Below are 57,377 nucleotides of genomic sequence, written 5' to 3'. Positions count from 1 at the left end.
TAGATCAGGCAATTGCGCAGGCCGCGCATCTTCTGGTCGACGAGGTAATGCTTGATCACCGCCAGGTTCACCGCTGAAAACGCGAAGAGTGCGCCGAAGCTGATCATGTTGGCCACGGTATCCAGGGTGATGAACAGGGCAATCAGCGAAAACAGGCTGACCAGCATGATCGCCGTGGCCGGCACCCGCTTCTTCGAGACCAGCCTGCCGAACACCCGCGGCAGCGCACCGTCCCGACCCATGGCGAACAGCACCCGGGAGACGCTGGCCTGGGAGACCATCGCCGAGGCAAAACACCCGGCCACGTAGGTGGCGGTAAAGGCGGTCACCAGCAGTTCACCCCCCACGCGGCGCATGACGTCCAGCGACGCCGAGTCCGGGTCGGCAAAGGTGTTCCATTGTGGATAGACCATTTGCGCGAAATACGAAACAAGGACAAACAGCAGGCCTCCGAGCAGGCTCACCACCATGATGGCGAGGGGGATGAGACGCCGCGGGTTGGGCGTCTCCTCGGCCATGGTCGACACGGCGTCGAAGCCGAGGAAGGACAGACACAGGACTGCTGCGCCGGTCATGATCAGCGGAACGCTGAAGCCCTCGTGATGGAAGGGTGCGAGCAACGAAACCGGCTCCGACTGATCCCCCAGGTTATGGATCGACAACGCCACGAACACGACGATGAAGACCAACTGGACAACCACGAGCAGCAAGTTGACCCGGGTGATGGATTCGATACCGATCAGGTTAAGGAAGGTCACCAGGGCAATGGAGCCAACCACCCACACCGCCGCGGGAACTGCGGGGAAGTATTCGGACATGTAGATGCCGATCAGCAGATAACTGAGCAGCGGCAGGAAGATATAGTCCAGCAACAAGGTCCAGCCGGCCATGAAGCCAAAGTAGCTACCGAAGGCCTTACGCGTATAGGAGTACACCGATCCCGAATACGGATGTGCCTGCACCATGCGTCCGTAGCTGTAGGCAGTCAGCAGCATGGCGGCAAGGGTCAGCAGGTAGGCGGTAGGCAAGTGGCCCTTGGTCATCTGGGTCACCAGGCCATAGGTGGTGAACACCGCCAGCGGGACCATGTACGCCAGGCCGAAGAGGACCAGAGCGGTAAGACCCAGGGATTGTCGAAACCTGCCAGGCGAAACCGATTCCGATGGGGAGTGATGGGAAGGAGTGTCGGCCACGCTTGTTATTGTATTCATTGCTGACTCCTGAAAATTTGAATGCAGGACGCTGCGGTATCCGAAGAACGGTTACCGTTAGTGAATGATCTGCTGAAGGGTGGGCTGCCCGATTTCCGACAGCCACTTGTTCAATCGATAGGCATACAGGGCGATGCAACGCTGTTGATCACCGCCCCGAGCATGCCTGGCCCACAGATGAGCTCAGAGCTTTCCCGCGATCCGTGCAGTGCGGTCTACCGCGATTCGGGTCTTTTCAACCAGCTCGTCCAGCTCCGCGCGCGTTGCCACAAGTGCCGGCGCCATGATCATGCGGCCCAAGGTCGAACGAATGATCACACCCTCTTCAAAACCAAAGGTGCGGCACTGCCACGCCAGATCGTTTTCGTTGGTGAAGCGTTTGCGCGTAGCCTTGTCCTCAGCGAACTGCAAGGCCGCGACGAGGCCCGCGCCCTGGATCTCGCCGATCATCGGGTGGTTGCCAAACACTTCGCGCAGGATCCGCTGCAAGTACGGTCCGGTATCCTCCTTCACCTGGCGCACGATGCCTTCGTCACGCAACGCCTTGAGGTTGGCGAGCGCGACCGCGGCCGCGACCGGGTGTCCGGAATAAGTCAGGCCGTGGGCGAAGACGCCGCCCTGCTCCACCAGCGCATCGGCAATGCGCTTGCCCAGCACCAGGCCACCCATCGGCACGTAACCGGAAGTCAGGCCCTTGGCGATCGACAGGGTGTCCGGCTCGAAACCGAAATACTGGTGTGCGAACCACTCGCCCGTGCGACCAAAACCACCGATCACTTCATCGGCACACAGCAGCACATCATATTGGCGGCAGATGCGCTGGATTTCCGGCCAGTAGCTCTCGGGCGGGAAGATCATGCCGCCAGCGCCCTGGAAAGGCTCGGCGATAAAGCCCGCGACATTTTCGGCACCCAGCTCAAGAATCTTCTCTTCCAGTTGCAGGGCACAGCGACGACCGAACTCGGCCGGGGTCAGCTCGCCGCCCTGGGCGTACCAGTAAGGCTCATCGATGTGCGCGACGTCTGGAATCGGGCCACCCATCTCGTGCATGAACTTCATCCCGCCCAGCGCGGTGGCTGCCAGGGTCGAACCGTGATAACCGTTCCAGCGGCCGATCATGATTTTCTTCTGTGGCTTGCCAACGACCTGCCAGTAACGGCGAACGGTACGGATCAGCACCTCGTTCGCTTCGGAGCCGGAGTTGGTGTAGATGACGTGGCTGTAGTGACCCGGCAGCAGGCTGAACAGCAGCTCGGACAGCTCGATCACCGCTGGATGCGTGGTGTGGAAGAACATGTTGTAGTACGGCAATTGGTCCATCTGCGCAGCCGCCGCGGCGGTCAGGTCCTTGCGACCGTAGCCGAGCTGGGTGCACCACAGGCCCGACATGCCGTCCAGGTAGCGCTTGTCATCGTTGTCCCAGAGATACAGTCTCTCGCCGCGTACCATCACTCGAGGGCCTTCGGCATTGAGCGCCTTCTGATCCACAAATGCATGGATATGGTGGGCGGCATCGGACTTCTGATAATCCTGAGTCTGCCGTTTCGGTTCGAAGGGTGCATTCATGGCTTTTTTCTCTTTTGTTGGTAGTCACGCGAGGGGGAGCAAGTCCGTTCAGCGGCTCTTGCTCATGTAGCTTTCAAGCGGGTCTTTGCTGAGCACGCCCTGGGCTTCGGCCAACGAATCGATGAACAGTGAGAACAATTCCGATTGCGTGCCGATGTCGAGCTTGCAGTAGACGTTTTTACGGTGAGACTTGATGGTGTCCTCCGACACCCCCAGGCGCTCGGCCAGGGAGCGGGTCGAATGGCCACGCAGGATCAGTTGGGCGATTCGGCATTCGCGCTCGGTCAGGATCGACGAGCCGAAGTTATCCAGTGCCGAGTGGATGCGCTGCTCCAACAGGTTTTCGAAACGAGCGCCGCGCGTGTCCAGGCCGACAAAATGCTTTTTCAGCAAGGTCAGGACCCAGGGCGCAATGCGCTTGAACTGCTGCGTCGTGGCGGCGTCCAGTTTTTCCGTGAACGCCAGCGAGACAGCCAGGCTCAGCCCGGGAGACAACTGCAGGATGTAGTTCAACTCATCCTGAAGGTGCGAGTGCCGATAGAACGACTGGTAGTACTCGCTGAGTTCGAAGTGGTCGGGAGCGACCTCGGCGAGGTCATAGCAACCGGAGCTGAAGCCTTCCACACAGGCACCGTAGAACGGGTCGAGCAGGTAGAACCCGGACAGGTACTGACGCACATTGCCTTGCGGCAACCAGGGGCCGTCGAGTTCGAACAGTGCGCTGGGCATGCCGCCATGCGGATACTGGTACAGCGTCGTCGCCTGAATGGGCCAGATACAGCCCAGGGTTTCGAACAGCGTCGCGGTGAATCCCGGTTGACCGATACTCTCGGTCACCTTGGCCATCTGTTCGAACCATTGCGCAGAAACAAACCGATCGTTTTCCACTTCAAAGACTCGCCAAAAGAACGGTTGGGAACGACACGAGGTGACTGGTGCCGGGGTTGAAATGATGTTCCCACGCTCGGAAAACTGCCGATATCACCCGATAGGGTGAGTCGACCAAAGGGTGCCAAACGGCCGCCCAAGATGCCCCACAAGCAGGAAAAGCACGCCACTCCGAGGAGTGCGTGCGGTCGGGTTTTCCCCTGCCACGCCTTGCGACGTGGCCTATGGAAGCGGTGTTAACGAAGCTGGAACCAAGTGGTTTTAAGTTGCGTGTACTTGTCGAATGAATGGAGGGAAAGATCGCGCCCGAAGCCGGACTGCTTGCCGCCACCGAAAGGAATGGCGACATCCAGTGCATCCATGGTGTTGACCGAGACAGTCCCGGCTTTCAATGCCCGTGCCACACGATGAGCGCGGTTCAGGTCATCGCTCCAGACTGAGGCGGCGAGACCATAGATGCTGTCGTTGGCCAACTCAATCGCCTCCTCCTCGGAGTCGAAGGCACTGATGGCCAGCACTGGACCGAAAATCTCCTCACGCGCCAGGCGCATGTTTCTATCCACGCCAGCGAAGATCGTCGGCTGGATGAAGTTCGAAGAGCCATTGATCGTCAGGCGTTCGCCGCCTGCCAGGAGTTTCGCGCCGTCACCATGTGCCTGTTCGATCGCCTGCATGATACGAGCGGCTTGCTCGCTATCCACGATCGCACCGGCTTTGCTTTCAGGGTCCAGCGGATCACCGGGCAGCCAGGCCCGAGCCTTGGCGATCAAGCGCTCGACGAATTCATCATGGATAGAACGTTGCACGTAGAGCCGAGAGTTGGCCGAGCAGACCTCGCCCTGATTGAAGAAAATGCCGAACGCGGCTTTTTCCGCAGCCAGGTCCAGGTCCTGGCAGTCTTCGAAGACCAGGTTCGGGCTCTTGCCGCCGCACTCCAGCCAGACCTGCTTGAGGTTGGACTGCGCCGAGTACTGCATGAAATATTTACCGACCTGGGTCGAACCGGTGAACACCAGGCAGTCCACATCAGGATGCAGGCCCAGGGCCTTGCCAGCGCTTTCGCCCAGGCCGGGGACAACGTTCAACACCCCTTTCGGGATGCCGGCTTCGAGCGCCAGTTGACCCAGGCGCAAGGCCGAGAACGGCGATTGCTCGGCGGGTTTGAGGACCACGCTATTACCGGCGGCCAATGCCGGAGCGAGCTTCCAGGCCGCCATGTCCAGCGGGAAGTTCCATGGCACCACGGCAGCAACCACCCCCAGTGCCTCGCGAGTGATGGTGGCGAGGGCATTGCGCGCGGTGGGCGCGACCTGATCGTAGAGCTTGTCCAGGGCTTCACCGTACCAGGCGAACACACTGGCCGCGCCAGGCACATCGATGTTGTAGGCATCCATGACCGGCTTGCCCATGCTCAGCGAGTCAAGCAATGCCAGCTCCTCGCGGTTGGCCAGGAGCAGTTCGGAAAGCCTGATCAGGATCTTCTTGCGCTCCACCGGAGCCATGTGAGCCCACGTTCCCTCTTCGAACGCCTGGCGAGCCGAACGTACCGCAAGATTCACTTCATCCTCGCCGCATGCCGCGACACAGGCCAGCCGCTGATTGGTCGCCGGATTGATCACCTCGAAAGTCGCCCCCGAGGCGCACGCGACCGGCTGCCCTGCGATCAAGGCATTTTCAATGAATGTTTGGTGGGCAGCCCGCTGCTGCCAGTAGTTGAGATCGAGCACACGCTACTCCCATGCCGACCGCCGATACGGTCAGTTTTTATTGGTTTCGCAGGATCATGCTCGACTCTCGCAGCGGGGAAAAATAGTAAAAATGTGCTCGGTCCCCAAGAAAAAACTGGGTAGTGCCGAGGGGCTGAGGCATCAGGCAAGATTCAGTTTTTTATTCTGGGGTTCCTTCCAGTTGCGCCAACTCTTCATACAGTGTTTTAGGATTCCTCTCATAGAGGGCAAGCGCTTACCTCATTGAAACTATCGCAGCAGCAAATCTGCCTGCATGCATTCACGTTCCAATGTAAGGAAGCAGCTATTGAACACGCTACTGATGCCGACCTGATCGTCGCCCCTCGCTATGAAGTGCATGAAGAAAACTACTTCATCTTCAAGAAAGTCTCCGTCACGGTAAAAGGCAACAAGGGCAATATCCGCAGCATCCGCTAACACATCCCCCAGGTGTTTGTTCAGCAAACCATCCATCGCGCGTTTGCACACCGCAAACTCTAGCGCACGGTGCTCCGCAAACAGCTGTGGAGCCAGCTGTTTGCGGATGTGAGAGTTGAGGAATTCGCCGCAAGCCTTACGACACGGCTAACTATCACTCCAGTGAAATACCAGGTTGCGCGCAGCCCCCGAGCCAACATCCGCGGTATCACGTCGCTCCTGACCAGCACGCGATGCAACGACCGTGTACTTGCCAGGCGGCAGCTGAACGTAAACCAGCGGACCTGCCTCAGTCAGGGTCAACACACTTTTCCCCTGCGCGTTTTGAATGGCGACATTGACATCCGGAATGTATTCATTACCTACACCGACGGAGAATGTCATATGCAGGTTGTAACCCTTGGTTTGCTGGATGGCCTTCGCCTCATCTTCACCGATACCACCGGACAGGTAGGCAATTCCGTTTTGTTCCTGGCGTTGGACCTGCACACCCGAAGTGTCGATCGGCTCAAGGTTGGCGGCCTGCGCAACAGGATTCATCAACACGCCGAAAGCGACAAAAAAGGGCAGGAATAGTGACTGCACGTACTTCATGATGACGCCTCCCGGGTTCCGCGGAACCCAATCGTTACCTAATTTTGATTTCCGGCGCGGTCGTCATGTTTTAGAACGATTTGTACTTGAATGCGCTACGAAACGTACTACACGCATCGCTCCATGACCCTTCACTACTATCAGCCAGGTCCTGCCCACTAAACCGGCAGGTCCTCCGGATTTCTCAGAGGAGCCCTGCATCATCACCCCATAGTCTCTTGCCATTCTCTTCTGCCTGTTAAGCCAACCGCGGAAGACTTCATGAGCGCCCTCATACCGGATGACACGCAAGACCCACAAATCACCTCACTGCTTGGCAATCTTGGTGAATTGATTCGCCAGGCGCGACATAAGGTGTTGCGAGCGGTCGATACTGTTCAAGTGCAAACCTGCTGGCAGATCGGTCGGCATATTATCGAGTTTGAACAAGAAGGGGCTCGGCGTGCGGGCTACGGAAAACAATTGCTTTCGACCTTGGACAAGGTACTGACAACGGAGTTTGGCAAGGGCTTTGACACCTCCAACCTTCGTTACATGCGCCTGTTCTATCAAGCATTCCCAATTTGTGACGCACTGCGTCACGAATTGAGCTGGACCCATTATCGCAGGCTGCTGCGGGTCGACAGCGATAGCGCCCGCCTTTGGTACATGAACGAATCTGCTACCCAGAACTGGTCAAGCCGAGCACTGGAGCGCCAGACAATACCCTGTACTACGAACGCCTTTTGGCAAGTCGCGATCGCTGTGCCGTCAGGCAGGAAGCAACCACCAATATTCAGCAAATGAAGACCAGTCCTCGGCATTTCATCCGAGACCCGGTTGTGCTGGAATTTCTTGGCTTGCCCAGCGCCGGCAGGCTTCAGGAAAGCGAGATCGAGCAGGCCCTGATCGAACAACTGCGAGGCTTCCTGCTCGAACTGGGCAAGGGCTTTGCCTTCATCGCCCGCCAACAGCGCATCAGCACCGATAGCAAGGACTTCTACATTGATCTGGTCTTTTACAACTACCTGCTCAAGTGCTTCGTCATCTTCGATATAAAGCGCGGTGAATTGACCCATCAGGATGTGGGCCAGATGGACATGTATGTACGCATGTACGACCACCTCAAGCGCGGAGAAGAAGATAGCCCCACCGTTGGCATCATTCTCTGCGCGCAAAAGGATGAGTCCGTCGTTCGTTACTCAGTGCTGGAGGGTAATGAGCAATTGTTTGCCAGCAAATACCAACTGGTACTGCCGAGCGAGGAAGAATTGCGTGCAGAACTGGATCGAGAGCGGGCAGTGCTTGAAGAGCGGCTTCATCGGGAGCCATGATGGATTGTTCATACACGGTGCGAGGACTATTGTAGGCAGCTACCCGCAAAGGTCCGACGCCAATGAATTTGCAGGACGCCCCCTCACTCGCCCCGACTCAAATCGAGCTGCCACTGACGGCGGGCACTTCGGGCGAACCGTTCAAGCAAGCTGCCGCCGACGGTTTCATCCTTGGCGGCTTCATCTGGCGGCATGCGCGGCAGGACACTTCCCGGGCAGTGGTCATCATCAACGCCGCCACCTCAGTCCGCTGCCGACACTACTCGCGTTTCGCCGATTACCTGTTTGCCAACGGCTTCGATGTCATCACCTACGACTACCGCGGCATTGGCGAATCACGGCCAGCGTCTATGAAAGGACTGAAAGCGACCTGGTCCGACTGGGGCGCCCTGGACTTCGAGGCGATGCTCAAGCGCGTACAGCGTGACTTTCCCGGCCAGCCGATCGACGTGGTCGGTCACAGCTTTGGAGGCTGCGCAGCGGGCTTGGGTGCATCCGGCCAGCTCATTCGCCACCTGGTAACGGTCGGCGCGCAATTCGCTTACTGGCGCGACTATGCACCCGCTCACCGCTGGCGGATGTTTGCCAAGTGGCACGTGGTAATGCCGGTGGTGACGAGGCTGTGCGGATATTTTCCCGGCAAACGCCTCGGCTGGCTGGAAGACACCCCGGCCGGTGTAGTCCAAGACTGGAGCACGCCCACCGCTCGTTACGAAAAGCGCCCCAGCGGCCAGGACAGCCATGTCAGGAACTTCGCTGCGGTCACCGCGAAAACCCTGGCGATCAGCATCAGCGACGATCCCTACGGCACAATCCCCGCCATCGAACGCCTGCTCCGCTACTTCACTGGCAGCACAAACACCCACCTGCGCATAACCCCCGAAGACATCGGCGAACAAGAAGTTGGACATTTCGCCTTTTTTCGCAGCGCATACCAAGCCACACTATGGCCCATCGCACTGTCCTGGCTGCAAAACGGCGAGCTGGCCCCCGGTACACCCGGGCAAACAGTGCCACGCAACTGAGCCACCAGCCCTTTTCAACGAAATACGGAACGACGCCCATGGCCTCCGCCAACAAGCAGCACAAACGCGCCTCCCGCGCCAAGGCCAAGGCCAAGCAAAACCGCACCCAGCGGGCTGCCGCACCGGTCGAGCTCGACCCGAACGACGACCGCATCGATTTTGAATCGGTGGACCTGACCGAATTGTTCAAGAAAATGATCGACGCCGAGAAGATCAGCCAGCAAGCCATGTGCGCGGCCTTCCTCGAAGACCCGTTGCTGGAACTGGTGTACGAGCAGGAAGGCGAAGAAGGCGCGATGGACTTTATCCTCGCCGCACTGATTGAATATCGCCAATGGTCGGCCGAAACCGACGAAGCGGGCGCCCTGGCGTGGATCGAATCACCAGCCTTCCAGGCTGACTACGTGGCGGCGTCCGACGCCATCGCGGCACAAACCCAACAGAAACCGAACTGAGTTCCCATGGCCTCCCTGAACAAGCAACAGAAACGCGCAAAACGCGCAAAAGCCAAAGCCAAGCAAATCAATATCCACGGCAGAAAACCCGCCGCGCTGGACGATGACCTTGGCGAAATCGGCGAGCCGATCCCGGACTACACCCTGGCAATGTTCAGCAAAATGCGCGATGCCGAAGCCATCAGCCGCAAGGAAATGCTTGCCGTGCTGCTGACGAATCTCGCCTTCATCATCATCGACCATCCAGAACTGCTGGACATGGAAAACGCCGATGACGAAGGCATGGCCGCCACTCACCTGGCCGCCGATATGCTGATCGACTACCGCATGTGGTCCGACGGCATGGACCGCGACGCTGCCCAGGCATGGCTGAGCGAGCCACAGTTCATCGCCGATTTCAGCGCAGCACTGGATGTCTACCGCGAGTCGCTGGAAACGCCGGAAGAAAAAGCCGAGTAACGGTTACGCCTCAAACAAAAACGGCCGCTTGTCATCACTGACAGCGGCCGTTTTGCGTTACGCGGTATGAATCAGTTCAACACCACCGCGCCACCTTTTTCCAGCTTGCGACGGCGAGCCACCAGCAAACCAGCAGCCACCACCAGCACGCTGAGCAGGCCAGTCGCGAGGATTTCCACACGATGAGCTTCCTGGAACAGCATGATGGTCAAGGCACCGACGATGAAAATGATCACCGCGTAGGTCAGGCCCGGGAACAACCACATGCTGAAGACGATTTTCTCGCCGCGAGCCATACGCTGCTTGCGCATGCGCAGTTGCGAGATCGCAATTACCAGGTACACCAGCAGCGCAATGGCGCCGGAGCTGGCCAACAGGAACTCGAACACCGCAGCCGGGGCCACGTAGTTGGCGAAGGTTGCCAGGAACGCAGCACCAGTGGACAGCATCACCGCCCAGTAAGGGGTGCCGCTTTTGTTGGTGCGAGTAGACATGGCCGGCGCATCGCCGCGCTTGCCCAGGGAGAACAGCATGCGCGACGAGGTGTACAGCGCCGAGTTCAGGCAGCTGGTCACGGCGACCAGTACGACGATGTCGACGATCATCTTGGCGTTAGGAATACCCATGCGCTCAAGCACGGTCTGGTAGGAGCCCAGGCTCGCCAGCACCGGATCGTTCCAAGGCACCAGGGCCACGACGATGAAAATGGATACGAGGTAGAACAAGCCGATCCGCCAGATCACCGAGTTGGTGGCCTTGGAGATTTGCTTGCCAGGGTTCTTCGATTCCGCGGCCGCAATGGTCACGATCTCGGTGCCCATGAAGGAGAACATGGTGGTCAGGATGGCGCCCAACACCGCGCCCATACCGTTTGGCAGGAAGCCCTGGGTGTCGAACAGATGGGAAACGCCGCTGACCTGGCTGCCCGGCAGGAAGCCGAAAATGGCCATGACGCCCAGAACGATGAAGCCGATGATGGCCAACACTTTGATCAGGGCAAACCAGAACTCGAACTCACCGTAGTTCTTCACGCTGAACAGGTTGGTCACGGTCAACAGCATCGTGATGACCAAGGCAAAGGCCCAGATATCCACACCTGGGAACCAGGCGTGCAGGATGGTTGCGGCGGCGTTGGCTTCCAACGGAATCACCAGGACCCAGAACCACCAGTACAGCCAGCCGATGGTGAAACCGGCCCAGTGACCAATCGCGCGATCGGCGTATGTCGAGAAGGAGCCCGTGTCCGGCGAGGCAACAGCCATTTCACCGAGCATGCGCATCACCAGCACTACCAGCATGCCGGCGGCGGCGTAAGCCAGAAGCACGGCCGGGCCTGCTGCAGCGATGGCGTGGCCCGAGCCAACGAACAGGCCGGCGCCGATAACCCCGGCGATCGACAGCATGGTGACATGCCGCGGTTTGAGCCCCTGTTCGAGGCCGTTAGAGCTTTGGATACTGCTCATTGAAACTACCTTTGTAAGGAAAAGCGAATGCATGCATCCCGCTTGTGTTCCTTCTTGTAAAAAGAAACAAACGGGGCGTTCCGGAATCTGCACGCAATAATTGCGCCAAAATGTTTCAAAGCCGTCTAGCTCGGGAATTTCATCCTGACCGGACAGTCATCGCAAGCCATTGATATTAATGGCACTTTGCCAAAGCGTTACCCTGCGACTCACTTTAGGAGCAATCCAGCGCACCGGAAACACACGTAGAAATTCCTCGATGCACGATAAAAGGGCAGATCCGGCACCTTTGGCCCTTTAGCGCTTCCAACCCCCCGCCAAAGCTGGCAACATCGCGCCCTTTTTTACGCGACAGCCACCGCGCTTTTGTCTGAAAGCAGGGTTCAAACGGCTGTTCGGTTGTTGATGGGGCGACAGTCTGCTGTACCGATGCGACAACCTGCCACATACCACCCGTTTACTGCCCGTAGCGCTGTTGGCTGCCCTTGAAACGCTATGCTAGCTTGGCCGCCTCGCCAGGAAGGCCACCAACAGCAGGAGCGAATACACAATGAGGAACGCACATGGCTGAGGCCACGCCCGCGCTTGAAATCCGCAACTTGCACAAACGCTACGGCTCGCTGGAGGTACTCAAGGGTATCTCGCTGACCGCCCGCGACGGCGACGTGATCTCGATCCTCGGCTCCTCCGGTTCCGGCAAGTCCACGTTCCTGCGTTGCATCAACCTGCTGGAAAACCCACACCAGGGTCAGATCCTGGTGGCCGGCGAGGAACTCAAGCTCAAGGCCGCGAAGAACGGCGAACTGGTCGCTGCCGACGGCAAGCAGATCAACCGACTGCGCAGCGAAATAGGTTTTGTATTTCAAAACTTTAACCTGTGGCCGCACATGAGCGTGCTCGACAACATCATCGAGGCCCCGCGCCGCGTGCTTGGCCAGAGCAAGGCCGAAGCCATCGAAGTCGCTGAAGCCCTGCTGGCCAAGGTCGGCATCGCCGACAAGCGCCACGCCTACCCGGCGCAATTGTCCGGCGGCCAGCAACAACGTGCGGCCATCGCCCGCACCCTGGCCATGCAGCCCAAGGTCATCCTGTTCGACGAGCCCACTTCCGCGCTTGACCCGGAAATGGTCCAGGAAGTACTTAATGTCATCCGCGCACTGGCCGAAGAAGGCCGCACCATGCTGCTGGTCACCCATGAGATGGGCTTTGCCCGTCAGGTTTCCAGCGAAGTGGTGTTCCTCCACCAGGGCCTGGTAGAAGAGCAAGGATCGCCACAGCAGGTGTTTGAAAACCCGCTTTCGGCGCGCTGCAAACAATTCATGTCCAGCAACCGCTAACGGAGCTAACCGCATGCGCAATTACAAGAAGGTCTTCCTGGCCGCCGCCGTTACCCTGGCGTTCAGCGCCGGTGCCATGGCCGAAACCCTGAAGATGGGCATCGAAGCGGCCTACCCGCCGTTCAACAATAAAGATGCCAGTGGCAATGTCGTCGGCTTCGACAAGGAAATCGGCGACGCCCTGTGCGCCAAGATGAAAGTCGAGTGCACCGTCGTGACCTCCGACTGGGACGGCATCATCCCGGCCCTGAACGCCAAGAAGTTCGACTTCCTGATCTCCTCGATGTCGATCACCGACGAGCGCAAGCAAGCGGTGGACTTCACCGACCCGTACTACTCCAACAAGCTGCAGTTCATCGCCAAGAAAGACGTCGATTTCAAAACCGACAAGGCTTCCCTGCAGGGTAAAGTGATCGGCGCGCAGCGCGCGACCCTTGCGGGTACCTGGCTGGAAGACAACATGGAAGGCGTTGAAGTCAAACTCTACGACACCCAGGAAAACGCTTACCTGGACCTGACTTCCGGTCGCCTGGACGGCATCCTGGCCGACAAATACGTCAACTACGAGTGGCTCAAGAGCGACGCAGGCAAGTCCTACGAGTTCAAAGGCGACCCAGTGGAAGAAAGCGACAAGATCGGTATCGCCGTTCGCAAGAACGACCCTATCCGCGAGAAGCTGAACACTGCGCTCAAGGAAATCGTTGCCGACGGCACCTACAAGAAGATCAACGACAAGTACTTCCCGTTCAGCATCTATTGATCCTGACCTGCCTGACCGGCGCCTGATGGCGCCGTTCACGGTATTGCCTGCCGCGATTTGAAAAGAAATCCATGATTATCGACCTCTACGGATTCGGCCCGGCGCTCGCCGCTGGCGCGCTGATGACTGTGAAACTGGCACTCTCGGCCCTGTGCCTGGGGCTGGTGCTCGGTCTGCTCGGCGCCTTGGCCAAGACTTCCCCGTACAAGCCGTTGCAATGGCTTGGCGGCACATACTCGACACTGGTTCGCGGCATCCCGGAGCTGCTCTGGGTGCTGTTGATCTACTTCGGCACCGTTAACCTGATGCGCGCCCTGGGCGAGTTTTTCGGTAACCCCGACCTTGAGCTCAATGCCTTCGCTGCGGGCGTGATTGCCCTGGGCCTGTGCTTTGGCGCCTACGCCACGGAAGTGTTTCGCGGCGCCATCCTCGCCATCCCCAAAGGCCATCGTGAAGCCGGCGTGGCCCTGGGCCTGTCGAAATTTCGCATCTTCACCAAGTTGATCATGCCGCAGATGTGGCGCATCGCCCTGCCGGGCCTGGGCAACCTGTTCATGATCCTGATGAAGGACACCGCGCTGGTGTCGGTGATCGGCCTGGAAGAAATCATGCGTCACGCGCAAATCGGCGTGACCGTCTCCAAGCAACCGTTCACCTTTTATATGGTCGCGGCGTTCATGTATCTGAGTCTGACGATTCTGGCCATGACCGGCATGCACTTCCTGGAAAAACGCGCCGCTCGCGGCTTCGCGAGGAGCGCCCAATGAACTGGGAAGTCATCATCAAGTGGCTGCCGAAACTGGCCCAGGGCGCAACCCTGACCCTGGAACTGGTCGCCATTGCCGTCATCGCCGGCCTCCTGCTGGCGATCCCGCTGGGCATCGCGCGTTCGTCGCGCCTGTGGTGGGTGCGAGCGTTTCCCTACGCCTACATCTTCTTTTTCCGCGGTACGCCGTTGCTGGTCCAACTGTTCCTCGTCTATTACGGGCTGGCGCAGTTCGACGCGATACGTAATAGCTCGATGTGGCCCTACCTGCGCGATCCGTTCTGGTGTGCGACAGCCACCATGACCCTGCACACCGCCGCCTACATCGCTGAAATCCTGCGGGGCGCGATCCAGGCGATTCCACCAGGCGAGATCGAAGCGGCTCGGGCGCTGGGCATGTCCAAAGCCAAGGCGCTGATCTACATCATGCTGCCCCGCGCGGCGCGCATCGGCCTGCCGGCCTACAGCAACGAAGTGATCCTGATGCTCAAGGCCAGCGCCCTGGCCAGCACGGTGACGTTGCTGGAACTGACCGGCATGGCACGCACCATCATTGCCCGAACCTACCTGCCGGTGGAGATCTTCTTTGCCGCTGGCATGTTCTATCTGCTGATGGCCTACGTGTTGGTACGCGGCTTCAAGCTGCTGGAGCGCTGGTTGCGCGTCGATGCCTGCCAAGGGCGTTGATCCTCAGGTGCTGACGGGCGAGGAACTGCTCGCCCGTTTCACCGCGCTGGACACTTTTCTGACAGCGCATCAGGCCCTGTGGAAACCTCGCCCCTTCACACATCTGCAACTGCCCTGGGAAACCACCTACCCCGAACTCGCCACTTGGCTTCGCGGGCGATCGCTGGAAGAGGCGGAAAGCGCTCACAACCACCCTGCCCTTGTGGATGCGCCGCAGCCTTTTGCTGCGTTGGCGGACATGTCCCTGGCACTGAGTGCGCTGGATGAATTGCCTGCTCATACGCTCGAAGCGCCAGCTCATCGATTGAATGTGGATGTTCCAGGGCGCAAGTGGCAGCAAATTGAAGCCTTTGCCGGTCGACTGCAGTTTGCTGATCCCGCCAGGCATTGGCTGGACTGGTGCTCGGGCAAGGGACACCTGGGCCGCCGCCTGCTACAACCCGGACAGCAACTCACCTGCCTGGAATACGATCCAGCGCTGGTTGCCAGCGGCCAGGCACTCAGCCAGCACCATCGACTGCACGCGCTGCATGTCGAACAGGACGTACTGGCGGCCAATGCGGCAGCGCTATTGGAAGCTCGACATACACCCGTCGCACTGCATGCCTGCGGCGATTTACACGTGCGACTGATCCGGCTCGCCAGCGCAGCCGGTTGCAAGCAACTGGCCATCGCCCCTTGCTGCTACAACCGGACCCACCTGACACGGTATTCGCCGATGTCCTCGGCCGCGCAACACTCTGACCTGCAGCTGTCCCTCGATGATCTGGGGCTGCCAATGAGTGAAACCGTCACCGCCGGCGCCCGCGTACGACGCCAACGCGACACCTCGATGGCCCGACGCCTGGGCTTTGACTTGTTGCAAAGGCAACTGCGCGGCGTCGACGAGTACCTGCCAACCCCATCCCTGCCAAGCGCCTGGCTGGAAAAATCCTTTGCCGAATACTGCCAGCACTTGGCCGAACTCAAAGAGTTATCCACAGTCGGCGCCCAAAATTGGCTCGAGCTCGAGGCAGCCGGATGGCAGCGCCTTGCCCAGGTACGCAATCTAGAGCTCCTGCGCGGACTTTTCCGACGCCCATTGGAGCTTTGGCTGGTGCTCGATCGGGCCCTTTTCCTGCAAGAACAGGGTTACACCGTTCGCCTCGGCACCTTCTGCGAATCCTCGATCACACCGCGTAACATCCTGCTGCTGGCGGAACACCCTTAACGCCTCACAGCCTGTGGATAACTCTGTTGATGAAATATTCATGGATCCAATCTTTACAGCTGCTTCAGCCCTGAAACAACGCTGATCAAATTTCGCACACTGAATAAAAAACCCAAAAAACAGGCATTTGCGAACTAATGAGAACGGATCCACAAAAACACTGTAAACCGGGTGAATCGAAAATCCCGTTGTGCATAAGCATTCGATCAAAAGACATAATCAACGACGGATCGGCCCGGCAGCACGCAAGAAAATGCAGCGCCGAGACCTCGTTTTGCACCGCGCGATGACAACCAGTGTGGGTCGAAAGACCTCAACAGAAGCCTGCGCAAAAATAGTCTGAATTCAGGGGTTTACAGAACCTTCCCAATCGCTATAATCGTCGCCCTGACATGCCGGTATAGCTCAGATGGTAGAGCAACTGACTTGTAATCAGTAGGTCCCGGGTTCGATTCCTGGTGCCGGCACCATACAAAACAAAGCCCTCGTAGCAATACGAGGGCTTTGTTGTTTCTGCCGTTTAAAAACCCAGACCTTAGTGACCCGCGCTCTGCCCGCCATCAACGTGGAGGATTTCGCCAGTGACGAACTTGGCGCCGTCCAGGTACACGACCGCGTTGGCAATATCATCGATCTCGCCCATATGCCCGACCGGGTGCAGAGCGCCCAGTGCGGCGTGGGTTTCTTCGCCGTGCATCGGGGTCTTGATGATGCCGGGCGATACTGCATTCACCCGAATGCCGCGCTTGGCGTATTCGATGGCCAGGGATTTGGTTGCCGCGTTCAGGCCACCTTTGGTCAGCGAGGCCAGTACCGATGGCACGCCGTCGATGGCGTGGTCCACCAGGCTGGTGGTGATGTTGACCACGTGGCCGCTGCCTTGTTTTTCCATCTCGGCGATGGCCAGCTGAGTGATGTAGAAGAAGCCGTTGACGTTCACCGACAACACGTTGGCGTAGTCTTCAGCGGTGTACTGGGTGAACGGCTTGGCGATGAAGATCCCGGCGTTGTTGATCAGGGTGTCGACACGACCGAAGCGTGCGATCGCTTCACGGATTACGCGCTGTGCAGTCTCTGGCTCGCCGATGTCGCCGGCCACGGTGAGGATGTCTGGATCGGTGGATGGCTTGATCGAGCGCGAGGTCGCGACGATCTGGTAGCCGAGCTCGCGGAAGGCCTTGACCATGCCGTCGCCGAGACCTTGGGATGCGCCAGTGATGACAACGACTTTTTTCGAATTGCTCATGATGAACCTCTACTCATAAATGATGGTTTGAAAAAGCAGTGATCAGGCTTGCGCCATTTGTCTCAACATCTGTTCGTAGTACTCGACCGACTGCGAACCGGACACCAGGTGACGGCCGTTGAGTACCAGGGCCGGGACCGAATTGATGCCGTGCTGGTGATAGAACGCTTCAAGCTCACGCACCTCGTTGGCAAAGGCGCCCGACGCCAACACCTCGCGTGCACGGTCCTCGTCCAATCCGGCTTGACCCGCCAGCCGTACCAGCGTCTGCTGATCGCTCGGGTTCTGGCCTTCGCTGAAGTAAGCGCGAAGCAGGATTTTCTTCAGTGCCACCTGGCGTCCTTCTTCCAGTGCCCAGAGCAACAACCGGTGGGCGTCGAAGGTGTTGTAGAAGTGGGTGCGCTTCTCCAGGTCGAACTTGAAGCCGATGGCATTGCCGCGTTCGATCTGCATCGCTTTGCCATTGGCGACGTCCTGGGCGGTACGTCCGTATTTGCGCATCAAATGCTCGACCGCTTTCTCGCCTTCGGGCGGCATGTTCGGGTTCAGCTCGAAAGGCTTGTAGGTCAGCTCGACCGCAACCTCACCCGCCACGTTCTCGATCGCCTGCTCCAGCGCCGTCGCCCCCAGTGCGCACCATGGGCACACCACATCGGAGACGAAATCGATGGTGACTGAAGGCGTCATGACTGCCCCTCGTCCGCCAGTTGCTTGCGGTACTGGGTGGTGGTGATCCCGGCGTAGCCCCAGTTATCGGTGTCGACTTCCTCGATCACGATGTGGGTCAGGTCAGGGCGTTTGTTGAGGACGCGTTCCAGTGTTTCAGTGATCTCGGCGATCACCTGAGCTTTCTGCTCAGTGGTAACGCCATCGCGGGTGATGCGTACGCTTACGAAAGGCATGAGGGAAACTCCAGTGACCTTCCCGTCGGGATGATGGGAGAGGCGTTGGAGCTCAATGTAGGGAGTTCGCTGGAGGGGATAAAGATGGTGGCGGGAACATCATTAGTTACGTGGCGTAATAGGTCTCTCCGTCAACGATGGCTCCGCCGGGAATATTCTCCGTTCGTTCTGAAGAAAAAGCCCCGAATCATTCGGGGCTTTTCATTTTCGCGCGTTAGTCGGCGTAACGTTTAAATTCATTACTGTCGCGGCTTAGCAACTGCATCAGCTTCGGATGGATAAACCGCTTCTCCTTCCCCACTTGAATCTCCTCTAACACACCAATGGTCACCAGATCTTTCAGGTGACGTGAAGCAGCCTGTCGTTGAGCAACTTTCTTGTCGACCACGTTGCTGATGCGGCAGTAGGGCTGTTCGAAGATGACGTCCACCAACGTGTCGTAATTTTTCACTTTTTGCGACACGTCCCGGGAACATGTCGTCGCGGGCGACACGTTCACAAAACGTGTTCCCGAAATCGAGTTCTGGCGACATGAGTGCTGCGGCAAGGGAATCTGGTCAGTGGTCAACCGACCGCTACGGTTTCCACAGTGATCTGCTGAAGCGCATGAAACGGCGCAAGCAAAGCTTCGTCCGCGCTGGCACTGGTAATCAACCGCCATTCCCGTTCGATGGGCGTCCAGTGCTGCTGGCGAGCGCGTCCCAGTTTGTCGGTATCGGCCAACACCACAATCTGCGCAGCCCGCTTGATGATGCATTCCTTGAGATACGCCTGCTGCGCACTCGCCTCACATAAACCGAACTCCGCTACGACGCCATCGGCACCGAGGAAAGCCTTGTCCACGCTCAAGCGGCTCAAGGTCAGCTCGGCCAATGGCCCCAGCGTGCTCATGCTTGAACCGCGCAGATCTCCGCCGATCAACGTCAGGCGTACGCCCGGGGCGCTGGCCAGGGTCATCACGGCGAGCAGGTTATTGGTCACCACGTGGATGTCCTGGTGCGCGCACAGGTGGTGGGCCAGCGCAGCGCAGGTAGTGCCGCCGTCGAGCAGGACGGTGTCGCCGTCCTGGACGTGAGCTGCGGCTGCCAGGGCGATGGCCTCTTTCTGTTCCCACTGGCTGGTCTTGCGTTCTTCCAGTGAGGCTTCCGGCTCATGCACGCCCACCACGGCCGTAGCGCCGCCATAGGTGCGCACCAGGTGCCGCTGCTTGGCGAGCATGGTCAGGTCACGCCGCACGGTCGCTTCCGAAACGCCGAGGGCCGCGCTCAATTGCTCGACGTTGGCATCGCCGATGCGTACGAGCTCAAGGATGGCGCGGTGGCGTTCGGACACTTTCATGGCGGGTCTCGTGGGTTGGACGGTGGTCGATCTTACACGACAGCGCCCATGCGCCTCATCCCCGTCGTGTTGCCAGCTCCGCGCCCTGGCGCAGCGCTTCGAGCAGGCTGCGCTCGTCGGCAATGCCCTTGCCGGCGATGTCGAAGGCGGTGCCGTGATCGACCGAGGTGCGGATCACTTCCAGGCCAACGGTGACGTTCACACCCGCCTCAAGCCCCAACACCTTTACCGGACCGTGGCCCTGGTCGTGATACATCGCCACCACCAGATCGAAGTCACCGCGACCGGCGCGGAAAAACAGGGTGTCGGCCGGCAGCGGGCCGGTGACATCAAGGCCGCGCTCCTGCAGCAGCTTCACCGCCGGGATGATTTTTTCTTCCTCTTCACCGTAGCCGAACAGGCCATTTTCACCGGCATGCGGATTGATACCGCATACGCCGATGCGTGGGCGAGGGATACCGGCCTTGATCAGCGTCGCATTGCCGCGCTCGATGGTGCGCTGGACCAGCCCCGGCTCGATCTTGCGGATCGCGTCGATGATGCCGATGTGTGTCGTGACGTGGATCACCCGCAGTTGCGGCGCCACCAGCATCATCGACACCTCGTCGACGTTGGTCAGGTGCGCAAGCATTTCAGTGTGGCCGGGATACTTGTGGCCGCCGGCATGCAGCGCCTCCTTGTTCAGCGGCGCGGTGCAGATGGCGTCTATCTGCCTGGCCTCGGCCAGTTGCACGGCACGGGCGATGTACTGATAGGCGGCATCGCCGGCGATGGGTGACAACTCACCAAACGGCAGGTCATCGGGGATCAGGTCGAGGTCGATGCAATCGATGATTCCCGCCTCGTAGCGCGCCTGGGAGGCGTCTTCGATACGGCGCACTTTGGCGCTGCCACCGACGATCACATTGGCCTGCTCCAGACGTCGGGCATCGCCGATCACCAGTGGCCGGCATTGTTGGTAGACGATGTCGTGGGTCAAGCTCTTGACGATGATTTCCGGACCGACACCCGAGGCATCGCCCATGGTGATGCCGATGATGGGGAGGTAGTTGCTCATAGTGTTCATTGGAGTCCTTGGATTCGTGTGCGTTGGGGCGAGGAGCGATCGGCGCTTTCGCTCAGGTGCTGCCATGCCGCATACAAGGCGTGATCGGTGCCGAACGCACCGGCCTTGGTAACAATGCCGGGACGATGCCCTTGCCGGGAAACCGTGGGGCGCGCAAAAGCCACGCCGGCTTCGATTTCGGTGAGCAATTGCAGGCTGTCGATACCGACGGTGGTCAAAATGGCCCGCGCCGTCTCGCCACCCGTGGCGATCAGGCCGCCGACCTTGGCGAAGTGCGGTTCTACCAGCAGCGCCAGACGGGTTGAGAGTTGAGCGCCCTCTTGGGGATCGAACGCTTCATCGCGGCCGATGCGCAGCAACAGGTCGCTCCAACCGTCCAACTGGTCGCCGATTTGCGATTGCCACAGCGCCCAATCGGCGTGCGTCGTGCCTTGACGAAGAACCTCAGGCGGGACCACCAGTTCGCTGACCCCACCGCGCTCCTTGAGCAAGGCACATTGGCGCTCGCAGACACCTGACAGGCTGCCGACCAGGATCAGAATGGGCGCCTGGCTTCTTTCCAGCGCCGCGGGTTCGCTTGCCGTGAAGCCTGCCTCAGAAACACCCGCGAGGCTGGCGATTTCCCGCGCCAGGCCACCCGAGCCGATCCAGAACAGCGGCTGCTCCATCGACGCCGTCAGGCGAGCGAGCGTCAGCAGGTCGTCTTCGGTTTGCGCATCGACAATCAGCGCCTGCGTGCCACTGCCGGCCACTTCGGCGATGCGGCGTTCGAGCAAGTGCTTGTCGCCGCGCAAGGTGTCGAGACCCAGCTTGGCGGTGCTAAGGCCAGCGTCGACCAGCATCGCTTCGATGTCCGCCGGACGATCGCCGTTTTCGAGTTTCCAGGTGTCGGTGGTTTCCAGCGGCTGGCCGTTGACCCACACCCGACCGCCACGCAACGTCCGCCCGGTGGCGGGAAACGCCGGAGCGACGATGGCCAGGCCCGCCAGGGGTTGCAGGGCGGCGACTTCCGCGGCCCAGTTGCCGCGCAAGGTTGAGTCGATTTTCTTGTACAAGCGCTGGCCTGGCTGATGCAGCGCCTTGTACGCGGCCAAGGTGCGTTCAGCGGCCTGCGCCGGGGTCAGGCGTCGCGTGTCAGTATCGGCGGCAATCACCTGGGCGTCGGCTTTGTCATGCAAAGGGTCAAGCGTGACGACTGTTTGCAGTCCCGCGCTGGCAAAACCGATGGCGCAATCGGCCGCCCCCGACAGATCGTCTGCGATGATCAGAATCCTCATCGCAAAATCTCCTGCTTTGGCGGCTCGATCACCGGTTCCGGGACGACGACGGGGTTGCGCTGTTGCACGCGTTTGGCGACTGCCGCGGTAAGCAACGGGGCGAGGATCGCAGTGACCACCACACAGGCCGCCACCAGGATCGTCGCGCTCTTGGCCGCCTCGGCGTACACCGGGTTCGCCGCTGCGATCAACGCAGGTACCGCGGCGGCGTTGCCCGCCGTTGTGGCAGCGGCGACGCCGGCGACACCGGTGCCGCCGGTCAACCGGTCCGCGAAGAACAGCGGAATACCGGTCAGCACGACCACCGCGACACCCATGCCAAGACCCAGCAAGCCGGCCTGCCAAACGTTATGCAGATCCAGGCTGGCACCGAGCGCCAGGGCGAAAAACGGAATCATCACCGGCACGGCCTTCGCCAGGAAGTCGCGCATGTCACGGTCGAGGTTGCCCAGCAGCATGCCCAGGGCCAGCGGCAGGATACTGCCCACCAGCGTCGGCCAGGGAAACGCCGACAGACCGGCAATGCCGAGGGTGACCATGGTCAGAAACGGCCCGGACTCCAACGACATCACCGAGTACGCGCCGACGTCTTCGGAGCGACCGTACTGCCCCATCAACGCCATGTACAAGCCGCCGTTGGTGTCGTTCATGGCCGCTACCACCGCCAGCGTGGAAATGCCCGCGAACAACCCTGAAGAAATCGGCTGCTCACCCAGGAAGTGTCCAAGCACGATGCCGATGAGCACGGCGATACCGACCTTGGTGACGAGCAGCGTGCCGCCCTTCTTGAGCAGGTAAGGCGTAGCCTTGATGTTGATGCTCGCGCCCATGCACACATAAAACACCGCGAGGATGGGCAGTGCACCGGTGAACAGTGCGTTGGTAAAGGATCCGAAAAATTTGGGCGTGTCCGGCAGGAATGTCGCCACGAGTGAGCCGATCAGCAGAGGCACGATCATCATGCCGCCGGGGATGCGTTCAATGGTGCGCTTGATAGGAATCTGGGCCACGAGGCTCTCCTTTTATAATTGTTGGGTAAGACGTGTACCACCTCGAAACTGATTGAACTGATCATGACATGATCAAATCAGTCAAAATAAGCTTATTCCAATGCTTGAACGTGCGCAATTCAATCATTCAAATGATCGTTTCGCTCATTTCTGCGAAAGAGTTCGATCAACTCAAGGGCTTGGATTGGTCCTCAAGGTGCCGCCCAGAGCCTCCCAGCGCCCACAAAAAAGCCCCGAACCAGTCGGGGCTTCTTTTTACTCAGCCTTGAATCAGGCGTCGCCACTGCTACCGATCATCAGAAAACGTTGATCGGGTAATCCACGAACACACGCACTTCGTTACCGCTGACGTTGTATTCGCTCGACTTCTGCGACACGCGCAGGATGGAGCTGCGCAGCTTGATGCTCAGGTCTTTGGCCGGGCCGCTTTGCACGACGTACTTGAACTGGTTGAAGATCTCGCGCTCGGTACCGCCTTCGCTGGTGGAGGTGGTGATGTTGTCACCGCGTACGTAAGCGAAGTTGTAGCTCAGGCCCGGTACACCGAAGGTGCTGAAATCCAGGCCGTAGCCCAGTTGCCAGCTGCGTTCGTCTTCGGCGTTGAAGTCCGACCAGTAGGAGTTGGCCAGGTAGATAGTGTTGCCACCGTCACCGACGCGACCTTGATCCTTCTGGTAGCCGCCGTAGGCGTAGCCCAGGTTGCTGTCGCCGGTGCTGCGCTGGTGCGCGAGGGTGAACGAGTGTGGGCCGGTGGCGAAGGTGGCTGCCAGGCTCCAGATCTTGTTGTCGTCGCCGGTGATGTTGTTGTCGCGAACGTAGGAATCTTCCAGCTTGGTGCGATAGCCGTTGAAGTCCAGGGTCAGGGACTGATCCTTGTCGAACGGGAACACGTAGTTGGCGTTCACGTATTGCTTCTTCAGCACGTCTTCGACGTCGGACGCGTACAACGCAGCCTTGAATTGTTCGGTGAACTGGTAGCTACCACCCAACACGTTGATCGACTTCAGGCCACCGCTGTCATGGCCTTCGGCGCTTTTGCGCGATTCGGCGGTGAAGCGACCGGCGTTCAGTTCCAGGCCCTTGATCTCCTTGGAGGTGATCAGGGTGCCGGTGTAGCTTTCCGGCAGCAGGCGACCGTTGTCGTAGCTCAGTACCGGCAGGACCGGCATTTGGTCGCCGTAAGTCAGCGTTGTGCTGGACAGGCGGAATTTGACCGCTGCGCCAGCTTTGGCCAGGTCGTCAGCCGGTTCGCCGCTGGCACCCTTTTTGAAAAAATCGATGCCTTGGGCGCCGCTACGGTCTTCATTGCGCTCCAGGTCGAGCGCGTACAGACCAAAGGCATCCACACCCACACCGATGGTGCCTTGGGTGAAGCCGGACGAGAATGTACCGATGGCCGCTTGGCCCCACTCGGACTTGTCCGGGTTGCCGTCTTTGTAGTCACGGTTCATGTAGGCGTTGCGCAGCAGCACTTTGAGGCTGCTTTCTTCAACAAAACCCTTGGATTCGGCCTGGTCGTTAGCCATGGCCTGCGTAGCGCTCAAAATCCCCAGAGCGATCAGGCTGATTCGCTTGTTCAACATGTTGTTTTCCTTATTACGGGTTGAAACGCGCTGTGTCGATCGGCTGAAACGGCGCTATCGCACTCTTATTTCATTCCGCAAAGAAAAAGGCCCGCCCACGATCAGTCGCGGCGGGCCTTTTTATTATTTTTTGGTCATGGCGGTCTGCCACAGGCGTTGGGCCGGATCGTAGCTGCGGGGTTAACTATATGTCAATTTCATGAATCGTCTGTAAATAGGCGTAATTCGTCTAAGAAGTGAGGTTCCTTGGCAGAAAAACTCAAACGGTTGTCCGGCGTGAAGCAACCTGCGCCCACAAAAAAAGCGCTGCCATCCTGGCAGCGCTTTTCTTTTATCAATCCATTGTTTTTCTTCTTATCCTTCCATCACATCCCATAACGCATCCAGTTCTGCCTCGCTGAATAAACCAGCGGGGTAGCGTTCGATCATCGTCCGGCGCGGATCACTTTTTGTGGTCTGACGCGTTCCTTTGGACTTGAACCAATTCGCCAGAGTCTGGAGCGATTCAGCATTTACCGCCAGGGGATGCAACGCCCGGTCGCTCACCACATTCACATCGGCGTTCATTTCAGCGCTCTCTCCTGGTTTGCGAGCGGCCTAACTTATCCAAGGTTTATGACAGAACAACTAAGTTCTCCCCCTCCCTGTTTTGCGCCATGAGCGATACAAGAGCTATGCCAAGGTGCCTGGAATGTCGACGAGCGGATACAAAAAAGCCCGCCGACCAGAAGGACTGCGGGCTCTATACCAGGCGGTGCGCGAAAACGTTTGCCTGATTTTTTTGCAATTATCTCAAGCTGTTACGAGGGCACTCATTCCTTGTGTGGTGCTGGCTGCTGTTGGGTAAGGCAGTGAATGTTACCGCCCCCCAGTAACAGTTCACGACCTGGAACCATGACCACTTCGTGCTGCGGGAACAACGTCTGCAAAATCTCTTTTGCCGGACCATCCAGCGGGTCATCGAAACTCGGGGCAATGATGCCGCCGTTGACGATCAGGAAGTTGACGTAAGAGCCGGCCAGACGCACGCTCGGGTTACGCTCCTGAGTCCCGTCGACCGGATCGACACCGTCACATTCTTCCTCAGTCGCATACAGCGGCCCCGGAATCGGCATCTTGTGCACCGTGAACGGGCGGCCCTTGGCGTCGGTGCTATTTTGCAGCACCTTCATGGCCGCCTGGCAGCGTGGGTAGTTCGGGTCCTGTGGATCGTCTGTCCAGGCCAACAGCACTTCACCCGGACGCACATAGCAGCAGAAGTTATCCACATGGCCATCGGTTTCGTCGTTGAACAGACCGTCCGGCAGCCAGATGATCTTATCCACAGCCAGATTATCTTTCAGTACCGCTTCGATTTCTGCACGGTTCAGGTGCGGATTGCGATTTCGGTTGAGCAGGCATTCTTCAGTGGTGATCAGTGTGCCTTCGCCATCGACATGGATCGAACCGCCTTCGAGCACGAATCCCTCGGTTCGATAACGTGGGCTGCGCTCGATTTCGAGGATCTTGCCGCCCACTTGCGAGTCGCGGTTCCACGGCGAATACAGGCCGCCGTCGAAACCACCCCACGCGTTGAAATCCCAGTTCACGCCCCGGACTTCGCCGATGTTGTTGATGACGAAGGTCGGGCCGGTGTCCCGAACCCAGGCGTCGTCGCTGGACATCTCGACAACGCGGATATTCGGAACGTCGAGGCGTGCACGGGCGTTTTCGTATTGGCCGGCGGACACCGCCACGGTGACGGGTTCAAAACGGGCGATAGCCTTGGCCACCGCGACGTGCGCGGCTTGTGCAGGCTTGCCGCCCAGGCGCCAGTTGTCCGGGCGCTCAGGCCAGATCATCCAGGCCTGGGTCTGGGGTGCCCACTCGGCCGGCATATAGAAGCCGTCTGAGCGAGGGGTGCTTTTCAAAGTGGTCATGTCGATCAGGACTCCAGGGTACCGTCGAGGGTTTTCAGCGCGCCGTACAAGTTCGGACGACGGTCACGGAACGAGCCCCACGCGCTACGGATGTGTTCCAGTTGGTCGAGGTCGAAGGTGTGAACCAGGATGCCTTCTTCGGTTTCGTTGAGTTCCTGCACCTTCTCGCCGAACTGGTTGGCGATGAACGACGAACCATAGAAGGTAATGTCGTAGCCGTCTTGTTCTTCGTTGCCGATGCGATTACTGGCGATCAGCGGCATCAGGTTAGCGCCGGCGTGGCCCTGTTGCACGCGTTGCCAGTGATCACGGGACGAAATGGTCTTGTCGTGGGGCTCGCTGCCGATGGCAGTCGGGTAGAACAGGATTTCCGCGCCTTGCAGCGCCATGCTGCGCGCAGCCTCGGGGAACCACTGGTCCCAGCAGATGCCCACGCCGATTTTCGCGTAGCGGGTGTTCCACACCTTGAAGCCGGTATCGCCCGGGTTGAAGTAGTACTTCTCGTGATAGCCAGGTCCATCTGGAATGTGGCTTTTACGATAAATCCCGAGGTTGCTGCCGTCGGCATCGATGATCGCGATGCTGTTGAACCGCGCACGGCCTGCCAGTTCGTAGAAGCTGATCGGCAACACGACTTGCAGCTCCTTGGCGACTTTCTGGAAGTGCTTGATGGCGACGTTATCTTCCACCGTTGTCGCCAGTTGCAGGTAATCCGGATTCGGCTTCTGGCAGAAGTACGGCGCTTCGAACAATTCCTGGATCAGGATGATTTGCGCGCCTTTGGCGGCGGCTTCACGGACCAGTCTTTCAGCGACCTCAATGTTGCCTTCGAGGTCCCAGGAACAGGCCATTTGCGTGGCAGCGACAGTAACGTTACGGCTCATGAAGCATCTCCGGGCAAGTGCGTGACGGTCGGGCATGGTTCATCCACACCCTGGCATTGGCGACTTTATATCCGATAAAAATCGGCTTTTGAAGCGTTTAGTTCGCCTTTCGTCTTAAATCTCTCACTTAAACCCGATAACAATCGACTTTCACATACCCCATGGAGCTGCCGCAGGCTGCGATCTTTTGATCTTCAAAGCCGTTACTGGCGCCAAAAAGTCAAAAGATCGCAGCCTGCGGCAGCTCCTACAGGGGATCAACGGTGATACTTACAGTCCTTCGCTTAGCACCTTCGAGAGCATGTCCACGAAGAAATCCACGCTCTGGCGCGAAGTGACCATCGGTGGCTTGATCTTCAGCACGTTGAGGTAATCGCCCGTCGGTTGCATGAAAATCCCCAGCTCTCGCAAGCGATCGCACAGCGCGGTGGTTTCTTCGGTGGCCGGTTCCAGGGTTTCACGGTTGCGGATCAATTCCACCCCCAGATAGAACCCGGAGCCGTGCACGGCGCCAACCAACGGATGAATATCGATCAGCGCTTCAAGCCGCTCCTTGAAGTACCCGCCAACAACCTGGGCGTTTTCCCAGAGTTTTTCCTCTTCCATCACATCCAGCACCGCCATGCCGATCTGGCAACTGACCGGGCTGCCACCGGCGGACGAAAAGAAATACCCCTCGGCCTCCAGCGCTTCGGCGATTTCCCGGCGGGTGATCACCGCGCCCAGTGGCTGGCCGTTGCCCATGCCCTTGGCCATGGTAATGATGTCCGGGACCACGCCCTGCTCTTCAAAGCCCCAGAAGAAATGCCCCATGCGCCCATAACCCACTTGCACTTCGTCGGCGATGCACACGCCGCCCTGGGCACGAACCATTGTGTAAACCTGCTGCAAATAACCCGGTGGCAGCGAGATGCCACCGGCATTGCCGTATACCGGTTCGCAAATGAACCCGGCCAGTTGACGATTTTGCCCGGCGATTTTCGCCAGGTTGTGTTCGACGCTGCGCACGTAGTCCGGCGCGCTGTCAGGGCCGCGGAATTCACCGCGATAGGTGTTCGGCGCGGTCACCGGGTGCACCCAGTCCGGGCGGCTGCTCAAGGCCTTGGGGTTGTCGGCGATCGAAGTCGATACCGCATCCGCGCCTACGGTCCAGCCGTGATAGGCCTCCAGCACGCTGAGCATGTCGCGCCCGCCGCTATAGGCCCATGCCAGGCGAATGGCCAGGTCGTTGGCCTCGCTGCCGCTGTTGACCAGGAACACCCGGTCCATGCCCTCGGGCGCCAATTTCAGCAGGCGCTCGGAGAACTCGGCCACGGCGGCATAGTTGAACCGCGAGTTGGTGTTGAGCAACGACCACTGGCGGCTGGCGACTGCCGCCATGCGCGGATGGCCGTGGCCGAGTACCGCGACGTTGTTGAGCATGTCGAGGTAAGAACGGCCCTGCATGTCGATCAGGTGGTTGCGCCAGCCGCGTTCGATGCGCGGCGGGTCGACATAATAGTGTTTTTGCGTGCGGGCGAAACTGGCGCCGCGGCGTGCCAGCAAGGTCTGTGAATCGAGTTCCTCCTGCGCATCGCAAGCCAACCCCAGAAGCATCGCGGGCGATGGGCACAGCGCTTGCCATGCGGCGGCTCGTGAAGGTGTGCAAAACAACGGCGCGCTGAACGAAGCCCCTCGGCACAGCTGCACGATCAACGGCCCGCTGACCGAGCCCAGCACCTGGCCCTTGACCAGCGCCGCGCCGCTATGCAGCGATGGCGTGACACCCCACAGCCGCACGCTCAGTTGCGGACCGTCCAGTTGCAGCACCCCGGGCATCGGCTGGTGCACCACCCCGGCGAACGGCGCTTCGACGGTCGTGCCATGGGGTACGCGCAATTCGACGTGCAGAGGGCAGGTGTCCGGCTCGCCGGCCGTGTCCGGGCGCGTGCGTGACAAACGGTATTGCCCATAACGACTGGCCGCCAGGCCGTGGACAGCGGCGGCCTCATCCAACAAGCGTTGATCGATGCCTTCCTGCTCCCAGTTACCAGCCTCGAAATGCGGGCTGAGCACGCCCAGGTCGATCAACGCAAACTCACGCCCCACCAGGCTCGGCAGCAGCGGGGCGAAGCCTTCGCTGCCAATGCCCGGCAGGCTCTGCCCGACAGCCGACAGGATGGCCGCTTCCATCAGCGCCAACGGCACCGACGTGGCCACACGGAAGATCTCCCATTCGTGGACCAGGTTGTCGCGGCTATAGGTATTGCCCGGATCGATGCTCACCTGTTGTTCACCACTGAGCACCAACACCGCCGCGCGGGCGACGATCAGCGGCCACAGCGCCAGCAGCTCTTCATGCTGCAACGGATTGACCGCGTGATACGCCTGCACCGCTGGCAAAATGCAGAACGGATCACCTTCACCATGGTGCAGCAATGCTGCACAGGTCACCGACAGGTCGGTTATGCGCCAGGTACGGATCAAGTCGCCGAAATCGATCACACCTTGCAGTTGCCAATGGCGTTGCGCATCGCGCTGCCACACCACGTTATCGTCGGTGATGTCCATGTGAATGGCTTGCACCGGCAACTTGTCTTGCAGCGGCAACAAATGGCGCTCGGCCTGCTCGGACGCTTCAACGATCAGTCGGCGCTGGGCTTCATCCTTGATCACCGGCAACAAATGCGCGATCAATGCGTGGGCGTGACGCGCGTCCCATTGCAGGGTTCGCACCAGCCCCGGATGTTCAAAATCCGCCAGTGCCAGGTCCATTTCACCGCACAGCCGCCCGAAACCGGCGACCACCGTTCGATTGAAATGCTCGAGGTGCGTCAGGGACTGTCCCTCGATGTAGTCCAGCAAACGCACATGCACCGCTTGGCCAGCGACCTCCAGGGACAACAGGTCCGCCCCGTTTTTCGCCGCGATCACACGCGGTACGTGCACATCAGGATGCTCAGCCAGGTGCTTGAGCCCGGCATGCTGGGCTTGCAACTCCAGCGCCGAATAGTCTCCCCGGCATATTTTCAGGACAAAACGCCCTTGAGCACTGTCGACGCGAAAGTTCAGATCCTGCTGGCTGCCAAGGGCCTGCAACGTTCCGTCGAACCCGTAATGCGCCTGCAAAAGCTCAAGCGCTTGCTCGGCAGAGACTTGCGGACTGGGCAAACTGGCGCGATGAATCAACGTGGCGAGCGGCATACAACGACCCCTGAAATTTTATTAGGCGCCTATATCGCCACTGCTCGGGGCGATACGCAACCCCCCTTCAGCCGGCTGGCAAGCGGCTGGATCGGTCAACTTCGAAGAAAAAAGCACACGACACTCGCCCTTACAGGCACTCTGGGCAAGAATGGCGACCATCAATGCCCATCGTTGGAGAAACCCATGAATGTTGTGACCACCGACCTGCCCGGTGTTTTGATCATCGAGCCCAAGGTTTTCGGTGACGATCGTGGTTTTTTCTACGAAAGTTTCAATGCGAAGGTTTTCAAGGAAGCCACTGGCCTGAGCACTCAATTCATTCAGGACAACCATTCGCGCTCGCAAAAAGGCGTGCTGCGCGGGCTGCATTACCAACTTGAGAATACCCAGGACAAACTGGTTCGGGTCTGTGCCGGGGAAATCCTTGATGTGGCTGTTGATGTGCGGCGCAGCTCGCCACATTTCGGCCAGTGGGTAGCCGTGCGTCTTTCTGCGCAGAACAATCGCCAACTGTGGATTCCCAAGGGTTTCGCCCACGGTTTCCTGGTGTTGAGTGAGTTCGCCGAGGTTTTGTACAAAACCACTGAGTACTACAACCCATCGGCCGAACGCAGCATTCGCTGGGACGACCCCGACCTGGCCATCGACTGGCCGCTCGATACTGCGCCGCAACTGTCGGCCAGGGACCAGGCCGCGGCATTTTTCAAGGACGCCGACGTCTTCGACTGACACACCGCTCGCACCGGCCGCAAGGTGCGCAGACTGTGTCGGCAAGCCTAGGCATAATGCACCTGTACCCACAGGCGCTCGATGCTCATGACTCCAACCCTTCCCCGCAGACCCCGCTGGCGCAGCCTGGCCCTGCTCGCACTGTGCCTGGCACCCTTACTGTGGCCGCTGGAGCACCTGGCCGAGCGCTATTACCGCAGCGAATTGGCTGGGCAGAATCGCCAGACCCTCGATCTCTACGTCGCCAACCTGCTGGGCACCCTGCACCGTTATGAAGTACTGCCGCAGATCCTCGGCGACCTGCCGGCCTTGCGCGCCGTGCTTGGCGCGCCAGACGATGGTGTCACCCAGGGCAACGCCAATCGCCTGTTGAAGAACATCAGCACCCAGACCGGCGCCGAAGTCATGTACCTGATGGACACGACGGGCAAGACCCTGGCCGCCTCCAACTGGGACAAGCACGACAGTTTCGTCGGCCGCAACTTTGCCTTCCGGCCGTACTTCAGCGAAGCCATGGCCGGGCGGCTCGGACGATTTTTCGGGCTGGGAACCACGTCCGCCAAACGGGGCTACTTCTTCGCCGCTGCCGTGCGAGAGGGCGAAAAAATCATCGGCGTGCTGGTAGTCAAGGTCGACCTCGACCACACCGAAAGCCTATGGGGCAAAACCCCGGAGCAACTGCTGCTGACCGATCACAACGGCGTGGTCATCCTCACTTCGCGGCCGGAATGGCGTTTTCGTTCGACCCGTGAGTTGAGCGAAGAAGAGCGCAAGGCCATCACCGCGATCCAGCCCTACCCCACCCGCGAACCCAAGCCGCTCAAGCTCAATCCCAACGCCTGGTTGACCCAGACTCAGCCGATCGCGGAAACCGGCTGGAACGTCAGCATCCTCGCCCCGCGCACCCTGATCGATCGTCCGGTGCGCACGGTAGTCGCCATCGGTGGCGCGACGCTGCTGGTGTTGATGCTGTTGCTCGGCCTGATGATGCAACGCCGCCGTCATTACCTGGAACGCATCGCCTTCGAAGCCAAGGCCCGGCGCGAACTGGAAGGCCGGGTGGCTGAACGTACCAGCGACCTTGAGGGTCTCAACCGCCGACTCAAACAGGAAGTGCTGGAGCGCGAGCAGGCCCAGCAAGAACTGGTTCGCGCCCAGGATGACCTGGTGCAGGCCGGCAAGCTCTCGGCGCTGGGAACGATGTCGGCGAGCATCAGCCACGAGCTCAACCAACCGCTGGCAGCCATCCGCAGCTACGCGGAAAACGCCGAAGTGTTGCTCGACCACGAGCGCACCGACGATGCCCGTGGCAACCTAAAGCTGATCAGCGAACTGACCGGGCGCATGGCGTCGATCATCGCTCACCTGCGCGCCTTTGCCCGGCGCGATCGCCACGCTCCGGAAAGCGTCGCCCTGCAGCCGGCGCTTGACGATGCCCTGGCCTTGTTGGCCAAGCGTCGACGCAGCATGGAAGTCGAACTGATCCGCGACTTGCCCGCCGCCACGTTGTGGGTCGAGGCCGGAGAAACCCGCCTGCGCCAAGTGCTGGGCAACCTGCTGGCCAACGCCCTCGATGCCCTGACGGAAAAAGGTCCGCCGCGTAAACTCTGGCTGAGTGCCCAATCCACGGGCGAAGGCGTCAACCTGTACATTCGCGACAACGGCCCCGGTTTCTGCCTGGAGGCTCTTGGCCGTGCCAGTGAGCCCTTCTACACCACCAAGACCCGTACCCAGGGGCTTGGATTGGGGCTGGCGATATGCGAAACCCTGATGCGCGCCTTCGGCGGCGAACTGTCGTTCGCCAACCACAAGGAGGGCGGCGCCCTGATTACCCTGAAGCTACGTGCAGGCGCACCGGGTGTGAGCCTGCAACCGTCCGAGGACCGAAGTGCATGAGCATCGACAACCGCATCCAGGTCGTGTTGATCGACGACGATCCCCACCTGCGCCAGGCCTTGAGCCAGACCCTGGACCTCGCCGGCCTGAAGATTCTGCCGCTGGCCGAAGCCAAGGGCCTGGCCGCACAACTGGAGCGCGACTGGCCAGGCGTGGTCGTCAGCGATATCCGCATGCCGGGCATGGACGGCATCGAACTGCTGACCGAGCTCCACGCCCAGGATCCGGAACTGCCGGTGCTGCTGATCACCGGCCACGGCGATGTGCCGCTGGCGGTGCAAGCCATGCGCGCCGGTGCCTATGATTTTCTGGAAAAACCCTTCGCCAGCGATGCGCTGCTCGACAGCGTGCGCCGTGCCCTGGCCTTGCGCCGACTGGTGCTGGACAACCGCAGCCTGCGCCTGGCCCTGAGCGATCGCAATGAATTGAGCACGCGCCTGGTCGGGCAGTCGCCCTCGATGCTGCGTCTGCGCGAGCAAATCGGCGCCTTGGCGGCAACTCGGGCAGACGTGCTGATCCTCGGCGAGACCGGGGCCGGTAAAGAAGTGGTTGCACGAGCCTTGCATGACCTGTCGAGTCGGCGCAGTGGTCCGTTCGTGGCGATCAACGCCGGAGCGCTGGCCGAGTCGGTGGTCGAAAGCGAGTTGTTCGGGCATGAGCCCGGCGCTTTCACGGGCGCGCAGAAACGCCGCATCGGCAAGTTCGAATTTGCCAACGGTGGCACGTTGTTTCTCGACGAGATCGAAAGCATGAGCCTGGACGTCCAGGTGAAATTGCTGCGCTTGCTGCAGGAGCGGGTGGTTGAACGCCTGGGCGGCAATCAACTGATCCCGCTGGACATCCGCATCATCGCCGCCACCAAGGAAGACCTGCGCCAGGCCGCCGATCAAGGCCGATTCCGCGCCGACTTGTACTATCGCCTGAACGTCGCGCCGTTGCGCATTCCACCGCTGCGCGAACGCGGTGAAGACGCGCTGGTGCTGTTCCAGCATTTCGCCGATGAAGCCAGCGCCCGCCATGGCTTGCCGCCCCATGAACTGCAACCCGGACAACGCGCCCTGCTGTTGCGTCACGCCTGGCCCGGCAACGTGCGCGAACTGCAGAATGCTGCCGAACGCTTCGCCCTGGGCCTGGAACTGGCGCTGGACAACAATGAGGTGCAAGGCACGGTTGGCACGACGGTAGAAATGGTCAGCGGCGGGTTGAGCGAGCAAGTGGAAAACTTCGAAAAAACCCTGATTGCCGCCGAACTGGCGCGCTCGCACAGTTCAGTGCGCAGCGTCGCCGAAGCGCTCGGCATTCCACGCAAGACCTTGCATGACAAATTGCGCAAGCACGGCCTGAGCTTCGCCGATAGTGGCACCGCCACCCATAGCGACGACCTCGATTGAGCCGCCGCCCACTTATCCACTGCAAACAAGAGGCCCCTGAATGAGCCGCGACAGTCGTCAACTGGAATCCGTCCTCCATCACGACATTCCCCTCACCCGGGACATGGGCCTGAAGGTGCTCGACTGGCACGATCAACAACTGCGCCTGTACTTGCCGCTGGACGCTAACGTCAATCACAAGAGCACCATGTTCGGCGGCAGCCTGTATTGTGGCGCGGTACTGGCCGGTTGGGGCTGGCTGCATTTGCGCCTCAAAGAAGAAGGGATAACCGACGGACACATCGTTATTCAGGAAGGGCAGATCCACTACCCGCTGCCGGTGACAGGGGATGCACATGCCATTTGCCAGGCGCCGGGTGCGCAGGTGTGGAAGAAATTCCTGGCGATGTATCAGCGATACGGACGGGCGCGGCTGGTCCTGCACACGCGGGTGGTGAACGCGGGTAGCGATGAGGATGCGGTGAAGTTTGTCGGGCAATACGTGTTGCACCGGTAAATCAAAAGATCGCAGCCTGCGGCAGCTCCTACAGGGGTTATGTGTATACCCGTAGGAGCTGCCGCAGGCTGCGATCTTTTGATTTTAATCTCGAGCCAGCGCCAACAGTTTCTCCCGCCATGCAGCCTTGGCCGGCAGTGCGAGGAAAAATTCGTTCAGCAGCGATTCCCGCGCCGGATAGCAGAACGGTGCGCCATTGAGATCCAGCACCTCGCCACCCGCCCCTTCCAGCACGCCTTGCGCCGCCGCCGTGTCCCACTGCGAAGTCGGCGCCAGCCGCGGATAACAATCCGCCGCCCCCTCGGCCAACAGGCAGAATTTCAGGGAGCTGCCGATACTGGCCAGTTCCAGTTCACCCAGGCTGGCGCTCAATCCGGCCAGCAAGCGTTCCTGCTGTGGACTGGAATGGCGACGGCTGGCCACCACGGTGAACGATTGGCCGGGGCCCGGTACATCACGCACCGAAATCGCCACGGGCGTACCCCCCTGATCGCAACGCCACGCGCCGAAACCGGCACCACCGACATAGACACGCCCGTTAGTCGGCATCGACACCACGCCGAATACCACGCGCCCCTGCTCGATCAACGCGATGTTGACGGTGAACTCTTCGCTGCCGCTGATGAATTCCTTGGTCCCGTCCAACGGATCGACCAACCACCAGCGCTGCCAACTGGCGCGAACACTCTGCGGGATGTTGGCGTCTTCTTCGGACAACACCGGAATACTCGGATCAAGCGCCGTCAGCCCGGCCAGAATCAGATGATGAGCAGCCATGTCTGCGGCAGTCACGGGTGAATCGTCAGTCTTGGCAGTCACGGCCGTGCCGACGCGCCAGAACGGCAAGATCGCCTCGCCGGCCTTCAATGCCAGCTCGACCACCGGCGCCATCAACGGATGGGGAAAATTCATGGCTGGAACACCCCGCGCTGGGTCAGCAGGTCACGGGCCAGGTACAACGCCGCCAAGGCACGGCCTTCGGTGAACTTCGGGTTCTGCGCCAGGGCCGACAATTCGCGCAGGTTGATCTTGTCCACGCCCATCGGCTCCGGCTCGTCACCTTCCAGGCGCTCTTCGTACAGGTCAGTGGCCAACACCACCTGGATTTTCTGGCTCATGTAACCAGGTGACAACGACAGCTCGGTCAGATGTTCCAACTGTCGCGCCCCATAACCTGCCTCTTCCTTGAGCTCGCGCTCGGCTGCCGCCAAAACGTCCTCGCCTGGCTCGATCAAGCCTTTAGGCAGGGATAATTCGTATGCATCGGTACCGCCGCAGTACTCTTCGACCAATACGGCATGGTCGGCATCGAGCATCGCCACGATCATCACGGCACCATAGCCTGCGCCCTTGCCGACCAATCGCTCATAGGTGCGCTCCACGCCATTGGAAAAACGCAGCTTCAGCTCCTCGACGCAGAACAAACGGCTGGTGGCGACAATCTCGCGGGCGAGGATGGTGGGTTTCTGGCGCATGAGCGGCTCCTGGGCGATAGCGGGTTACTATACCCGGCCTATCCTGATTGTTGTCCCCGGATACCTTTTTTTACCGTTGGAGAAGTTTTTATGTCCCTGCTGCCCTGGCACGACATCGATACCGTTCTGCTGGACATGGACGGCACGCTGCTGGACCTGCACTTCGACAACCATTTCTGGCTGGAGCACTTGCCCCAGCGTTATGCCGAACTGCACGGGGTGAGCCGGGCAATGGCCGAACTGGAACTGCAGCCGTTATTTGAACGCAATGCCGGTCAGCTGCAGTGGTACTGCCTGGATTTCTGGAGTACCGAACTGAAACTACCCGTGCGCGAGCTGAAACTGGAAACGGCTCATCTGATCGCCTTGCGCCCGGATGCGGACACCTTCCTGGCGGCGATCAAGCGTGCAGGCAAGCGTGTGGTGCTGATCACCAATGCGCATCGCGATTCGCTGTCATTGAAGCTGGAAAGAATCGAGCTGGCGCCGTATTTCGAGCGTTTGATCAGCTCCCACGATTACGGTTTCCCCAAGGAAAACCCGCAGTTCTGGGATGCCTTGCAGGCCGACATCGACTTCGACCCGGCGCGCAGCCTGTTTATCGACGACACACTGCCGATCCTGCGCAGTGCCCGGGAGTTCGGCGTGGCGCATTTGTTGGCGGTGAAAGAGCCGGATAGCCGCAAAGGGCCCAAGGACACGGCGGAGTTTGCGGCGGTCGAGGACTATCGGGATTTGATAACCGGCCTTTGATTTCCTGTAGGAGCTGCCGCAGGCTGCGATCTTTTGATTTTGTTTTTAAAGATCAAAGTCAAAAGATCGCAGCCTTCGGCAGCTCCTACAGGGCCTCACATTATTCAGGAATCCGCAGCGATTGCCCCGGATAGATCTTGTTCACATCCTTGAGCATCGGTTTGTTGGCTTCGAAGATTTTGTTGTACAGGTTGGCATTGCCGTACACGCGCAGGGAAATGGCGCTCAAGGTGTCGCCCTTCTCGACCACGACAAACTTCGCGGCCACAACCACTGGACCGGTCACGGTGATCTGGTCTTCAACACCGCTGACACCCGCCACGTTGCCCAGCGTCAGGAGAATTTTTTCCTTCTCTTCCTGCGTCTTCGCTTCGCCGCTGGCGATGACCTTATCGCCCTCGACCTTCACCTGAATCTTGGAAGTATCGATCCCCGTCAACGCACTCTGCACATGCTTGGTCAATGCCTCGCTATTGGCTTCAGCCTTGTCCGGCGTCAACGCGTCGAGGATTTTTTCACCGGCTTCTTTGAGAAAACTGAACAGGCTCATCGTTTCGCTCTCCTTGGGTTTCGGGTTCCAGACGTAAAAGCCTAGACCACGGCAGCCGTTTGCCAATCCAAACCGACCAATGACGCCGCTTGCGCTAGAATCGACCCCTTCCCGCACCCTGGAGCGAAGATGGACATCAAGCAGCTGAAATTCCTCATCGCTCTGGATGAAACCCGCCATTTCGGCCAGGCCGCCGCACGCTGCCATATTACCCAGCCGACCCTGTCCATGCGTCTGCGCAGCCTCGAGGAGGAACTCGATCTGCCGCTGGTCAATCGCGGCCAGCGCTTTGAAGGCTTTACTGCACCTGGCGAGAGGGTGCTGGCTTGGGCGCGCACCGTCTTGGCCGCCTATGACGGCTTGTACGCCGAGGCGGCGGCCTGTCGCGGCAATCTGGTCGGCACCTTGCGCCTGGGCGTGGTGCCGCTGTCGAGTTTCGATCCGTTGCCGCTGATGCAGCGCCTGCACGCAGAACACCCGAACCTGCGCTTTGAACTCTCGGCACTGAGCTCCGAGCAGATCCTCGAACAGTTGGCAAACAATCGCCTGGACCTCGGTGTGTCCTACCTCGAACGCCTGGATGCCGAGCGCTTCGACTCGTTCGGCTTCAGTGAAACCCGCATGGGCCTGCTCTACGATCAGCGCTTCTTTACCTTTGGCGAAGCACCGCTGAGCTGGGAATCGTTGATCGAATTGCCGCTGGGCATGCTCACCAGCGGCATGCACTTTCGCCAATCCATCGACCACAACTTCCATAGCCGCGGCCTCAACCCACAGCCTTTGTTGCAAACCGATGCCGTCCATCAACTGTTACAAGCGGTGCATGGCGGCTTGTGCTGCGCGGTGATGCCGTTGGACGGTGGACTGGAAGGGCTGACCGAGCATTTGCGCCTGCAACCGATTGAAAACGCCCAAACCCTCGGCCGGCTGGGCCTGATCATGCGCCGCAGCGCGCCACGTTCGGCCTTGGCTGAAGCTTGTTTCGCGGTTTATCAACAATCATTGATCGGCGCTTGATCGACAGCATCTATCGGCAGATCAGTAATAGCGATTAGACGTGGCAAGTTGCCGCGCCTAGTCTTAAAGCTGATCAATCCCTCGGTGATGCCATGAACGCCAAGCGCCCAGCCTGCGCGGCGCCTGCCCTTGAAACGCCTGCGCCCGCCGCCAGCCACACCTACAGCTACAGCAACCTTGAGCACACGGAGTCAGCCAGCACCGCGCTGGCCGAGGAAGTCGCGCTGGCGATTGCCTTTAACGGTATCAGCCAGGCGGTGATGCTGGTGACGCCCACCGACCTTGAAGATTTCATCGTCGGCTTCAGCCTGGGCAGCGGCATTATCCAGGACGCCTCGGATATCTATGACCTGCAACTCAGCGGCTCGGGCTCAGCGCAGTACGCGCAGGTGACCATCGCCAATCGCGCGTTCTGGAACCTCAAGCAACAGCGTCGGCAGCTGGCCGGTACCAGCGGTTGCGGCCTTTGCGGTGTTGAAGCGGTGGAGCAGGCATTGCCCGAGCTCGAAGTATTGCCCGGCGCGCCCCTGCCACCGGCTGAATGGCTGGAGGGCCTGCGCCAGCGCATCGGCGCGTTCCAGCCGCTTGGCCAACACTGCGGGGCGGTGCACGCGGCCGTGTTCATGAACGACCAAGGCCAACTGTTGCTGGGTCGCGAAGATATCGGCCGGCACAACGCGCTGGATAAATTGATCGGCGGCTTGGTCCGCCAAAACATTTCGACGGCTGGCGGACTGGCGATTGTCACCAGTCGATGCAGCCTCGAATTGATCCAGAAAGTCTTGCGCGCCGGCATCCAGACGCTGGTCAGCCTATCGTCGCCCACCGGGCTCGCCGTGCAATGGGCCCGTCGCCACAACCTCAATCTCATTCATCTGCCACAAAAGAATGCGCCGCGGGTCTACAGCCCAGCGTTGGAGAACCAAGCGTGAGTCAACACCGTCAAGCCGACCAGACACCCGTTCCTCGATACAAGCCATACAAAGGCGCCGCCGGAGGCTGGGGCGCACTGATCAGTGTCGCCCAGGCCTGGTTGACCAGCGACAACGCGCTGAAAAACCTGCGCATGATGCTCAAGACCAACAAGAACGGCGGCTTCGACTGCCCCGGTTGCGCCTGGGGCGATTCCAATGAAGGCGGCATGGTGATGTTCTGCGAGAACGGCGCCAAGGCGGTGAACTGGGAAGCGACCAAGCGCCGCGTCGATGCCAAGTTTTTCGCCAGGCACAGCGTCACGTCGTTGCTCGAACAAAGCGACTACTGGCTTGAGTATCAGGGTCGGCTGACCGAGCCGATGAGCTATGACGCAGAGACCGACCGCTACAAGCCGATCAGTTGGGACGCCGCCTTTGCGCTGATCGCCAAACATCTGAACGGCTTGTCGAGCCCGAATCAGGCCGAGTTCTACACCTCGGGCCGGGCCAGTAACGAAGCAGCCTTTTTGTACCAGCTGTTCGTGCGCGCCTACGGCACCAACAACTTCCCTGATTGTTCGAACATGTGCCACGAGGCTAGCGGCGTGGCATTGGCGCAAAGTGTCGGCGTCGGCAAAGGCACCGTCACCTTCGACGATTTCGAACACGCCGATGCCATTTTCGTCTGGGGCCAGAACCCCGGCACCAACCATCCACGGATGCTCGAACCGTTGCGAGAGGCAGTGAAACGCGGCGCCCAGGTGGTATGCATCAACCCGCTTAAAGAGCGCGGCCTGGAACGCTTCCAGCACCCGCAACACGCGATTGAAATGCTTACCAACGGCGACAAACCGACCAATACCGCGTTCTTCCGACCGGCATTGGGCGGCGACATGGCGATCATGCGTGGCATGGCCAAATTCCTGCTGCAATGGGAGCGCGACGCACAGAAAGCGGGCGAGCCTGCGGTGTTCGATCACGCCTTCCTCAATGAACACAGTGTCAATGTCCTGGACTACCTGGCCACCATCGACGACACCCCATGGCAACAGATCGTCGAGCAATCCGGCCTGCCTCTGGTGGAAATCGAGCAAGCGGCGCGCATGTACGCCAAGGGCAAGAACGTCATCATGTGCTGGGCCATGGGGATCACCCAGCATCGCCATTCGGTAGCGACCATCCAGGAAATCGCCAACCTGATGTTGCTGCGCGGCAACATCGGTCGGCCGGGCGCCGGCCTGTGCCCGGTGCGTGGCCACAGCAACGTGCAGGGCGACCGGACCATGGGCATCAACGAACGGCCACCCACGGCGTTCCTCGATGCCCTTGAACGACGCTTCCAGTTCAAGGTGCCGCGCGAAAACGGCCACAACGTGGTCGAGGCGATTCATGCCATGGCCGAAGGTCGGGCCAAGGTTTTCATCGGCCTGGGCGGCAACTTCGCCCAAGCCACTCCGGACAGCCCGCGCACCTTCCAGGCCCTGCGTAACTGCGACCTGACCGTGCAGATCAGCACCAAGCTCAACCGCAGCCACCTGACTCACGGTAAAGACGCCCTGATCCTGCCGTGCCTGGGCCGGACCGATATCGACCGGCAAACCCAAGGTCCTCAAGCGGTGACCGTCGAAGACTCGTTCAGCATGGTCCACGCCTCCAATGGCCAGCTGGAGCCGCTCTCGCAGCAGATGCGTTCGGAGCCAGCGATCCTGGCAGGCATCGCGGCAGCCACGCTGGGCAACCAGCCAGTGGACTGGAACTGGCTGGTGGCAGACTACAGCCGCATCCGCGACTTGATTGCCGATACCATTCCCGGCTTCAAGGACTTCAACGAGAGAGTCAAGAACCCGGGCGGGTTCTACCTGGGCAACAGCGCCGGTGCGCGCAAGTGGAACACTGCATCAGGCCGGGCCAATTTCCGCCCAAATGCGTTGCCCAAGGACCTGGTGCATGAGCGCACCCGTGCTACCGGTGTGTTGCCGGACCTGATCATGCAATCGATGCGCTCCCACGATCAGTACAACACCACGATCTATGGCCTCAATGACCGTTATCGCGGAGTGAAGGGGCAGCGTGACGTGCTGTTTGTCAACGAAGCCGACATCATTCGCCTGGGCTTCAAGCCGGGGCAGAAGGCCGATATCGTTTCAATCTGGGATGACGGACTTGAGCGCCGGGTGAAAGGCTTCACGCTGCTGTCATTTGATATTCCAGCGGGGCAAGCGGCGGCGTACTATCCGGAAGTGAACCCGCTGGTGCCGTTGGAAAGCACCGGGGATGGCAGCCATACACCGACATCCAAGTTCGTGGCGATCCGGCTGGAAGCGGCGAGTGAGACCGGATTGATCATGGCAAAGTCTGCTTAAAGCAAAATCAAAAGATCGCCGGCAAAACAATTTCCAAACGCCCACAAAAAAGGCCGTTTCCTCATGAAAACGGCCTATCCGAAGTAATAAAAGACCGGCGAAAAACCATTAAGTTCCGCCCAAAAAACAGTAACTTATAGAAATGTGCTGAAGTCGTGTTACTCGTCGGATTTCGATTGTCACACCCCTTACACAGCCTCAGGATCGCGTCGTCATCCCCTTGAGGTTCCTCCATGAAGTTCTCCTCGATTCTCTTGTTGTCCCTTGGCCTGGTCAGTGGCATGGCCTCCGCTGGCGGCACCACCGAAGCAGGTGTGGGCGGCGCATTGGGCGGGGTTTTGGGCTCAGTCGTCGGCCAATCGCTTGGCGGCAGTACAGGTTCCACTATCGGCGCGGCCCTGGGTGGCGCGGGTGGTAGCGCAGTTGGCGCAGACAAACGCAGCCGTGGCGAAGCGGCCATTGGCGGTGCGTTGGGCGCAGCAGGCGGTAACGTGGTCGGTCGCAGCATGGGCGGCACCACGGGCAGCCTGATCGGCTCCGCAGCAGGCGGCGGCGCCGGTGGCGCGCTGGGCAACTACATGGGCAACAAGGCCGATGATGATGACGACGATGATCGTCGCTACCGTGGTCATGATGATCGTCGTTACTACCGTGACGGCCACCCAGGTCGCGGTCATGCCTATGGCCATCGCAAGCATCACAAGTACTACCGCCATCGTCACTGATCCCGAAAGGGTTCACTGACAGATAAAAATCGCAGCCCGAGGGCTGCGATTTTTTTTGCCTGGTTTAAACCACCAGACACTCCAATGCGTTGCGCAACCCGGCCGGAATCGCCACCGGCTGATTCGATGCCCGGTCGACAAACACATGCACGAAGCGCCCGGCTGCGCAGGCCTCGTCTTCCCCTTGCTTGAACACTGCCAACTCGTACTGCACCGAGCTGTTGCCCAACTTGCCGACCCGCAAGCCGACCTCGATCCGGTCCGGGAAGGCGATGGAAGCAAAGTAGTCGCAGGCTGAACTCACCACGAAACCCACTACCTCGCCATCGTGTATATCCAGGCCACCGACTTCGATCAGGTAGGTGTTCACCGCCGTGTCGAAAAAACTGTAGTAGGTGACGTTGTTGACGTGACCATAGGCATCGTTGTCGTGCCAGCGTGTGGTGATGGGTTGGAAGTGTGGATAGTCGCAGCGTTGGGGCATTGGTGTGGATTCCTGAGTGTGTTCGCCAGTCTAAGGTGAAACCGCGTTATCGTTCTTCGCGAGCAGGCTCGCTCCCACAGGGATCTTAGTCGTACATAAAATTTGGGTTCACTGAAGATCAACTGTGGGAGCGAGCCTGCTCGCGATGGCGCCCTCGCAGGCACCCCATCAATCACTTGTCCGCAAACCCTCTACCTGCCGCCGCCAACTCACCAATCAACCGCGCCGGGCGCCAGTGATCACCCTGGCGGGTCTCAAGCGCCAGCAGGCGTTGATGAATGTCCGCCAACCCTTGCTGATCCGCCCAGGCCATTGGACCACCCTTGTCCGCCGGGAATCCGTATCCGTTGAGGTACACCAGATCGATGTCGTGAGCCGATCCGGCGATGCCCTCCTGAAGGATCTTCGCACCCTCGTTGACCAATGCCAGCAAGCAGCGCTCCAGGATTTCCTCCGGGCTGATTTCACGGCGATGGAAACCCAGCCCTTCGCTGACTTCCAACACCAATGCATCGACTAGCGGGTCGTGCTCAGCCTGGCGACTGCCCGGCTCGTAGTGGTAGTAGCCGTCGCCGCTCTTCTGACCGAAACGGCCCTGCTCGCACAGACGGTTATCCACCTGTACCTCTGGTGCATCCTGCCCCACACCGGACAGTTGCCGGGCGCGCCATTGCAGGTCGACGCCAACCACATCGAACATACGGAATGGTCCCATGGCGAAGCCAAAGCCTTGCAGCGCCGCATCGACCTGATAGGGATAAGCGCCCTCAAGCAGCATTTTGCGGGCTTCCAGCACGTAGGTGTTAAGCATGCGATTGCCAATAAAGCCGTCGCAATTGCCCGACACCACGCTGACCTTGCCCATGCGCTTGCCCAGCGCCAGCGCAGCATCGATGACCGCCGGTGCAGTCTGGGCACCACGGACGATTTCCAGCAGTTTCATGATGTGGGCCGGGCTGAAGAAGTGCAGGCCCAGGACCTGTTGTGGTCGGCCAGTCACCGCGGCGATGGCGTCGATGTCCAGTGCCGACGTGTTACTCGCCAGAATGGCTTGAGGTTTGAGCAAGCCATCCAGTTCACGGAAGATGGATTGCTTGAGTTCGAGATTTTCGTAGACGGCTTCGATGACCAAGTCGACGTCACGGATAGCCGCATAATCAGCGGCCGCCGTGACCCGAGCGATGCGGGCATCGGCCTCGACCTGGTCGATGCGTTCCTGTCGAACACTATGGGCATAGGTGTCCGACACAGTGACCAGTGCCTGTTCAAGCATCTGCGGATTGTTATCGACCCATTGTACCGCTACCCCGGCGTTGGCCAGGCACATGACAATGCCGCGGCCCATGGTGCCCGCGCCGATGACGGCTGCGCGCTGAATATTGAACGGTGTCTGGCTCATGATTATTCTCTTGTTGGCGATCCGAAGACAGCCCTCACCATAGTCAGCCGCCGCGCCTTTTTGAAATTTATTCCTGTGATGAGCGACATTCAGCGGATGGATGCCGCTCCGCCAGACACCGATTTAGAGGTGTGCCTGCGCCCACTCACGAACCTCGGCATACGGATAATCCTCCAACGCCGCACATCCCGAAATCGTCCGCACCTTGAGCTTGGTAAACAGCGGCACGCTGATCCCGCACAAGAACCGTGTCACGCGCTCAGCCGACGGCGCCTTCCCTGTGTGTTGTTCATGCCTGTGGATAAAATCAGCACACAGTGCCTCGAAGTTTTTATCCACAAGCGCCGGTAACGCCGGCGGTGCAGGCAGCCGCACCACCTGCCCGTGGCAAACCGAACAGTGCCCGCACTGGCGGGGCACATTTTCGTCGCCGAAATACTCGGCCAGGCGATAGCCCAGACAGCGATCGGTAGCGAACAGGTCCAGCATGGCGTGAATCCGCGCAATCTCGGTCTGTTCATGCCGAGTGAAACCGGCGTGCAGCTCTTCACTCAACACGGCACTGTCGAAATCGGTTTGCAACAGGCTGTAGACCTCGGTCATCTGCTTGCTTTCAAGCTCGACCCAGCCCTTTTCCTGGAAATAATCCAGGGCCTTCACCACCCGACTGCGCTCGGCCCGGTGCTGTTCATACAACGCATCGAAATTTACCGTGGCCCAGGTACGTGCACGGGTGGACGTCTGGATGATCGCCGCGACGAAATCCCTGCGCTCGCCCTCGAAGCGAGCCAGCAATGCCTCAGGCTCCTGCAGATATTTGAAGCGGTATTCGGCGTAGTAGGCATAACGCGGGGCGATCAAGCCACGAAGCTCCAGTTGAACCAGCAAGGTCTTGAGCGGTAGCTGGCGAATGTTGCTTTGGTCCCCCAGAGGCCCCAGGAGAAACTCCCACTGCCCCTCGGGTGCGGCGACCTGCATCTCGTCGAGCACGTAGCGGATACCGTCCTGTTCGGGCGTGTCGCCATAGACGAAGTTTTCCAGCACGTTGAGGCTGTCGCGATTGGCCAGTACCAGGCAGTCAGATGGCTGCCCGTCACGCCCCGCACGGCCGATTTCCTGGCTGTAGTTTTCGATGGACTTGGGCAGGTCGAAATGCACCACGTTACGGATGTCGCTCTTGTCGATGCCCATGCCGAAGGCGATGGTGGCGACGATGCAATTGGACTGCCCGCCCATGAAGCGCTTCTGGATGCCTTCGCGCTGCTCATGAGGCAAACCGGCGTGATAGGCCTCAGCTTGAATGCCATTGCGCAGCAGGTGTTCAGCAATGTGCTCGGCGGTTTTCTGTTGGGTGACGTAGACAATGCTCGGTTGGCCGGGTCGCTGGCTCATCCATTCCACAAGGCGCATGCGCTTATCCTGGCTGCGAACCGGCTCCACCCACAGATTGAGGTTCGACCGATAAAAGCCAGTGGTCACTACATCCGCAGGTTCGATGGCGAATTTCGCCTGCATGTCGGCGATCACTTTCGGGGTCGCCGTGGCGGTCAGCAACAACACCTGGGGGATGTTGAACTGGCGCTGATAGTCCGGAAGCTTGAGGTAGTCCGGGCGAAAGTTGTGCCCCCATTCCGAGATGCAATGCGCCTCGTCCACTACCAGCAGCGAGATCGGCACCTGCTGCAGGAAATTACGAAAACGCTCGTTCTTCAAGCGCTCCACGGAGACCATAAGGATTTTCAGTTCGCCGGACTTGGCACGGGCCATGACATCGCTGGCGTCGTCGCGACTCTGGGCCGAATCGATACTGCCCGCGGCAATGCCGTGGCGTTGCAGGAACGCCAACTGATCCTGCATCAACGCCAGCAATGGCGAGACCACCAGCGTCAGGTGCGGCAACAGAACCGCCGACAACTGATAGCAAAGGGACTTGCCCGAACCGGTGGGGAAAATCGCCGCCGCCGAGCGCCCCGCCAACACCGCGCTGACCACTGCCTCCTGGCCGGGCCGAAACTGTGGATAACCGAAAACCTGTTCCAGGGTGTTGTGCATAAGCTGTCACTCCGTTGACTGCTGCGATGAGCAAAGCCTAGCCGGCGATCGCAGCGAGTCGAGAAAAGGTCGGGGGCAAAAACGATACGGGATGATACAGCGTGTTGATGTCGAAAAATCCTACAGCTTCTGTTGCCCTCCCTACCGAGACTCACCCAACAACGCCGGACACTCCTGTAGGCATTTTTACCTCTAATCGTTTCGCGCACGAAAACCAGCGCCAACGTAGTCCCATCCTCAAAAAACGGTAAATACCCTACAAAACCTGTCCATCAACGCCGTCTTGTCGCATGGCCACGCACCCTCCTATAGTTTTCGGCGCGGCTGAAAAAGTGTCTCGGCCTGCCGGGCACACTTGCCGATTTCGCACAGGACCCACTTTGATGAACACCACAGATCCACTGGCTGACCGCTATCACCTGCTCAAGTCCAGTAACAGTGAAACCCCAGTGCTGGTGATCGACACCGAGGCCGACCCCCTGGAAATCCTCGACGCCGCCCGCCAACGCATCCGTGCCGCCAGCGACCTGCTGGAAACCCTGTATTGCCTGTGCTTCAAACAAGCCGACGCCAGCGACATTCCGAACATCGTCAATGCGTTGTATCTGCTGACCCAGGATGGCAACGACCTGCTCGACATCGCCCGGCAACGCCTGCTCAAAACCACCGCTTCCTGAAGTGAACGGGTTCTGCGGGATGAGCGTCGGTTTCAATCCTTCCACTCCAGTCCAACGACCCATAAGATCTGTTCAAGCCCACCCGGACACCCAGCAATGAACCTCGCCCCCAACCTCCCCGACGACCCCACCCTTCACCTACTCATCCAGCTACTGCACGAAGAACTCGGCCTCCCCGAACGCAAAACGATCAGCCTCACCACCTCGATTAACTTCGACCTCGGCTGCAACGGTGCCGATGCACAACACTTGATCGAAACCCTTGAAGAGCACTTCGCCATCGATTTCGTCGACTACGACAGCTATCGCTACTTTCACCCCGAGGGCTACGATGTCTTTCTCAAGCGTAAGGCCAAGGGTCGCGGCAAGAAGGAACCATTGACCATCGGCATGCTCTACCGAGCGATCAAGGATCAACGCTGGGACACCCGGGAGCTCGAAGGCCTGTAGCGTCCGCGGCGCATAACAATAAGGAAATTGCGTGGACGTATTGATGGGCTTGCTAGCCGCCTTGCTGTGGGGCGGTACGGATTTTCTGGTGGGCTTGAACGCCCGAGCGGTTGGCGTCAAACGTGCCGTGTATTTCGGTCAGGCGCTGGGATTTACGATCATGAGCCTGCTGCTGATCGTCTTCCCCGTATTCATTCTCCGGTCCATGGCCGCACCGCTTGATGTCTGGCTGATCGGCGTCGCTGCCGCTGTGCTGACCGTGTCTGGTGCGTTGGCCTTGTCCAAGGCCTTCGCCCTGGGTAAAGCTTCCATCGTCGCCCCGCTGGTGACCTCCTACGGCGTAGTGACCACGTTGCTGTCCTGGGCTGGCGGTGAGCAGATCAGCCTGCTGCAGTTACTGTGCATCGCCCTCTGCGTCATTGGCGTGGTCCTCTCCAGCATGCATTCCGACCCGAAGGTGCCACACAGCACGCAGGCGAGCAGTTCCATTGCCTATGCGCTGCTGGCGGCGGTGTTCTACGGCACCAGTTTCTGGCTGCAGGGACGTTTTGTCCTGCCAGTACTCGGACCGGTGACGATGCTCTGGCTCGCGTATCTTGTCGGGCTGATCGTGCTGGTAGGCATCGTGCTCAGAATCGACGACGGCCTGAAATTCCCGCCGCTTAAAAATTGCCTGACACTGACCGGTGCCAGCCTGATGAACCTCGGCGGGTTTTCATCATTTGCCTGGGGCGCTGTGGCAGGCTCGGTTTCAGTGGTGACGGTGATCAGTACATTGTCTGGCGGGATTGCGGCGATCCTGGGGTATGTTTTTTTCAAGGAGCGCCTCGGTAAGTTGCAGGTGTCAGGGGTTGTGCTGGTGTTGGTGGGGGCGTTTGTCCTGCATCTGAAAACCTGAAACGCCGCGCAAAAAAAAAGCCGCCCCGAAGGGCGGCTTTTTCATGGCTTCAATCCAGCGCTTACAACTTAGGACCGGCAGCCTTGATCGCGTCGCTCACTTCAAACTTCTTGAAGTTCTCGATGAACAGGCCGGCCAGTGCTTTGGCGGCTTCGTCGTAGGCGGCTTTATCGGCCCAGGTGTTACGTGGGTTCAGCAGGCCAGTCTCAACGCCCGGTACGGCCACTGGCACGTCGAGGTTGATGGTGTCCAGGTGCTCGGTCTCGGCACCGATCAGCGCGCCGCTCTGGATCGCTGCGATCACCGCGCGAGTGGTCGGGATGTTGAAGCGTTTGCCGACGCCATAGCCACCGCCGGTCCAACCGGTGTTGACCAGGTAGACCTTGGAGCCGAAGCCGCGGATGCGCTTGATCAGCAGCTCTGCGTATTCGCCAGCCGGACGCGGGAAGAACGGTGCGCCGAAGCAGGTGGAGAAGGTCGACTTGATGCCGCTGCCCGAACCCATTTCAGTCGAGCCCACCAGCGCGGTGTAGCCGGACAGGAAGTGGTAGGCCGCTTGTTCTTCGTTGAGGATCGACACTGGCGGCAGAACGCCGGTCAGGTCGCAGGTCAGGAAGATCACTGCGTTTGGCTCGCCACCGAGGTTCTTCTCGGAACGCTTGGCAACGTGCTCCAGCGGGTAGGCGGCGCGGCTGTTCTGGGTCAGGCTGACATCGGCGTAGTCGGCGTGCTTGGCGTCGTCGATCACGACGTTTTCCAGGACTGCACCGTGCTTGATGGCTTTCCAGATAACCGGCTCGTTCTTCTCGGACAGGTCGATGCACTTGGCATAGCAACCGCCTTCGATGTTGAACACCACGCCCTCGCCCCAGCCGTGCTCGTCGTCACCGATCAGGTAACGGCTTTCGTCGGCGGACAGGGTGGTCTTGCCGGTACCCGACAGACCGAAGAACAGGGTCACGTCGCCTTCTTCGCCGATGTTGGCGGCGCAGTGCATTGGCAGTACGTCGGCAGCCGGCAGCAGGAAGTTCTGCACCGAGAACATGGCTTTCTTCATTTCACCGGCATAACGCATGCCAGCGATCAGCACTTTCTTCTGCGCGAAGTTGATGATCACGCAACCGTCGGAGTTGGTGCCGTCACGCTCTGGAACGCATTCGAAGTTGGCAACGTTGAGCACTTGCCATTCTTCACGGCCAGCCGGGTTGTACTGTGCCGGGTTGATGAACAGGCAACGGCCGAACAGGTTCTGCCAAGCGGTCTGGGTGGTCATCTTCACGGCCAGGTAGTGCTCGGAAGCGGCACCTACATGCACGTGGGAAACAAAGTGCTCTTGCGCGTTGTTGAACGCCTCGACGCGGTTCCACAAGGCATCGAACTTGTCAGCCGGGAACTTGCGGTTGATCGGGCCCCAGGCGATGGCGCCCGTGGTGGTTGGCTCATCAACGATGAAACGATCGACTGGCGAACGGCCGGTACGGTGACCGGTACGTACAACCAGTGCGCCGGTATCGGCAAGCTCGCCTTCACCGCGGTTGAGGGCTTCTTTGACCAGATCATCAACACTCAGATCGGTGTACACGGCGTTATTGGCTTGCGTCATGAGGTTCCCCGTCGGCCAGTGGCCGAGTGCTCCAAACGTTTTGTAGTAGAAAGTCGTGCACTACTACCGCGAAAAAAGTGGGCCGGATTATGCCAGAAAAGCCCAAAAAAAGTAGGGCCCTCCCGTCGTAACGGCGCTATTGCGGTACTTTCCAGTGAATTTACCTGCGCTGAACCGTTTTAGTGCCGGGTATCTGACGGCGTCTCAACACCCGCACCAGCGAACAATTGAGTGACATCGGCGGCATCGAACAGGTACTGCTGGTTGCAGAACTGGCAATCGATCTCGATATTACCGCCGTGCTCGAGCACCAGGTTTTGCGCATCTTCCATACCCAGACTGACCAGCGCATTGGCTGAACGTTCGCGCGAGCAGCTGCAACGGAAGCGCAGTTTCTGCACATCGAACAGACGAACCTGCTCTTCGTGATAGAGACGATGGAGCACGGTTTCGTTGTCCAGGCCCAGCAATTCATCGGCTGTCAGCGTGGTGGCCAGCGCGGTGAGGTGCTGCCAGCTGGCAGCACGTTCTTCCTCGTCTTTCAGGCGATCGGCGGGCAACTGCTGCAGCAACAGGCCACGGGCGCGGCGGCCATCGGCACAGAGCTTGATGCGAGTGCCAATCTGCTGAGACATGACGAAGTAGTTGGTGAAGCAGTCGGACAAGGTTTCGCCGTCCAGATCGACGACGCCCTGATAGCGCTGGCCCTGCTGCGGGTCGATGGTCAATGTCAGCGAGCCATCCGGCATCAGGTCGGCCAGGGTGGCATTGGGGGCAATCCGGTCAGCCTCGTAACGGGCCAGGCCACGGATGTCGCGCTCGCTGGAGCACTCGATCATCAGCAATGGAATCGGGCCTTCGGAGCGGGCCTGAAGGATCAGCAGGCCATCGAACTTCAAGGTGCCGACCAGCAACGCCGCAGCCGCCATCAGTTCGCCGAGCAGTTGCGCAACCGGCTCCGGATAGGCGTGTTTGGCCAGGACTTCAGCGTAGCTGAGTTCCAGCGAAACCATCTCGCCACGGGTGTCGCTGTCATCGAAGATGAAGCGTTGGGTGAAGTCGTTATCCGGTAAGTCGGTCATAAGTCTGGTATCTGAATGGGTGACAAAAATGGTTACAGACGAGGTTACGCCTTGGCTATAGCGTATGGCTGCCGGGTTGTGGCCTTGAGACCGGTGGCTGTGCGCGCTTTACGACGAATGGCACATGCTCGGCAGACTAATTACCTCATATGGCTACGCACAGGCGCAATTACAAGTCCTGGCCCGACTGGCGCGATCGGTGGCCGGGGCAATCATTCGTTGCTGCTGCCACGAAACTTGAACAGATCCCGCCGCTGTTTCTTGCTCGGTTTGCCATCGGTGCTCACGCCCAGGACGCCTGCCTTGCGCTCGGCCGCGGCATTCTCGCGCTTGGCGATGCTGGCTTCGGTTTCGGCGTACAACGTCTGTGCTTCAGGTGCACCACGGCGCACGATCGAAAGCGCCTGGACCACCACCGTGCGCTCCTCGAAACCGGTGCGAATCACAAATTCATCGCCAATGCGCGGCTCTTTACCCGGTTTGCAGCGCTCACCCCGGCAGTGCACTTTGCCGCTTTCAATCGCCGCCTTGGCCAAGGCACGGGTTTTGTAAAAACGCGCCGCCCATAACCATTTATCCAGCCGGACTTTGTCATCCTCGTCGTTTTTTTGTGCCATGGGATTTCCTCGTCCTGAAATATTGATGAACTGTACTACCGTTTCTCTCGTACCAAGAATTACGCCGTCTCGGATTACAATGCAGACATTCCAGAACCTCCCCGTGAGGCTGGAAATCCGGGCCGTAGATATCTGTCGCCTTTTAACCATTATTCTGCGTGAATACCGCGAATTCGGCCGCTTGCGGCCTGAGCGGTTTCTACCGGTTGAGCAACTTTGAAGACATTTGACCATTTGACCGTTGTCGGTCTGCGCGAGTGGGTGGCGCTCCCGGATTTGGGAGTCGCGGGCCTTCGGGCAAAAATCGACACCGGTGCCAGCACCTCCAGCCTGCATGCCACCGACATCGAGACGTTCGACCGTGACGGCGAGCAGTGGGTGCGCTTCACCGCGCACCTGGGCACGGTGGTGCAGCTGCGTCACCGCCGCTGCGAAGCACCGCTGGTGACGAGAAAAACCATTAAAAGCTCCAACGGTCATGCGCAGGTGCGATACGTGATCAGCACCACCCTGGCCCTCGGCGATCGGGTCTGGCGGGTAGAGTTCACGCTCGCCTGCCGCAAATCCATGCGCTATCGCTTGCTGCTCGGTTCCAAAGCCCTGATTGATGGCCAGTTGGTAGTCAATCCCGGCATCAAATATGTACAAGACAAGCCGGTGTTCCCGGTATCTACCTCCTCCACAGGTGTTGCATGAAGATCGCTGTGCTGTCGCGGAACCCGCGTCTGTATTCCACCCGCCGCCTGGTCGAAGCCGGTACAGAACGCGGCCATGAAATGGTGGTGGTCGATACCCTGCGCGCCTACATGAACATTGCCAGTCACAAGCCGCAGATCCACTACCGCGGCAAGCCACTGGAAGGCTTCGACGCGGTGATCCCGCGAATCGGTGCTTCGGTCACGTTTTACGGCTGCGCGGTGTTGCGCCAGTTCGAAATGATGGGGGTTTTTCCACTCAACGAATCGGTGGCCATTGCTCGCTCGCGGGACAAGCTGCGCTCGCTGCAATTGCTGTCACGTCGGGGCATCGGATTGCCGGTCACCGGTTTTGCCCACTCGCCGGACGATATTCCCGACCTGATCGAAATGGTCAACGGTGCACCCTTGGTGATCAAGGTGCTGGAAGGCACCCAGGGTATCGGTGTGGTGCTGTGCGAAACCGCCACGGCGGCGGAGTCGGTGATCGAGGCATTCATGGGCCTCAAGCAGAACATCATGGTTCAGGAGTACATCAAGGAAGCTGGCGGCGCCGACATTCGCTGCTTCGTGGTGGGTGACAAAGTCATTGCAGCCATGAAACGCCAGGCCAAACCCGGGGAATTTCGTTCCAACCTGCATCGCGGTGGCAGCGCCAGCCTGATCAAGATCACCCCGGAAGAACGCATGACGGCATTACGCGCGGCGAAAGTGATGGGCCTGGCCGTGGCCGGGGTGGATATCCTGCGCTCCAATCACGGGCCACTGGTGATGGAGGTGAACTCGTCGCCAGGCCTGGAGGGGATCGAAACCACCACCAGCAAGAACGTGGCGGGGATCATCATCGAGCATCTGGAGAAGAACGGCGGGCCGAACATGACGCGGACCAAAGGCAAGGGTTAACACACCGATCGTTCCCACGTTCTGCGTGGGAACGATCGGGTTAGACGGCATCCCGCGGTAGCATCAGCCCCAACGGCAAGCGCACCCGCGCTTCCAGGCCGCCGCCGGAACGGTTGCGCAATTCAACATTGCCGCCATGCATCGAAGCAATTCGCTTCACAATTGCCAGGCCCAGGCCCGTGCCCTTGCCGCCCCGGGCGCGGTCGCCCCGGGTGAACGGGTTGAAAATCGCTTCCAGCTCCGATGGATCTATCCCGGCGCCACGGTCCATGACGCTCAGGACGACATAAGGCGCACTGGTATCCCCCGACACATACGCCGCCACCTCAACCCCACTGCCCGCGTGATTCAACGCGTTGCCAATCAGATTGTTCAACAGCCGCTTCATCGACACCCGACGCAACGGGAACGGTTGAATCGGCTCAAGACGCAAACGCACTTTTTCTTCGTTCTGGTTGTACGGCGCGGCGACTTCACGGACGAGATCGCTCAGGTCCACCTCCTCCACCGATTCATCACGCCCATCGCGAATGAACGCCAGGAACTGATCGAGAATGGCGTCCATGTCCTCGATATCGCGCACCATGGCGTCTGTCAGGTCGTTATGGTCACCCATCAGTTCCAGCGACAGGCGTAACCGGGTCAGCGGTGTGCGCAGGTCATGGGAAACCCCGGCCAGCATCAGTTCGCGCTCGCGACCGGCCTGCTCGACGTCTTCGGCCATCTGGTTGAAAGCGCGATAGACCTCGGTCATTTCACTGGGTGTATCACTGATCGGCAGGCGCACGCTGCGCCCCTGGCCGAGTTGCCGCGCGGCATACACAAGGCGCTTGAGGGGTTGGTTGAGCTGGCTGACGAAGATCCACGCCGAGGCCGTGGACAGCAGGCCGATGGCGAGAAACCAGCCGAGCACGTTCCAGATTTTCTGGCCACGCAACGGGTGTGGATACAGTGGCACTTTCAGCCAGCCATCGCCCAGGCTGGGCGCACGCACCCATAGCGCCGGAGGCGAGTGCATGCGCAAGCGCACCTCGGTGTCGGCCCCCAGTTCGTCTTGCATCTGCCGCTGGTAGATCCCGCTGTAAGGCCAGTGTTGCTCACCCTCCGGCACACCGGCGCCTACCACCCGGATCAGGGTTGCAGCCTCGGCAATCTTTTCGCGATTGTTTTCATCGGCGGCCCAGTAGGCGCGCAGCGTCAGGGCGACGCCATGGCTGTACTGGCGGTCCACCAGCACGTCTTCGTTCATCAGCAGATAAACCAAGGTCAGCGCCTTGGAAAACAGGACGACGATCAGCACCAGCCAAAGGGTGCGGGAGAAGAAACTCTGGGGAAACCAAACCGGGGTTTTCATGGGCAACCGTTAAACACGTGCAGGAGCGAGCGATGCTCGCACATTGCCGGTCGAGAGTCTGCGGGCAAGGCCATCAGGCCCTCTGCCCGCACAAACTCGCGCCTACAAATCGACGATCACTTCGCCAGTTACTTCGTGGCGGCGCCATCCGGAACGAATACGTAACCCACACCCCAGACGGTCTGGATGTAACGCGGCTTGGACGGATCGGGTTCGATCATCCGGCGCAGACGGGAAATTTGCACGTCAATGGAGCGCTCCAGGGCATCCCACTCACGACCACGGGCCAGGTTCATCAGCTTGTCCCGGGTCAATGGCTGGCGGGCGTTCATCACCAGCGCCTTGAGCACAGCGAACTCACCGGTAGTGAGCATGTGCACTTCTTCACCACGCTTGAGTTCGCGGGTGGCCAGGGACAGCTCGTAGTCACCGAAGGTCACGCTTTCGTCTTCGCTGCCTGGTGCGCCAGGCACCGGAGCCGACTGACGACGCAGGACAGCTTTTACGCGGGCCATCAGCTCGTCCGGGTTGAAAGGCTTGGCCAGGTAATCGTCGGCGCCCAGTTCCAGGCCCTTGATCCGGCTCAGCTCGTCGCCCTTGGCGGTCAGCATGATGATCGGGATCTGATTGTTCGCTCCACGCAAGCGGCGGCAAGCGGTCAGGCCGTCCTCCCCAGGCAGCATCAAGTCGAGGACGACCAGGTTGAACACTTCACGCGCCAGCAGGCGGTCCATTTGTTCGGTGTTCGGTACGGCGCGGGCACGGTAGCCCTTGCTGACGAAAAAACGCTCCAGCAGGCTGCTGAGGCCCGGATCGTCGTCAACAATAAGAATTTTTTCGCCTTCAGCAATGTTTGCAGTGCTGCTCATTGGATGCTCCTTTGATCTCGGCGCGCATTATGGCGTAGCTGCCGTTATACGCACCGTGTGCATTGTTAGCAGATTTTTCCTTTATCGCCAGAAATCCGGTGATTATGCCTACAACCTGCGATGCCCCCGAATGGCAGAACGCTGGTTATAATGCGCGGCCTTTTGTGTCAGGCAACGTCTGATCGTTACCCCGGTTGACCGCTTTTTATTTTCATGGCGCCGGCAGTAATTGTTCGATTTCACGGGTCAACGGGATACCTTTGATCCAGGTAGCGGCGCAGGCCAGGCCGCTCAACCAGACTCGCCAAGGCCTCATCGTTGCGCCTGCGAGCCTGCTTTCACAATTTGTCAGGTGGTTTTATGGACAGCATCAACAGCCGCATCGCCGAGGAACTCGGTGTACGCCCACAACAGGTCGAAGCGGCCGTCGCGCTACTCGATGAAGGTTCTACCGTTCCCTTCATCGCCCGTTACCGGAAAGAAGTGACCGGCAGCCTCGATGACACCCAATTGCGTCATCTGGAAGAGCGTCTGCGCTACCTGCGAGAACTCGACGAACGGCGCATCAGCATCCTTGCCAGCATTACAGAGCAAGGCAAGCTGACCCCGCAGCTGGAACGCGACATCAAGCTCGCAGACACCAAGACCCGCCTCGAAGACTTGTACCTGCCGTACAAGCAGAAGCGCCGCACCAAGGGCCAGATCGCCCTGGAAGCCGGCCTCGGCGAACTGGCCGACGGCCTGTTCAACGACCCGACCCTGAGCCCGGAAACCGAAGCCGCCCGCTTCATCGACGCCGAAAAAGGCGTGGCCGATGTGAAGTCCGCCCTCGAAGGTGCCAAGTACATTCTCATGGAGCGCTTCGCCGAAGACGCAGGCCTCCTGGACAAGCTGCGCAGCTACCTGAAGCAGGAAGCCACTCTCAGTGCCCGCGTAATTGCTGGAAAGGAAGAGGAAGGCGCCAAGTTCCGCGACTACTTCGAACACGACGAACCGCTGAAGAGCATGCCGTCGCACCGCGCGCTGGCGATTTTCCGTGGCCGCAACGAAGGCATTCTCAGCTCCGCCCTGAAAGTTGGCGATGAACTGCCGGGCACCATGCACCCGTGCGAGGGCATGATCGGCCAGCACGTCGGCATCCAGAACCAGAACCGCGCCGCCGATAAATGGCTGGGTGAAGTGGTGCGCTGGACCTGGAAGGTCAAGCTCTACACCCACCTGGAAACCGACCTGCTAGGTGAGTTGCGCGACGGCGCTGAAACCGAGGCGATCAACGTGTTCGCCCACAACCTGCACGACCTGCTGCTGTCGGCTCCGGCCGGCCCGCGCGCGACCCTGGGCCTCGACCCGGGCTTGCGCACCGGGTGCAAGGTTGCGGTGGTCGATTCCACCGGCAAGCTGCTCGATCACGCCACGGTTTACCCGCACGTGCCGCACAACAAGTGGGACCAGACCCTCGCCGTGCTCGCCGCCCTGTGCGCCAAGCATTCGGTGGACCTGATCGCCATCGGCAACGGCACCGCCAGTCGTGAAACCGACAAGCTGGCCGCCGAACTGATCAAAAAATACCCAGCCATGAAGATGACCAAGGTCATGGTCTCCGAAGCCGGCGCATCGGTTTACTCCGCATCGGAACTGGCTTCCAAGGAATTCCCGGACCTGGATGTGTCGATCC

The 57,377-nt window shown here is 59.7% G+C and carries 53 protein-coding genes, 1 tRNA gene and 2 pseudogenes (2 of these 56 only partly in view); 26 read left to right on the top strand and 30 right to left on the bottom strand.

Annotated elements, in window-relative coordinates; all coding sequences use genetic code 11:
- From HGP31_RS01860 to HGP31_RS01845, 4 genes are all read right to left on the bottom strand, one after another.
- Nucleotides 1-1,211, bottom strand: the 5' portion of a protein-coding gene (locus HGP31_RS01860) for an APC family permease (protein WP_083350008.1). Its footprint begins 169 nt before the window's first position; the window shows 1,211 of its 1,380 coding nt (coding positions 1-1,211); it begins with the start codon at nt 1,209-1,211; the stop codon falls past the left edge of the window.
- A 183-nt stretch (nt 1,212-1,394) separates the two neighbouring features.
- Nucleotides 1,395-2,777, bottom strand: coding sequence for an aspartate aminotransferase family protein (locus HGP31_RS01855; protein ID WP_020795744.1), 1,383 nt, complete (start codon nt 2,775-2,777; stop codon nt 1,395-1,397).
- Between the two features lie 48 nt (nt 2,778-2,825).
- Complete coding sequence (locus HGP31_RS01850; protein WP_110751939.1) at nt 2,826-3,623, bottom strand: helix-turn-helix transcriptional regulator; 798 nt, start codon at nt 3,621-3,623, stop codon at nt 2,826-2,828.
- 278 nt (nt 3,624-3,901) lie between these two features.
- The gene (locus HGP31_RS01845) at nt 3,902-5,392 is read right to left on the bottom strand and encodes an aldehyde dehydrogenase (protein ID WP_168757089.1); all 1,491 of its coding nucleotides are present in this window, start codon (nt 5,390-5,392) and stop codon (nt 3,902-3,904) included.
- A 243-nt stretch (nt 5,393-5,635) separates the two neighbouring features.
- Here HGP31_RS01845 and HGP31_RS01840 point away from each other — a divergent pair, with 243 nt between their 5' ends.
- On the top strand, nt 5,636-5,830 hold the full coding sequence (locus tag HGP31_RS01840) for a hypothetical protein (RefSeq protein ID WP_080725268.1): 195 nt from the start codon (nt 5,636-5,638) through the stop codon (nt 5,828-5,830).
- Nucleotides 5,831-5,977: 147 nt separating this feature from the next.
- Here HGP31_RS01840 and HGP31_RS01835 read toward each other — a convergent pair whose 3' ends face one another.
- Nucleotides 5,978-6,424, bottom strand: a complete 447-nt coding sequence (locus HGP31_RS01835; RefSeq protein WP_033038923.1) for a hypothetical protein — start codon at nt 6,422-6,424, stop codon at nt 5,978-5,980.
- Between the two features lie 261 nt (nt 6,425-6,685).
- Here HGP31_RS01835 and HGP31_RS01830 point away from each other — a divergent pair.
- From HGP31_RS01830 to HGP31_RS01815, 4 genes and pseudogenes are all read left to right on the top strand, one after another.
- Nucleotides 6,686-7,737, top strand: a pseudogene (locus HGP31_RS01830) (PDDEXK nuclease domain-containing protein).
- Between the two features lie 62 nt (nt 7,738-7,799).
- On the top strand, nt 7,800-8,762 hold the full coding sequence (locus HGP31_RS01825; RefSeq protein WP_168757088.1) for an alpha/beta hydrolase family protein: 963 nt from the start codon (nt 7,800-7,802) through the stop codon (nt 8,760-8,762).
- Between the two features lie 38 nt (nt 8,763-8,800).
- Nucleotides 8,801-9,217: a hypothetical protein gene (locus HGP31_RS01820; RefSeq protein ID WP_033038928.1), complete on the top strand. Its 417-nt coding sequence runs from the start codon at nt 8,801-8,803 to the stop codon at nt 9,215-9,217.
- A 6-nt stretch (nt 9,218-9,223) separates the two neighbouring features.
- Complete coding sequence (locus HGP31_RS01815; protein ID WP_168757087.1) at nt 9,224-9,676, top strand: hypothetical protein; 453 nt, start codon at nt 9,224-9,226, stop codon at nt 9,674-9,676.
- A 71-nt stretch (nt 9,677-9,747) separates the two neighbouring features.
- On the opposite strand, the gene gabP is transcribed toward HGP31_RS01815, so the two are convergent.
- Nucleotides 9,748-11,139: a GABA permease gene (gene gabP / locus HGP31_RS01810; protein ID WP_020795752.1), complete on the bottom strand. Its 1,392-nt coding sequence runs from the start codon at nt 11,137-11,139 to the stop codon at nt 9,748-9,750.
- A 563-nt stretch (nt 11,140-11,702) separates the two neighbouring features.
- On the opposite strand from gabP, the gene HGP31_RS01805 reads away from it, so the two are divergent.
- From HGP31_RS01805 to HGP31_RS01780, 6 genes are all read left to right on the top strand, one after another.
- On the top strand, nt 11,703-12,476 hold the full coding sequence (locus HGP31_RS01805) for an ABC transporter ATP-binding protein (protein WP_007972784.1): 774 nt from the start codon (nt 11,703-11,705) through the stop codon (nt 12,474-12,476).
- A gap of 13 nt (nt 12,477-12,489) precedes the next feature.
- Complete coding sequence (locus HGP31_RS01800) at nt 12,490-13,236, top strand: ABC transporter substrate-binding protein (protein WP_020795753.1); 747 nt, start codon at nt 12,490-12,492, stop codon at nt 13,234-13,236.
- 71 nt (nt 13,237-13,307) lie between these two features.
- Complete coding sequence (locus HGP31_RS01795; RefSeq protein WP_020795754.1) at nt 13,308-14,003, top strand: ABC transporter permease; 696 nt, start codon at nt 13,308-13,310, stop codon at nt 14,001-14,003.
- Nucleotides 14,000-14,689 (top strand): ABC transporter permease, encoded by a 690-nt coding sequence (locus HGP31_RS01790; protein WP_033038935.1) that lies wholly within the window; start codon nt 14,000-14,002, stop codon nt 14,687-14,689. Before HGP31_RS01795 ends, HGP31_RS01790 begins: the two co-directional genes overlap by 4 nt.
- Complete coding sequence (locus tag HGP31_RS01785) at nt 14,670-15,899, top strand: methyltransferase (protein WP_168757086.1); 1,230 nt, start codon at nt 14,670-14,672, stop codon at nt 15,897-15,899. The genes HGP31_RS01790 and HGP31_RS01785 overlap by 20 nt, the downstream gene beginning before the upstream one ends.
- A gap of 394 nt (nt 15,900-16,293) precedes the next feature.
- Nucleotides 16,294-16,369: transfer RNA gene (locus tag HGP31_RS01780), tRNA-Thr, on the top strand.
- 65 nt (nt 16,370-16,434) lie between these two features.
- Here the strand turns inward: HGP31_RS01780 and HGP31_RS01775 are convergent.
- From HGP31_RS01775 to HGP31_RS01715, 13 genes and pseudogenes are all read right to left on the bottom strand, one after another.
- Nucleotides 16,435-17,145 (bottom strand): SDR family NAD(P)-dependent oxidoreductase, encoded by a 711-nt coding sequence (locus HGP31_RS01775; RefSeq protein ID WP_020795757.1) that lies wholly within the window; start codon nt 17,143-17,145, stop codon nt 16,435-16,437.
- Nucleotides 17,146-17,187: 42 nt separating this feature from the next.
- Nucleotides 17,188-17,832, bottom strand: a complete 645-nt coding sequence (locus HGP31_RS01770; protein WP_020795758.1) for a DsbA family oxidoreductase — start codon at nt 17,830-17,832, stop codon at nt 17,188-17,190.
- Nucleotides 17,829-18,047 carry a tautomerase family protein gene (locus tag HGP31_RS01765; protein WP_020795759.1) on the bottom strand — a complete coding sequence of 73 codons (219 nt, stop codon included), beginning with the start codon at nt 18,045-18,047 and terminating at the stop codon, nt 17,829-17,831. The genes HGP31_RS01770 and HGP31_RS01765 overlap by 4 nt, the downstream gene beginning before the upstream one ends.
- A 214-nt stretch (nt 18,048-18,261) precedes the next feature.
- Nucleotides 18,262-18,480: pseudogene (locus tag HGP31_RS01760) on the bottom strand (Fic family protein); the annotation flags it as partial.
- A 131-nt stretch (nt 18,481-18,611) separates the two neighbouring features.
- Nucleotides 18,612-19,385: a DeoR/GlpR family DNA-binding transcription regulator gene (locus HGP31_RS01755; protein WP_168757085.1), complete on the bottom strand. Its 774-nt coding sequence runs from the start codon at nt 19,383-19,385 to the stop codon at nt 18,612-18,614.
- A gap of 55 nt (nt 19,386-19,440) precedes the next feature.
- The gene (pdxA, locus tag HGP31_RS01750) at nt 19,441-20,442 is read right to left on the bottom strand and encodes a 4-hydroxythreonine-4-phosphate dehydrogenase PdxA (RefSeq protein WP_168759124.1); all 1,002 of its coding nucleotides are present in this window, start codon (nt 20,440-20,442) and stop codon (nt 19,441-19,443) included.
- 5 nt (nt 20,443-20,447) lie between these two features.
- Complete coding sequence (locus HGP31_RS01745; RefSeq protein ID WP_168757084.1) at nt 20,448-21,728, bottom strand: four-carbon acid sugar kinase family protein; 1,281 nt, start codon at nt 21,726-21,728, stop codon at nt 20,448-20,450.
- Complete coding sequence (locus HGP31_RS01740; protein WP_168757083.1) at nt 21,725-22,738, bottom strand: 2-keto-3-deoxygluconate permease; 1,014 nt, start codon at nt 22,736-22,738, stop codon at nt 21,725-21,727. The genes HGP31_RS01745 and HGP31_RS01740 overlap by 4 nt, the downstream gene beginning before the upstream one ends.
- Before the next feature lie 296 nt (nt 22,739-23,034).
- On the bottom strand, nt 23,035-24,321 hold the full coding sequence (locus tag HGP31_RS01735; RefSeq protein ID WP_168757082.1) for an OprD family porin: 1,287 nt from the start codon (nt 24,319-24,321) through the stop codon (nt 23,035-23,037).
- Nucleotides 24,322-24,675: 354 nt separating this feature from the next.
- A complete protein-coding gene (locus HGP31_RS01730) occupies nt 24,676-24,888 on the bottom strand; it encodes a hypothetical protein (protein ID WP_020795763.1) in 213 nt (70 codons plus the stop codon).
- A 245-nt stretch (nt 24,889-25,133) separates the two neighbouring features.
- Entirely contained in the window at nt 25,134-26,240 is a 1,107-nt protein-coding gene (aguA, locus tag HGP31_RS01725; protein WP_168757081.1) for an agmatine deiminase, read from the bottom strand.
- Between the two features lie 5 nt (nt 26,241-26,245).
- Nucleotides 26,246-27,124, bottom strand: coding sequence for an N-carbamoylputrescine amidase (aguB, locus tag HGP31_RS01720; protein WP_020795765.1), 879 nt, complete (start codon nt 27,122-27,124; stop codon nt 26,246-26,248).
- A 270-nt stretch (nt 27,125-27,394) separates the two neighbouring features.
- Entirely contained in the window at nt 27,395-30,307 is a 2,913-nt protein-coding gene (locus HGP31_RS01715) for an aminotransferase (protein WP_168757080.1), read from the bottom strand.
- A gap of 186 nt (nt 30,308-30,493) precedes the next feature.
- On the opposite strand from HGP31_RS01715, the gene rfbC reads away from it, so the two are divergent.
- The 4 genes from rfbC to HGP31_RS01695 all read left to right on the top strand — a co-directional run bounded on the left by rfbC (nt 30,494) and on the right by HGP31_RS01695 (nt 34,822).
- Nucleotides 30,494-31,039: a dTDP-4-dehydrorhamnose 3,5-epimerase gene (gene rfbC, locus HGP31_RS01710; RefSeq protein WP_020795768.1), complete on the top strand. Its 546-nt coding sequence runs from the start codon at nt 30,494-30,496 to the stop codon at nt 31,037-31,039.
- A gap of 87 nt (nt 31,040-31,126) precedes the next feature.
- A complete protein-coding gene (locus tag HGP31_RS01705; protein WP_033040185.1) occupies nt 31,127-32,935 on the top strand; it encodes a sensor histidine kinase in 1,809 nt (602 codons plus the stop codon).
- Nucleotides 32,932-34,326, top strand: a complete 1,395-nt coding sequence (locus tag HGP31_RS01700) for a sigma-54-dependent transcriptional regulator (RefSeq protein ID WP_033040180.1) — start codon at nt 32,932-32,934, stop codon at nt 34,324-34,326. The genes HGP31_RS01705 and HGP31_RS01700 overlap by 4 nt, the downstream gene beginning before the upstream one ends.
- Before the next feature lie 40 nt (nt 34,327-34,366).
- Entirely contained in the window at nt 34,367-34,822 is a 456-nt protein-coding gene (locus HGP31_RS01695; protein WP_020795771.1) for a YiiD C-terminal domain-containing protein, read from the top strand.
- Between the two features lie 84 nt (nt 34,823-34,906).
- Here the strand turns inward: HGP31_RS01695 and cysQ are convergent, their stop codons facing one another.
- A complete protein-coding gene (gene cysQ / locus HGP31_RS01690; RefSeq protein WP_020795772.1) occupies nt 34,907-35,734 on the bottom strand; it encodes a 3'(2'),5'-bisphosphate nucleotidase CysQ in 828 nt (275 codons plus the stop codon).
- A complete protein-coding gene (gene nudE / locus HGP31_RS01685) occupies nt 35,731-36,297 on the bottom strand; it encodes an ADP compounds hydrolase NudE (protein WP_020795773.1) in 567 nt (188 codons plus the stop codon). The genes cysQ and nudE overlap by 4 nt, the downstream gene beginning before the upstream one ends.
- A gap of 90 nt (nt 36,298-36,387) precedes the next feature.
- On the opposite strand from nudE, the gene yrfG reads away from it, so the two are divergent.
- Complete coding sequence (yrfG, locus tag HGP31_RS01680; protein WP_168757079.1) at nt 36,388-37,050, top strand: GMP/IMP nucleotidase; 663 nt, start codon at nt 36,388-36,390, stop codon at nt 37,048-37,050.
- 100 nt (nt 37,051-37,150) lie between these two features.
- Here the strand turns inward: yrfG and lysM are convergent, their stop codons facing one another.
- Nucleotides 37,151-37,600 (bottom strand): peptidoglycan-binding protein LysM, encoded by a 450-nt coding sequence (gene lysM / locus HGP31_RS01675; RefSeq protein WP_020795775.1) that lies wholly within the window; start codon nt 37,598-37,600, stop codon nt 37,151-37,153.
- A 129-nt stretch (nt 37,601-37,729) separates the two neighbouring features.
- On the opposite strand from lysM, the gene HGP31_RS01670 reads away from it, so the two are divergent.
- From HGP31_RS01670 to HGP31_RS01655, 4 genes are all read left to right on the top strand, one after another.
- Entirely contained in the window at nt 37,730-38,617 is an 888-nt protein-coding gene (locus HGP31_RS01670) for a LysR family transcriptional regulator (protein ID WP_168757078.1), read from the top strand.
- Nucleotides 38,618-38,709: 92 nt separating this feature from the next.
- Complete coding sequence (gene fdhD / locus HGP31_RS01665) at nt 38,710-39,549, top strand: formate dehydrogenase accessory sulfurtransferase FdhD (RefSeq protein ID WP_033044278.1); 840 nt, start codon at nt 38,710-38,712, stop codon at nt 39,547-39,549.
- Complete coding sequence (locus HGP31_RS01660; RefSeq protein ID WP_168757077.1) at nt 39,546-41,894, top strand: FdhF/YdeP family oxidoreductase; 2,349 nt, start codon at nt 39,546-39,548, stop codon at nt 41,892-41,894. Before fdhD ends, HGP31_RS01660 begins: the two co-directional genes overlap by 4 nt.
- A gap of 233 nt (nt 41,895-42,127) precedes the next feature.
- A complete protein-coding gene (locus HGP31_RS01655) occupies nt 42,128-42,619 on the top strand; it encodes a glycine zipper domain-containing protein (protein WP_020795780.1) in 492 nt (163 codons plus the stop codon).
- A gap of 64 nt (nt 42,620-42,683) precedes the next feature.
- Here HGP31_RS01655 and HGP31_RS01650 read toward each other — a convergent pair whose 3' ends face one another.
- From HGP31_RS01650 to HGP31_RS01640, 3 genes are all read right to left on the bottom strand, one after another.
- Nucleotides 42,684-43,103 (bottom strand): acyl-CoA thioesterase, encoded by a 420-nt coding sequence (locus tag HGP31_RS01650; RefSeq protein WP_020795781.1) that lies wholly within the window; start codon nt 43,101-43,103, stop codon nt 42,684-42,686.
- Nucleotides 43,104-43,275: 172 nt separating this feature from the next.
- Entirely contained in the window at nt 43,276-44,502 is a 1,227-nt protein-coding gene (locus HGP31_RS01645) for a 3-hydroxyacyl-CoA dehydrogenase (RefSeq protein WP_033038757.1), read from the bottom strand.
- A 123-nt stretch (nt 44,503-44,625) separates the two neighbouring features.
- Nucleotides 44,626-46,554, bottom strand: a complete 1,929-nt coding sequence (locus HGP31_RS01640) for a RecQ family ATP-dependent DNA helicase (protein WP_168757076.1) — start codon at nt 46,552-46,554, stop codon at nt 44,626-44,628.
- 383 nt (nt 46,555-46,937) lie between these two features.
- Here HGP31_RS01640 and HGP31_RS01635 point away from each other — a divergent pair, with 383 nt between their 5' ends.
- The 3 genes from HGP31_RS01635 (at nt 46,938) to HGP31_RS01625 (ending at nt 48,579) form a co-directional block, all read left to right on the top strand.
- A complete protein-coding gene (locus HGP31_RS01635) occupies nt 46,938-47,231 on the top strand; it encodes a hypothetical protein (RefSeq protein ID WP_168757075.1) in 294 nt (97 codons plus the stop codon).
- A 96-nt stretch (nt 47,232-47,327) separates the two neighbouring features.
- Entirely contained in the window at nt 47,328-47,681 is a 354-nt protein-coding gene (locus tag HGP31_RS01630; RefSeq protein ID WP_020795785.1) for a DUF1493 family protein, read from the top strand.
- Between the two features lie 43 nt (nt 47,682-47,724).
- The gene (locus HGP31_RS01625; RefSeq protein WP_033038759.1) at nt 47,725-48,579 is read left to right on the top strand and encodes a DMT family transporter; all 855 of its coding nucleotides are present in this window, start codon (nt 47,725-47,727) and stop codon (nt 48,577-48,579) included.
- Between the two features lie 61 nt (nt 48,580-48,640).
- Here the strand turns inward: HGP31_RS01625 and HGP31_RS01620 are convergent, their stop codons facing one another.
- The 3 genes from HGP31_RS01620 to HGP31_RS01610 all read right to left on the bottom strand — a co-directional run bounded on the left by HGP31_RS01620 (nt 48,641) and on the right by HGP31_RS01610 (nt 51,881).
- Nucleotides 48,641-50,182, bottom strand: a complete 1,542-nt coding sequence (locus HGP31_RS01620) for a phosphoenolpyruvate carboxykinase (protein ID WP_020795787.1) — start codon at nt 50,180-50,182, stop codon at nt 48,641-48,643.
- A gap of 179 nt (nt 50,183-50,361) precedes the next feature.
- The gene (gene hslO, locus HGP31_RS01615) at nt 50,362-51,264 is read right to left on the bottom strand and encodes an Hsp33 family molecular chaperone HslO (protein WP_020795789.1); all 903 of its coding nucleotides are present in this window, start codon (nt 51,262-51,264) and stop codon (nt 50,362-50,364) included.
- A gap of 212 nt (nt 51,265-51,476) precedes the next feature.
- On the bottom strand, nt 51,477-51,881 hold the full coding sequence (locus HGP31_RS01610; RefSeq protein WP_020795790.1) for an RNA-binding S4 domain-containing protein: 405 nt from the start codon (nt 51,879-51,881) through the stop codon (nt 51,477-51,479).
- 216 nt (nt 51,882-52,097) lie between these two features.
- Between HGP31_RS01610 and rimB the strand changes: the two genes are divergently transcribed.
- Both rimB and rimK read left to right on the top strand, forming a co-directional pair.
- Entirely contained in the window at nt 52,098-52,577 is a 480-nt protein-coding gene (gene rimB, locus HGP31_RS01605; protein WP_008057587.1) for a retropepsin-like aspartic endopeptidase RimB, read from the top strand.
- A complete protein-coding gene (gene rimK, locus HGP31_RS01600; RefSeq protein WP_020795792.1) occupies nt 52,574-53,479 on the top strand; it encodes a 30S ribosomal protein S6--L-glutamate ligase in 906 nt (301 codons plus the stop codon). Before rimB ends, rimK begins: the two co-directional genes overlap by 4 nt.
- A gap of 40 nt (nt 53,480-53,519) precedes the next feature.
- Here rimK and HGP31_RS01595 read toward each other — a convergent pair whose 3' ends face one another.
- Nucleotides 53,520-54,833 carry an ATP-binding protein gene (locus HGP31_RS01595; RefSeq protein WP_168757074.1) on the bottom strand — a complete coding sequence of 438 codons (1,314 nt, stop codon included), beginning with the start codon at nt 54,831-54,833 and terminating at the stop codon, nt 53,520-53,522.
- A gap of 128 nt (nt 54,834-54,961) precedes the next feature.
- A complete protein-coding gene (gene ompR, locus HGP31_RS01590) occupies nt 54,962-55,702 on the bottom strand; it encodes an osmolarity response regulator transcription factor OmpR (RefSeq protein ID WP_020795794.1) in 741 nt (246 codons plus the stop codon).
- Between the two features lie 360 nt (nt 55,703-56,062).
- On the opposite strand from ompR, the gene HGP31_RS01585 reads away from it, so the two are divergent.
- Nucleotides 56,063-57,377, top strand: partial view of a Tex family protein gene (locus HGP31_RS01585; RefSeq protein WP_020795795.1) — the 5' portion only. It continues 1,010 nt past the right edge of the window; the window shows 1,315 of its 2,325 coding nt (coding positions 1-1,315); it begins with the start codon at nt 56,063-56,065; its stop codon lies beyond the right edge, outside the window.

The sequence above is a fragment of the Pseudomonas umsongensis genome (genome assembly GCF_012647205.1).
Taxonomy (GTDB): domain Bacteria; phylum Pseudomonadota; class Gammaproteobacteria; order Pseudomonadales; family Pseudomonadaceae; genus Aquipseudomonas; species Aquipseudomonas umsongensis.
This window is presented reverse-complemented; position numbering and strand designations above follow the sequence as displayed.

Coding starts and splice junctions, on each gene's coding strand:
- HGP31_RS01855 (WP_020795744.1), bottom strand. CDS start 2,777: ATGAATGCACCCTTCGAACCGAAACGGCAGACTCAGGATTATCAGAAG.
- HGP31_RS01850 (WP_110751939.1), bottom strand. CDS start 3,623: ATGGCCAAGGTGACCGAGAGTATCGGTCAACCGGGATTCACCGCGACG.
- HGP31_RS01835 (WP_033038923.1), bottom strand. CDS start 6,424: ATGAAGTACGTGCAGTCACTATTCCTGCCCTTTTTTGTCGCTTTCGGC.
- HGP31_RS01825 (WP_168757088.1), top strand. CDS start 7,800: ATGAATTTGCAGGACGCCCCCTCACTCGCCCCGACTCAAATCGAGCTG.
- HGP31_RS01820 (WP_033038928.1), top strand. CDS start 8,801: ATGGCCTCCGCCAACAAGCAGCACAAACGCGCCTCCCGCGCCAAGGCC.
- HGP31_RS01815 (WP_168757087.1), top strand. CDS start 9,224: ATGGCCTCCCTGAACAAGCAACAGAAACGCGCAAAACGCGCAAAAGCC.
- gabP (WP_020795752.1), bottom strand. CDS start 11,139: ATGAGCAGTATCCAAAGCTCTAACGGCCTCGAACAGGGGCTCAAACCG.
- HGP31_RS01805 (WP_007972784.1), top strand. CDS start 11,703: ATGGCTGAGGCCACGCCCGCGCTTGAAATCCGCAACTTGCACAAACGC.
- HGP31_RS01800 (WP_020795753.1), top strand. CDS start 12,490: ATGCGCAATTACAAGAAGGTCTTCCTGGCCGCCGCCGTTACCCTGGCG.
- HGP31_RS01795 (WP_020795754.1), top strand. CDS start 13,308: ATGATTATCGACCTCTACGGATTCGGCCCGGCGCTCGCCGCTGGCGCG.
- HGP31_RS01790 (WP_033038935.1), top strand. CDS start 14,000: ATGAACTGGGAAGTCATCATCAAGTGGCTGCCGAAACTGGCCCAGGGC.
- HGP31_RS01785 (WP_168757086.1), top strand. CDS start 14,670: ATGCCTGCCAAGGGCGTTGATCCTCAGGTGCTGACGGGCGAGGAACTG.
- HGP31_RS01775 (WP_020795757.1), bottom strand. CDS start 17,145: ATGAGCAATTCGAAAAAAGTCGTTGTCATCACTGGCGCATCCCAAGGT.
- HGP31_RS01770 (WP_020795758.1), bottom strand. CDS start 17,832: ATGACGCCTTCAGTCACCATCGATTTCGTCTCCGATGTGGTGTGCCCA.
- HGP31_RS01765 (WP_020795759.1), bottom strand. CDS start 18,047: ATGCCTTTCGTAAGCGTACGCATCACCCGCGATGGCGTTACCACTGAG.
- HGP31_RS01755 (WP_168757085.1), bottom strand. CDS start 19,385: ATGAAAGTGTCCGAACGCCACCGCGCCATCCTTGAGCTCGTACGCATC.
- pdxA (WP_168759124.1), bottom strand. CDS start 20,442: ATGAGCAACTACCTCCCCATCATCGGCATCACCATGGGCGATGCCTCG.
- HGP31_RS01745 (WP_168757084.1), bottom strand. CDS start 21,728: ATGAGGATTCTGATCATCGCAGACGATCTGTCGGGGGCGGCCGATTGC.
- HGP31_RS01735 (WP_168757082.1), bottom strand. CDS start 24,321: ATGTTGAACAAGCGAATCAGCCTGATCGCTCTGGGGATTTTGAGCGCT.
- HGP31_RS01730 (WP_020795763.1), bottom strand. CDS start 24,888: ATGAACGCCGATGTGAATGTGGTGAGCGACCGGGCGTTGCATCCCCTG.
- aguA (WP_168757081.1), bottom strand. CDS start 26,240: ATGACCACTTTGAAAAGCACCCCTCGCTCAGACGGCTTCTATATGCCG.
- aguB (WP_020795765.1), bottom strand. CDS start 27,124: ATGAGCCGTAACGTTACTGTCGCTGCCACGCAAATGGCCTGTTCCTGG.
- HGP31_RS01715 (WP_168757080.1), bottom strand. CDS start 30,307: ATGCCGCTCGCCACGTTGATTCATCGCGCCAGTTTGCCCAGTCCGCAA.
- rfbC (WP_020795768.1), top strand. CDS start 30,494: ATGAATGTTGTGACCACCGACCTGCCCGGTGTTTTGATCATCGAGCCC.
- HGP31_RS01705 (WP_033040185.1), top strand. CDS start 31,127: ATGACTCCAACCCTTCCCCGCAGACCCCGCTGGCGCAGCCTGGCCCTG.
- HGP31_RS01700 (WP_033040180.1), top strand. CDS start 32,932: ATGAGCATCGACAACCGCATCCAGGTCGTGTTGATCGACGACGATCCC.
- HGP31_RS01695 (WP_020795771.1), top strand. CDS start 34,367: ATGAGCCGCGACAGTCGTCAACTGGAATCCGTCCTCCATCACGACATT.
- cysQ (WP_020795772.1), bottom strand. CDS start 35,734: ATGAATTTTCCCCATCCGTTGATGGCGCCGGTGGTCGAGCTGGCATTG.
- nudE (WP_020795773.1), bottom strand. CDS start 36,297: ATGCGCCAGAAACCCACCATCCTCGCCCGCGAGATTGTCGCCACCAGC.
- yrfG (WP_168757079.1), top strand. CDS start 36,388: ATGTCCCTGCTGCCCTGGCACGACATCGATACCGTTCTGCTGGACATG.
- lysM (WP_020795775.1), bottom strand. CDS start 37,600: ATGAGCCTGTTCAGTTTTCTCAAAGAAGCCGGTGAAAAAATCCTCGAC.
- HGP31_RS01670 (WP_168757078.1), top strand. CDS start 37,730: ATGGACATCAAGCAGCTGAAATTCCTCATCGCTCTGGATGAAACCCGC.
- fdhD (WP_033044278.1), top strand. CDS start 38,710: ATGAACGCCAAGCGCCCAGCCTGCGCGGCGCCTGCCCTTGAAACGCCT.
- HGP31_RS01655 (WP_020795780.1), top strand. CDS start 42,128: ATGAAGTTCTCCTCGATTCTCTTGTTGTCCCTTGGCCTGGTCAGTGGC.
- HGP31_RS01650 (WP_020795781.1), bottom strand. CDS start 43,103: ATGCCCCAACGCTGCGACTATCCACACTTCCAACCCATCACCACACGC.
- HGP31_RS01645 (WP_033038757.1), bottom strand. CDS start 44,502: ATGAGCCAGACACCGTTCAATATTCAGCGCGCAGCCGTCATCGGCGCG.
- HGP31_RS01640 (WP_168757076.1), bottom strand. CDS start 46,554: ATGCACAACACCCTGGAACAGGTTTTCGGTTATCCACAGTTTCGGCCC.
- HGP31_RS01635 (WP_168757075.1), top strand. CDS start 46,938: ATGAACACCACAGATCCACTGGCTGACCGCTATCACCTGCTCAAGTCC.
- HGP31_RS01630 (WP_020795785.1), top strand. CDS start 47,328: ATGAACCTCGCCCCCAACCTCCCCGACGACCCCACCCTTCACCTACTC.
- HGP31_RS01625 (WP_033038759.1), top strand. CDS start 47,725: ATGGGCTTGCTAGCCGCCTTGCTGTGGGGCGGTACGGATTTTCTGGTG.
- HGP31_RS01620 (WP_020795787.1), bottom strand. CDS start 50,182: ATGACGCAAGCCAATAACGCCGTGTACACCGATCTGAGTGTTGATGAT.
- hslO (WP_020795789.1), bottom strand. CDS start 51,264: ATGACCGACTTACCGGATAACGACTTCACCCAACGCTTCATCTTCGAT.
- HGP31_RS01610 (WP_020795790.1), bottom strand. CDS start 51,881: ATGGCACAAAAAAACGACGAGGATGACAAAGTCCGGCTGGATAAATGG.
- rimK (WP_020795792.1), top strand. CDS start 52,574: ATGAAGATCGCTGTGCTGTCGCGGAACCCGCGTCTGTATTCCACCCGC.
- HGP31_RS01595 (WP_168757074.1), bottom strand. CDS start 54,833: ATGAAAACCCCGGTTTGGTTTCCCCAGAGTTTCTTCTCCCGCACCCTT.
- ompR (WP_020795794.1), bottom strand. CDS start 55,702: ATGAGCAGCACTGCAAACATTGCTGAAGGCGAAAAAATTCTTATTGTT.